This is a genomic window from Gordonia sp. NPDC003376, from assembly GCF_053589235.1.
Genome location: NZ_JBSFRM010000010.1, coordinates 146,402 through 192,357, shown reverse-complemented (window position 1 = coordinate 192,357; position 45,956 = coordinate 146,402). Strand labels below are relative to the sequence as shown.

The following is a 45,956-nucleotide window of genomic DNA, read 5'->3' as shown; positions in this document are numbered from 1 at the left end:
GGTCCCGCCCAACGAGTACGAGGCTGCCTACTATGCTGGGGTCACTACCAGCAGGTAGCCCACCAACGAGGTGGCACGAAACCTGGGGTGCTTCACAACCATCCACTGGCAGTTGGTGGTTGAGCTGCTGAGGAGCGGAGCGACGAGGCGTGTCGAAACCTCTGGTGGTTGCCGCGTGGTGTGGGTTGTGGGGATTTCGACTCGGGTCCTCGCTTCGCTCGGTCCCGGCTCAATCATCGGAAGGGGTCGCGGGCCTGGTCCCGGCTCAACCATCCACTGGCAGTTGGTGGTTGAGCCGCTGAGGAGCGGAGCGACGAGGCGTGTCGAAACCTCCGGCGGCCGGGCTCGTCACGTGAGCACTGCAAGCATGGCCCACTCGAGTCGAACCCCGATGACGATCAGCGTGCCCGGTACACCGCCGCCTCGAAGTCGAGCGCGGCGGTCATCGCCGTGTGGTCGGCGAAGGGAAGGAGCTGGGTGGCCCAGAATCCGGCGATACCCGACGTCCGGTCCAGCCAGAAGTACAGATTCGCCAGGCCGGCCCAGCCGAGGGAACCCGCGCGACGGCCGGTCGGGGCGTCGTCGGCGTTGGTCATCGCGATCAGACCCCACCCCTTGCGATGGCCGGGGAAGAACTCGAGAGGGTTGGTCACGCGTGGATTGACGCCGGGCAGCGCGGTCACCCTCAGGTCGCCGAGCTGATCGCGGGTGGCCTCGGCGACCATCTGCGCCGAGACCACCTGCTCGCCGGAATCCGTTCGGCCGTCGTTGAGCCACATCCGCAGGAAGCGGAGATAGTCGGCGACTGTCGAGTAGGCGCCCTGCCCACCCATGTCCAGTTCGGGAGCGTCCGGCCGCGACGCAGCCCGCAACGCCTTCAGCCCACCGTCGGGGGTTCGGGCATGCAGCGTCGCGGCACGGTCGAGCAGCCGCTCGTCACGGGCGAAGGTGGTGTCGTGCATACCCAACGGCTCGAACAGGCGCTCGCGGATCACCTCACCGAGCCGACGGCCGGTGACCGCCTCGATCACCAGCCCCGCCCAGTCGATGTTCATGCCGTACTCCCACCGCGTTCCCGGATCGAACAGCAATGGTGTCTGCAGGGATTCGAGTGTGGCGGTGGCGATATCGGGAAGACTGCGGGCCCGCACCACCGCCGCGAGATCGGCGTCGAAGAAGTCATAGCCGAAACCTGCTGTGTGCGTGAGCAATCGGCGGAGCGTGACCGGCGACGACGGCTCGCGCAGGCGAACGGTCCCGTCGTCGACGCCGTCGAGCACACCGATCCCGCCGAGCCGGGGCTCGTACTCGGCGGCGGGGACGTCGAGATCGAGCACACCGTCGTCGACGAGTTGCAGGGCGAGGGTGGAGGTCAGCGGCTTGGTGGTCGAGAACAGCGCCAGAACGGCGTCGGCCGCAAGGGCTTCGGGCTCGCCGACCCGTCGTGGACCGCTCGCGTCGAGCCCCACGGTTGCCGCCGCGGTGGTGACGCCGGCCACCACCCCGGGCAGGTCGTCGGAATGGAGAATGCTCCGGACGTCGATCATCGGTGTGCTCATCGGTGTCAGCCTGCCAGCTTCTCGACGAAGGTGCCCAGGCGGTCGATCGCGTCCTCCAGGTCACCGGTCGACGCCGCATAGGAGAGGCGGACGTGATCGGCGGCGGTGTCGATGCCGAAATCCTTGCCCGGGGTGAGGGCCACATGCGCCTCGGTGAGGGCACGGTCGCAGAACTGTCCCGAATCCAGGCCGGTCGACGAGATGTCGACGTAGACGTAGAACGCGCCATCGGGTTCAACCGGAACCCTGAGCCCGATTCGGTCGAGGCCATCGAGGACGAGCCGGCGACGGTTGGCGAATTCTCGACGCCGATCCTCGGTGACCGCCAACGACTGTGGGGTGAAGCAGGCGAGTGCCGCCAACTGTGCCGGGGTGGGTGGGCAGACGTAGAAGTTCTGTGCCAGGCGCTCGGCCACCTCGACCAGGTCCTCGGGCATGATCGCCCAACCCAGGCGCCAGCCGGTCAGGCCGAAGTACTTGGAGAAGCTGTTGATCACAACGGTATTCGCGTGCACCGTGGCGTCGGTGGTGGACAGGACGCTGCGTGGAGGATGTCCGTCTGTGCCGGGATCGGCCAGTCCGAGATAGATCTCGTCGACGATGGTCCAGCCACCGCGGGCGGCGATGGACCCGCACATCTGCACGAGATCGGCGAGCGAGGCCGACGTCCCCGTGGGATTCGACGGCGATGCGATGATCGCGCCCCGGGTGGTTTCCGTCCAGGCGTCGTCCACCAGCGCCGGCGACAACTGGAACCGCGACGCCGGCGAGGTCGGCACCAGCGTGACCTGCGCGCCGAAGCTCTCGGCGAACTGCCGGTTGCACGGATACGACGGATCTCCGATGAGCACCCCGTCGCCCGGATCGATCAGCGCGGCACAGGCGAGCAGCAACGCCGCCGACGCACCCGAGGTCACCGCGACCTGAGCCGGGGTGACCCGGGCGCCGAAGTGCGACGCAGAGAACGCGGCGATCGCCGTCCGCAGCTCCGGGGTGCCGAGCGCGTCGGTGTAGGTCAGCGGACGGCCGTCGGTGAGCTCGCGGGCGGCATCCAGAAACGCGGGGGGAGCACCGAAGTCGGGTTCGCCGATGTTGAGTCGGATGACGTGGTGGCCCTGCGCCTCGAGCTCGCCGGCCTTCTTGGCGAACTCCATCGCGTAGAACGGCGCCACCCGCTGCGCGCGTCGGGAGATCTGCATGGGCTCATTGTGCGCCCACGCCGACCCCCGACCGGCTTCGGGTCAGGGCACCCAGTTGAAGGTGTCCGGGTCGGGTCCGCGGCGCTTGTCCTTGTCGAGTGCGTCGATCGCGGCGATCTGCTCCGCCGACAACTCGAAGTCGAACAGGGCGAAGTTCTCCTCGACGCGGGAGCGGGTCACCGACTTGGGGAACACGATGTCACCGCGCTGGATGTGCCAGCGCAACGTGACCTGCGCCGTGGACCGGCCCACCTCGCCGGCGATGCGAACCAGCACCGGATCGTCGAGGACGTCGCCCTGCGCGATCGGCGACCACGCCTCGGTCGCGATCTGGTGCTGCGCGTCGAAGGCACGCAGCGGTGCCTGACTCAGGTACGGATGGACCTCGATCTGGTTGACCGCAGGCACCACGTCGGTCTCGGCGAACAGCCGCTCGAGGTGGGCCGTCTGGAAGTTCGAGACACCGATCGCGCGGGCCTTGCCGTCGGCATAGACCTTCTCGAGCGCCTTCCACGTCTGGACGAAGTCACCGACCCCGGGCATCGGCCAGTGGATCAGGTAGAGGTCGACGGCGTCGACGCCGAGACGTTCGAGGCTGCGATCGGTCTCGGCGAGGGCGGCGTCGTAGTCGTGGAAGCTGTTGTTGAGCTTGGTGGTGATGAACACCTCGTCACGGGAGATCCCCGACTTCGCGAGGGCCTCGCCGACCTGCTGCTCGTTGCCGTACATCTGCGCGGTGTCGATGTGGCGGTAGCCGATCTCCAACGCGGTGAGAGTGGCCCCGACGGTGTCCTCCGGGGTGATCTGGAAGACCCCGAAACCCAGCTGAGGGATCTCGACGCCGTTGTTGAGGGTGATGGACGGGACTGTCATGGAAGGCCTTTCGAGAGAATTCGACCGGAGTGGTCGTCCGCGCAGACGAGTCGACGGCACGGACGGGAGTGAGGGAACCGGTGGACTGCGACCGGCGTGGGATGCGACCGGTGTGGGAGACGTCGGGGTCAGGGGACGACGATGAGCTTGCCGCGTGGGTGCGGTGCCGACAGGTCGGCGATCGCCTGCGCGGCGTCGTCGAGCGGATATGTGCGCGCCACCTCGATCACGAGGGATCCGTCGGCGGCGGCGGCCAGCAGGTCGTCGATGGCGTCGAGGCGGTGCTGCAGGCTCTGGCCCCCGCCGCCGGACACCAGCACGATGCCGTCGTCGGCCCGGCCGAAGGCGGCGATGCTGACGATCCGGGAATGATCGGCGACGAGCTGCAAGGACACGTCGATGGCCTCGTCGGAGCCGACGGTGTCGATCGCGGCGGTCACCGGACCGGGGGTGACCTGCTGGATCCGGTCGGCGAGGCCGGTGCCGTAGGTGACCGGGATGGCGCCGAGCGACTTCAGGTACTCGTGGTTGCGCGGTGCCGCGGTGGCGATGACCGCGGCGCCGGCGCGTTTTGCCAGCTGGACCACGACGACACCCACGGCTCCGGCACCACCGTGGACGACGACCACGTCGTCGGCGGTGATCCCGGCCGTGGCCAGGGTGTCGGCGGCGGTGGCACCGGCCAGCAGCAGCCCGGCGGCGATCTCGGGGGAGACCTCGGCGGGGCGCCGCCGCAGCCGCGATGCATCGACGATCACATGGTCGGCGAGGGCGCCGGTGGTGGGGTAGACGACGACCTCGTCGCCGACGCCGAAGTCGGCGACCTCGTCACCGATCGCCTCGACGGTGCCGGCCAGCTCGTAGCCGGGGTGCAGCGGGAGTGTGGATTCGTCGGTTCCCATGAATCCGCGGACGACCTTGGCGTCCATCGGGTTGAGTCCGGCGGCCCGGACCTCGATGCGAACCTGGTCGTCCCGGGGGAGGGGAGCTCGGCGGTGATCAGATCGATCACCTCGGTCGGATCGCCGTATCCGAGGGCCACGGCCTGGCGTGCGATCACGGCGGAGGGTTCGATGTCGAGCGGGTTCTCTTCGGAAATGCTCATGACCGGTTCAATGGCAGCGCGACCGCCCGATATTCCGATTCGGCGAGATCTGTGCGGGGCGGATCGGATGCTCCTGGAGCTACGTCCGATTGGGGTGATTCGTGCCGGGTGATGTGCCGGTGCGGGCGCGATGCCGGGTGGGTGCGTCCGTCACATAATCGGACTACAGTCCGGATGTGGGTCGTTGCACGGGTCATGCCCGCATCCGACCCCGAACCCGAACCGACAAAGACCTGGAGCCGGACACCGTGACAACTCTCGTCGACATCCGCTCGACCGACGCCTTCGACGATTCCCGTGCAGTGGATTCCGGGCCGGTGGTCGTCTGCCTGCACGGATTCGGTTCCAACGAGCAGGATCTCGCCGGTCTCGCACCGCTGATCGCCCCGGATCTGCGGTGGGCGTCGCTGCGCGGTCCGCGGACCCTGCAACCCGGCTCCTTCGCCTGGTTCCCGATCGAGACCCCGGGCGTTCCCGATCCCGCCAAGGTGGCCACCGCAACCGACCTGATCTGGGAGTGGGTCGAGGCGACCCTTCCCCCGAGCGCCCCCATCGTGGCCGTCGGCTTCTCCCAGGGAGGACTGATGGCCACCCAGCTGTTGCGTACCCGCCCCGACCGCATCGCGGCCACGGTGATCCTGGGCGGATTCGTCCAGGGCGGTGACCACCCGGGTGACGGTCGGCTCGCACGGACCCGGCCGCCGGTGTTCTGGGGGCGGGGCGTCGAGGACACGGTGATCGCCCCGGTGGCGATCGAGCGGACCATCGAGTGGCTACCGGCCCACTCGACGCCCGACGTCCACAGGTATCCGGGGCTCGCCCATGGCGTCAACCAGGCCGAGATCGACGATGTGCGAGCGTTTCTCGCCGCTGCGACCGGAGGACACGCCCCGACGATCTGAACTCGTCCCGCTCATCTGGGTCGCCGGCGGGTGCGACACGACGGGGTGGCTCAGCGGCGGAACCAGGCCTGCTCGGATCCGGCGAGGGCCTTGTCCAGCCGCAGCCTCGTGGTCTCGGCGAGCGGCTCGGGTAGGGCATCGGGTGCGAACCACTGCACCGCGGTGTTCTCGTCGTCGGCCACACGCGGCTCGCCGTCGAGGTGGCGGACCAGGAAGCACACGTCGAGGTACTGGGTCCGATCCTGGTTGGGGTAGGTGATCATCGGAGTGACGTCGACGCTGGTGAGGCGGACGACCTCGGCCTGCACACCGGTCTCCTCGCCGATCTCGCGGACGATGGCCCGGGCGGGTTCCTCGCCGGGCTCGAGCACCCCGGAGACCACCGCCCACTCGTCGGTGTCGGCGCGGCGGGTCAGCAACACGCGGCCGGCGTCGTCGACGACCACTCCGCTGACCCCGGACAACCACAGCGGCGCATGTCCCACGTGGGTGCGGAGGTCGCGGATGAACTCGGGGATCGGCATGACCGACATCTTGCCCGGACCCGGCGTGCCCGGCCCGGCGGGGCGGACACATGGCAAGATCACCGTCGGAGATCACGGCGATGCGGACAAGTCAGGAGTGGTGACGGTGCGAGGCCTCGGAATCTGGGTGGTCATGGTGGCGATCGGCCTGCTCGGTGTGGTGTGGGCAGTGGTCGACGTGGTCAACCGCGGCTGGGGTGACGTACCCGGCAGCACCTGGTTGTGCGCGATCCTCGGGGCGATCCTGGCGGTCTTCGCGCTCTACCGGGAGTTCGGCGGCGAGCCGCTGGTCACCGTCGATCACGAGAACGTCGCCGAGGAGTACGAGGAGCAGAAGCGGCAGTCCCGGCAGGCCCGCGACGGCGAGTAGGGACACCCGCGTCGGCGCGGCTTCGCACTCGCGTTCGACGATTGTGTCGGTGGGTGCTGCTTCACTGAGGTCATCCCAGAACGGATGACCGTGCAGACCGTGCGCGGCGAGCCCACAGGAGGTCCCGATGTCCACATCCGGCCACTGCCCGAACCCGAACGATCCCGGCCCGGACGGGTGGGATGCGGGCGATCGTGATGCCGGCGGTGGTGATGCGGGCGGTACCGACGCCGTCCGTCCGTCTCTCGACTGGGTGGCGATGCGCGATTGGCTCACCGAATCGGTGTCGGGGATGCCGCGCGGGGCGGCCCTCGACCTCGGCCCGGCCGACCACGATGACACCGAGCCCGCCGACGGGACCGATCCCGGTGACGACGTGCCGTGTGCGCAGATCATGGTCCTGCGCGACGGCGCGCTGCTGGTCCGGCTGTCGACCACGGTGATGGAGATCCCATCGGTCGCAGGCTATCTGGTGCCGCAGGGACTGCTCGACCGATGGAACTACGAGGACCGGTTCCGCGACTGCACTCACGGATACCTGGTCACCCGATCGGTGGAATGCGCGGCCGGCATCTGTATCACCTGGTTCCGCGACCGCCGCGGCATCGAGAGCCCGGCGGAGCTCGGGTGCGCCTACACCGTCACGACGTGGCTACCCCGGGCGAGCTGAGGCGCCCGCTGGTGGGAGGCGTCCGCAGGTGGGGTGGGTCGGGGTAACCCCTGATCTTTCCCCCAGAACCTGCTCTGACCAGTGCAATCGGGGCGTGGGCCGGGCATGGTGGGGACATGAACACATCGACTGAACCCACCAACCGCACCGCCTTCGGCTTCTGGAAGGTCCTCGCGATCATCGCGGTGGCGCTCATCGCGCTCGCGATGCTCGGGCCGATCATCAAGGGACTGATCTGGATCGGCCTCATCGGACTCGCGATCTACGGCGCCATCGCCCTGTATCGCATCTCCCGCTCGGGTAACGGACCGAAGCCGCCCGCCTCCTTCTGATCCGCGTCGGCGTCGGACGATGCCGGACCGACCCGGCCGACGCGGATCAGTGCGTGGACGTCGGTGGCCGAATGGTCAGCCTCGCCCGACCCGGGTGTCCGACAGATCTCCCGCACCGCGATCGCCCGTATCCCCATCGCCGTCCCAGGGGCCGTCGGCCACGAGTTCGGCGGGAGCCTCGCCGGAGGCCTCGGCGGCCACGGCCGCGAGCTCGGCGCCCAGCGACTCGTGTGGCAGCCCGCCGTCGACCGATTCGGGGCTGCTGGTGCGGCCACCGGTGAACAGCGACGCCACCGCGCCGACCACACAGCACACCAGGGCGAAGGTGAACGCGGCCGAGAGCCCGTCGGCGAACGGATCGCTGATCAGGTGTGGGAAGAACTCGAGGCCGGTCAGGTGATCGACGCTCGCCTGCGGCAGACCCTGCAGGGCCTGGCCACCCACCTCCTTGATCGGGTTGTAGCCGAGGAACGCGGCGAACAGGATGCCGACGGTCGGTAGGTTCGCGATCCCGTCCGCGGCCGGTGCGGGCATACCGCCTGCGGTGAGGCCCGCGAACATCGCCGAGGGGAGATGCTCGCTCAGACCGGCGATCATCAGCGAGAAGAACAGACCGATGGACAGCACCATCGCGGCGTTCTGGAACGTGGTCATCATGCCTGCGCCGGAACCTCGGGAGGTGACCGGGAGACTGTTCATCACCTCCGCGCGGTTCGGGGAGGCGAACAGGCCCATCCCGATGCCGTTGATCAGCAGGATCAGCGCGAACACCCAGTAGGTGAAGTCCACCGGGATCGCGATCAGCGCGCCGAAGGTACCCGCGGTGATCACCATGCCGATCGTGGTGAACCACTTGGTGCCGAGACGATCGGAGAGTGCGCCCGAGACCGGTGCGCTGATCAGGAAGCCGATCGTCATCGGGACCATGTAGATACCGGCCCACAATGGCGTCTTGGTGTAGTCATAACCGTGCTGCGGCAGCCAGATGCCCTGCAGCCAGATGATCAGGATGAACTGGAGACCACCGCGGCCGATGGAGGCCATCAGATTGGCGAGGTTGCCGAAGGCGAACGAGCGGTTGCCGAACAGTGACAGCTCGAACAGCGGGCTGGCGACCTTGGTCTCGATGACCACGAAGACCGCCAGCACGATCGCGCCGCCGATCAGGGCGGCGAGCACCCAGGGGTTGGTCCAGCCCATGTCGGAGTCACCGTAGGGCTGGATGCCGTAGGTGATTCCCACCAGGATCGAGACCAGGCCCACGGCGAAGGTCAGGTTGCCCCACCAGTCCATCTTGGCCCGACGACGCACCCCGGTGTCGCGCAACTTCAGATAGGCCCAGACGGTGCCGACGATGCCGAACGGCACCGACACCAGGAAGATGTAGTGCCATTGGATCGGGGCGAGCACGCCGCCGATGATCAGGCCGAGGAACGATCCGGCGATCGCGGCCACGCCGTTGATGCCCATCGCCAGACCACGTTGGTTGGCCGGGAACGCGTCGGTGAGGATCGCCGACGAATTCGCCATCAGGAACGCGCCGCCGATGCCCTGGATCACACGCCAGAAGATCAGCCAGATCGCCGCCTCACTGCCGTCGAACCAGGTGATCGCCAGCAGGATCGACGAGACGGTGAAGATCGCGAAACCCATGTTGTACATGCGGGCGCGGCCGAACATGTCGCCGAGCCGGCCGAAGCTCACCACCAGTACCGCGGTGACCACGAGGAAGCCCATCATCATCCACAGCAGATAGCTGGTGTTGCCGGGATCGAGTGGGTTGACGCCGATGCCCTTGAAGATGTCGGGCAGCGCGATCAGCACGATCGACGAATTGATCGTGGCGATCAGCATGCCGAGTGTGGTGTTCGAGAGGGCGATCCACTTGTAGTGGGGCCCCAGATCGTCGCCGGGGGTTTCGACGGCCGGGGAATCGGCGGTCATACGGTGTCTCCTGAGGTCGCGGATGGTCGGTGAGCGGGCCGGCTGTACGGGGTCGAGATCTGCAGGGGTCGGCAACGGCCGGTTCGCGCCGGTCAGTTCCCGGGGATCGGCTCGGTCTCGGGATCGGCGAGGGTGTCGGCGAGGGCGCGCAGGCCGGTCTGCAGGTTGGTGCGGGTGACGGGGTCGAGCTGGTCGAGTGCGGTGGTGAGGACTTGCGCCTTGTGTGACCGGGCCTCGCGTAGGTAGTCGCGACCGAGGTCGGTCGCGGCCAGCAGTCGGGCACGACCGTCATCGGGGTCGGGCGTGCGCTCGACGTAACCCTGCTGTTCGAGCGTGCCGACCACGCGCGACATGGTCGGCATGCTCACGCCCTCCCGTTCACTGACGTCCGACAACCGCAACGGGCCGTGGGCGAGGATCGTCCACAACGCCGACGACAGTCCGGCGGTCAGACCACCGCGCCCGGCGGTGCGCAGAGCGCGAGTGATCCGTACGAGGTCGTGATACAGCACCACCACATCCGGGGTGTCTGACGCCGGCGCGGTGCTCACCGGAGCGCTCGGTTGGGGCATGAAGATCTCGATCCGTCGAAGGGGAACGGAACCGACATTAGTTGCTTGAAGCTAAGTAAACGAACCGTAAAGGGCTGGTCGGCCGCCTGCAGGTGGGGCCGATGTCGGACCGATCACACGGAACCGGACACGCGCGTAGGGTCGAGGGACGTCTGATGTCGAACTGGAGGGCAACATGCTCGGACTGGGATTTCTCGGCTGGATCATCATCGGCGGCCTCGCGGGCTGGATCGGCAGCAAGATCATGAAGACCGACGACCAGATGGGGCTGTTGCTCAACATCGTGGTCGGTGTCGTCGGCGGTCTGATCGGCGGCTGGTTGCTCAGTCTGTTCGGGGTGGACGTCAAGGGCGGAGGTCTGATCTTCAGCTTTGTCACGTGCCTGGCGGGCGCGTGCATCCTGTTGTGGATCGTCGGCCTGGTCAGAGGTCGGAGCAGGGCCTGACCGTACCCCGTGTGCGGAACGACTGTGATTGTGCTGATTAAGCTTTCGTGAATTCAGAGCTCTGGCGAATCCCGAGCTCTGGTGAAATCCGAGCCTGTGTCGACCCGGAGCCGTGTGAGCACCGGGCACTCGAGAACTGGCTCGGTAGACCAGGAACGGAGTGAGTGAACGCATGTCTCGCGTGGTGATCATCGGTGGACACGGCAAGATCGCCCTACGGCTGGAGAAGATCCTCGTCGACCGTGGCGACGACGTCACGGCGGTGATCCGCAACGAGGCGCATGCCGCCGATGTCGCGGCCACCGGTGCGAAACCCGTTGTCGCCGACGTGGAGACGCTCGACGTCGCAGGTCTTGTGTCGGTGCTGGCCGGACATGACGCGGTGGTGTGGTCGGCCGGCGCGGGCGGCGGCGATCCCGCACGGACGTATGCCGTGGACCGCGATGCGGCCATCGCGTCGATGGACGCCGCGGCCACGGCGGGAGCCAACCGGTACGTCATGGTGTCGTACTTCGGGGCCGGACCCGATCACGGTGTCCCCGAGGACAACTCGTTCTACCCGTATGCGCAGGCCAAGGCGGCTGCGGACGCCCGGCTGGCCCAGACCTCTCTGCAATGGACCATTCTCGGTCCCAGCCGGCTGACCGACGCCGTCGGGTCGGGACGCATCGCCGTCGGCGCCGACGGCGCGGACAAGGGTGAGGTGAGCCGCGACAATGTGGCGCTGGCGGCCGCCGCGGTCCTCGCCGATCCGACGACCGTCGGCCGGATCATCGAGTTCAACGACGGTGACGTGCCGATCGCCGAGGCGCTGACCGTGGCCCCTCGGTGAGCCTTCCGACGCGGCTGGGTGAGATCGTCGGCGCGGCACACGTCCTGACCGATCCCGCCGCCACCGCCGGATATCTCACCGACTGGATGGGGCGCTACACCGGTCACGCCGATGCGGTGGTCCGCCCGCGCACCACCGGCGAGGTCGCCGCCGTGGTGGCAGTGTGCGCAACCGAGGGCGTGCGGATCTGCGTGCAGGGCGGCAACACCGGCCTCGTCGGCGGGTCCGTGCCGCCCCCGCTGCCGGACCGGACCGGACCGACCATCCTGCTGAGCACCGCACGCATGACCGACGTCGACGAGATCGACACGGCCGGACAGAGTGTGGGTGTGCAGGCCGGGGCGAGTATCGCCGCGATCGACACCGCGGCAGGCCGTGCGGGGCTGATGTTCGGGGTCGACCTCGCCTCCCGGGAATCGGCGACCGCCGGTGGGGTGGTGGCCACCAACGCCGGTGGCGTGCGGATGATCCGCCACGGCAACGCCCGCAGCCAGGTCCTCGGCATCGAGGCGGTGCTCGCCGACGGCCGGGTCCTGCGCCGCTGGTCGCCGCTGGTGAAAGACAATGTGGGTTACGACATCCCGGGGCTGCTCGCGGGCAGTGAGGGCACCCTCGCGGTGATCACCGGGGTGCTGTTGCGTCTGGTTCGCCCGGCCGCCGGTGCTGAGGTCGCCGTGATCGCCCTGCGCGCCGTCGACGACGCGACGTCGCTGATCGGCGCCGCCCGCGACGCCGGACTGACGGTCGAGGCGGCCGAGCTGATGACCGACGCCGGCGTCACCCTGGTCCACGAACACGGGGTGCGGCGCCCCGTCGCCACCGCTGCGCCGTTCTTCCTGTTGCTCGAGGTGTCGGGCACCGGTGGGGTGGAGGACGTGTTGCTCGGGGTGCTCGAGACCGCCGACGGCGTACTCGACGCGGTGATCGAACCCGGACCTGCCCGCGCGCTGTGGGAGGTCCGCGAACGCCACACCGAGTCGATCTCCCGCTCGACCGGCACACCGGTCGTCAAACTCGACGTCTCGGTGCCGATCCACGCGCTCGGTGACGCAGTCGCCGACCTCCACACTCTTGCGGCGACTCGCGATCGTCCGTGTCGCGCAATCCTGTTCGGCCATGTCGGAGACGGCAACATCCACGTCAACCTGCTCGATGTGCCACCAGAGGACGCCGACGGCCTCACCGATGCGGTGTTCACGATCGTCGCCGGGCACGGCGGGAGCATCAGCGCAGAACACGGGATCGGCCGCGCCAAGACCGCCTGGACCCACCTCGGTCGCTCGGTGGTCGATCTGTCGACGATGCGGGCGATCAAGGACGCGCTGGATCCGCAGGGCCTGCTCAATCCCGGCGTCCTGTTCGGCTGAGTCCTGTTCGGCTGAGTCCTGCTCGGCACCACCGTCGAGTGGTACGACGTCTTCCTCTATGCCACCCTCTGTGTCACGGCCGTGAGACCGGTCTTCACCACGCTGTTCTTCCCGGACACGAGCAGCTTTGTGGGTACCCTGCTCAGCTTCGCCACCTTCGCCGTCGGGTTCGTCGTGCGACCGGTCGGTGGTGGTGTGTGTGGCCACAGCGGTGATCGCTTCGGCCGCCGGCGAACCCTCGCCGTCACCGCGGTGCTGGTGGGTGTGGCCACCGCCCCGATGGGCTCCTGCCGACCGCCGCCCAGGTCGGTGTGCCGGTCCAGGTCCTGTTGCTGTGTCTGCGCATCCCGCAGATCGGTCTTGCCGTCGGATCGGTCGTGGGCACCGGTGTTTTCGCGTTGCTGCAAGTGGTCGTCGACGACGAGGGTCTTCTCGCCCATGGCTGGCGAATCGCCTTCCTCGTGAGCATCGTGCTCGTCGCCATCGTATTCGTGGTGCGGCTCGAGGTGGACGAGACCCGGCCTTCCAGGAGGTCGACGCGCTCGCCCAGAAGTCGTCGCCGCCGCTGCGCGAGGTCGTCGCACCGCCCAACACACGCAACAGGTCCTCGGTCTGCCCGCCCGCCCGGGGGTGAGGGATCGGCGTTCAACACCCCGATCCGCACCGCGCTGATCGGTGCCGGGCACGGTACGCCGTGGATCGCCGCCGGTCATCTCGTCGCGACCGGTCCGATCAGCGTCGTCGCCACCAAGCTGATCAGGCCGGCCGGCCTGCACCCCTGAGGTCGGTCCGAGACGGGGAGAGCTCAGCCGCCGAGCGCGGCGAGGATCGCCGATGTCTCCACCGGATGTGAGAACATCGGGTAGTCGTAGCTGATCGCGTTGTCGTGCTCGGCCACCGACGTGGCCGCGGTGCAATCGGTCAGCGTGATCACGCGGTACCCGTTCTCGTAGGCCGAGCGCATCGTCGACTCCACACAGCAGTTGGTCAGGAATCCGCCGAGGATCACCGTCTCGATTCCCTTGCTGCGCAGGATGAAGTCGATGTTGGTGGAGGCAAAGGTGTCCAGGCCGCGCTTGCCCTCGATCACGATGTCCCCGTCGGCGGGGGCGAGCTGCTCGACGATCTCGGCACCCCAGGTCCCCTTGACGAAGGCGTTGCCGTCGACGACGCCCTTGAGGATGCCGTACGGGTGACGGGTCAGCTCGCCGTAACCGGGGGCGAAGGTGATCGGCGCATGCATCACCGTCACCCCGGCGGCTCGGGCCGCGGCGGCCACCGCGGTGGTGTTGGCGAGCATCCCGGTCTTGTCCATCACCTCGGCCACCGCGTCGTGCAGGACGCCGCCGGGGCTGGTGAACTCGTTCTGGTACTCGATCAGCACGAGTGCGGTGGTCGCGGGATCGAGGGTGAGTGCATCGGCCATGGGGTCCTCCGTCGACAATCGTGTGTGCTGGTCGCCATCTGGCGCGATACATGATCTGCGCCACACCCGATTGAAGTCGCTGTCCCACCCCACCGCAAGCCGCGCGCAACCGGCCGAATCCTGAGACCATGACGGACGTGACCGATCACGGCCGAGAACGGTTGGCAGAACTGGCGCGACGTACCGGGGTGGCCACGAGCTACGTGGGATGGGACACCGACACACACGAGGTCTCCGACGAGACCCTGATCGCGGTGCTCGACGCGCTCGGCGTCGAGGCCCACGACGACGAGCAGATCGGGCAGGCGCTCGCCGAACTCGACGTCGCACCGTGGCGGGCATTCGTCCCGCCGGTCACCGTGGTCACCGAACACGACGAGGCATGGTTCTGGATCCATGTGCCCCACGGCAATCCGGTGGACGTGGGGATCCGGACCGAGGCCGGTGTGCTCCGCGACGCCCACCAGCTCGACCACTGGTGGAATCCGCGCGACGTCGACGGCACCCTGATCGGGCGGGCGACGTTCGCGGTACCCGGCGAGCTCGGACCCGGCTACCACACGATCGAGGCCACCGATCCGGTCCGCGGTGTCACGGCGACCGCACCCCTGATCATCACCCCACGACGGCTGTCCACCGCCGATGATCTGCTCGGATCGCAACAGTGGGGGATCGCGACCCAGCTCTACAGCGTGCGGTCGGCCGGGTCGTGGGGCATCGGCGACTTCGCCGATCTCGGCGCCGTCGCCGAGATCGCCGGTGCGACCCACGGTGCCGACTTCATCCAGGTGAACCCGCTGCACGCCGCGCAGCCGCGTCCGCCGGTGGAAGCCTCGCCCTATCTGCCCACCACCCGCCGATTCGTCAACCCGATCTATCTGCGCATCACCGACATCCCCGAACTCGCGGAACTCCCCGACCACAAGCAGGCGCGCGTCGGTCGACTCGCCAAGAAGCTCGTCACGGAGAACACCTCCACCACGAAGATCAAGCGCAACAAGGTGTTCCGCGCGAAGCTCGCCGCCCTCGAGCTGATCCACGGGGTGCCGCTGAGCAAGGAGCGCAAGCAGGCCTACCGCCGGTTCCGGATGCGTGAGGGTGACGGCCTGCGCGACTTCGCGACCTGGTGTGCACTGGTGGAGAAGTACGGCCTCGAGTCACCGAAGTGGCAGGGTGTGCTCACCGATGCGGTGGAGGTCCGGCGCCGACGCCGCACACTGAAAGACCGCGTCGAGTTCTACACCTGGCTCCAGTGGCTGTGTGACGAGCAGCTGGCCGCGGCCCAGCAGGCCGCGCTGGCGTCCGGGATGAGCATCGGTGTGATCGCCGATCTCGCCGTCGGAGTCGGACGGCACAGCGCCGACGTCTGGATGCTCGGCGACGTCCTGGCCACCGGTGCGTCGGTGGGTGCCCCACCGGACGGGTTCAGCCAGCAGGGCCAGAACTGGAGTCAGCCGCCCTGGCATCCGATGCGATTGGCACAGGCCGGGTACGAGCCGTTCCGTGACATGATCCGCACGGTGCTGCGGCATGCCGGCGGGCTACGCGTCGACCACATCCTGGGTTTGTTCCGGCTGTGGTGGATTCCCGAGGGAAACTCGGCCGCCGAGGGGACCTATGTCCACTACGACCACCAGGCCCTGCTGGGAATCCTGGCGCTCGAGGCGCAACGGGCTGGTGCCGTGATCATCGGCGAGGACCTCGGGGTCTTCGAGCCGTGGGTGCAGGACACGTTGCGCGACAGGGGAATCCTCGGATGCTCGATCCTGTGGTTCGAGCACGGCCCCTACGCGCCGATCCCGCCTGAGGACTATCGCGAACTGTGTCTGACCTCGGTGACCACGCACGATCTGCCGCCGACCGTCGGCTACCTCGCCGGTGACCACATCGCCCTGCGTGATGAGCTCGGACTGCTCACCGAGAGCGTCGATGACGAGCGGGCCCGCGAGGAGCGCGATCGCGACGCGATCCTGGCGCTGGCCGTCGAACGCGGGCTCTGGTCACCGGACATCCCGCTCACCGACGAGCGGACCGTCATCGCGCTGTACCGGCTCATCGCATGCAGTCCGTCGGTGCTGCTCGGCGTGGCACTCGTGGATGCGGTGGGGGAGCGGCGGATTCAGAACCAGCCCGGCACCGACTCCCACCAGTACCCGAACTGGCGCATTCCGCTCGCCGACGACGACGGCGAGCCGGTGATGGTCGAGGACCTCGCCACCGATCGACGCTTCGCCGCACTGGCCGAGGCCCTGAAGGAGTCGGGCGTCGGGTAGAGCGGTGCGCAGGCGTCACCGCGCCGAGCGCTTCTCCGCCATCGCGACCAGCACCATCGCGACCACACACAGCACACCCACGCCGATGTTGAAGGTCACCCCGGCATCGACCAGGCCCCAGTGGGATGCGGCGATGCCCTGGCCGATGATCGGGATCGACAACGCCACATAGGCCACCACGAAGTAGGTGGAAGTGACCTCGGCGCGGCGGTCTTCCGGTGCGGCGGTGACCACCGCGGCCAGCCCTTTGCTGAACGAGATGCCTTGTCCGACACCGGCCACCACGGCGCCGACCAGGAGCAGGGCCAGGGATGCGGTCGCCAGGCTCGCCGCCACCACACCCACTCCGACGGCGAGGATCGCACACCCGGCGATCAGCGACGGGGCGGTCGGTAGACGCCGGGCGACGATCTGGGTCAGCGCCGAGGTACCCAGGAGCAGTGCCACCACCGCCCCGGCCACCGCGTGGTTGTCGATGCCGATCACCCCGGAGACGAACGACGGCGCCACCGCGGTGAAGGTTCCCATCACCGCGAACCCGGCGAACCCGGCGATCGCCGGGCCGGCGAAGATCGGGCGCACCTCGGGCGGCACCGACAACCGTTGCACCGACAGCTCGCGGTCTGCCGTCCATCGCAGCGGCTCGGTCATGAACCAGATACCGGCACCGATGACCGCGAGTGCGACCAGATCGACGAGGAACACCAGGGACAGGGGATCGGGGGCGTACTGGGCGAGCAGCCCGGCGACCAGCGGCCCCAGTCCGAGGCCGCCCATGTTGGCCGCGGTCGCCACCGCCGGGGCACGCGACTGCCACGACGCCGGCGCCAGCTCGATCACCGCGGCGGTCGCGGCACCGGCATAGATCCCCGCCGACAGCCCGGACACCACACGTCCGGTGAGCAGCCCGACGATGTCGTCGGAGGTCAAGAAGATGAGCGCGCTGAACGCCGACAGGACCGCGCCGCCGAGCAACAGCGGTCGTCGTCCCAGGACGTCCGACCACCGCCCGAAGATCAGAAGGGCCGCGATCACGCCGGCCGCATAGACCGCGAAGATCACCGTCGTGGTGGTCACCCCGAAGTGGAGCTCGGAGCCGTAGATCGAGTACAGCGGGGTGGGCAGGGTGGTGCCCATCATGACCACCAGGAAGGCTGCGACGGCGGCCGCATACGCGCGTCCGCCGGTCAATGGACGTCGTCGGGGTGCACGTCGGGTTGACGGCGGGGCCGCGTGGCCGGTCCGGTCGGTCGATGCCATGATCAAACCCAGCGTCGGGGGCATCCCGGCTATTCCGTGCAATCATGCACTCGCATACGTCGAGTCGGGTACGTACCGATTGCCGGTTTGTGACATGGCGTCCAGAGCCCTGGGCGGCCGATGTCCGGATCCACTAGAGTCGCGAGTCATGCAGAGTGTCGAGCCGCGGGTTCTCGCGACCACATCCCGGATGCCCTTCGCCGTCGACGAGATCCACAAGCTCGGTGAGACCGAGCGCTTCCTGGTCGCCAGCGACACCTTCCGGGCCGCACCCGGCAGCCACTCCCGTGGCGCCAAGAAGCACATCACGGTGCCGGCTCCCACCCAGGAGACCGAGGCGTTCGTCGACAAGGTCATCGACACCATCGACGCCGAGCAGATCAACTGGCTGCTGCCGATGTTCGAAGAGGTCTTCTACCTCGCCGCACATCGCGATCGGATCGCCGACGGCCGCGACGTGGAGCTGTTCTTCCCCGACCTCGAGACCCTGCGCACGGTGCACGACAAGGTCAGCTTCGCGCAACTGTGCACAGAGCTCGGCCTGCCCGTCGCCGAGACGCTGACCGCCACCGACGATGCGCAGTTCACAGCCGCGCTCGGACACTGGGAGCACTGGTTCGCGCGCGCAGCGTTCGGGCGTGGCGGCCTCGACATCGCCACCAACACCGGCCCGCTCGCCGGTGAGGCCGACGTCGACACCATCCACCCCAGCGCCGACGACCCGTGGCTGGTGCAGGAGTACCTCAAGGGTGTCGACCGCTGCAGCTGGAGCGTCGTCCACCATGGCGAGGTGGTGCTGCACTCGTGCTACGAGCATCCGCTGACCATCGACAACCGCGGCGGCATCATCTACGAGTCGGTGGACTCCCCGGAGTCGCTGGAGACCGCCCAGCGCATCGCCCGCGAGCTCAACTGGCACGGTCAGATCAGCTTCGACTACCTGATGACCGAGGACGGCGTGCACCACATGGTGGAGTGCAATCCGCGCCCCACCGCCGGCTGCACCGTCGCCACCGCCGAGGAGTTCGACACCGCACTGTTCAACCCGGGAGAACTGGTCGTGGTGCCGGCCGGACGCAAGAAGATGATCAAGGCCGCGGTGCTGCGGGATGCGCTGATGCATCCGTCGCGGGCCGCCGCCAACTTCAAGGCCGCCAAGGGCGCGACCGGCGTCTACGACCAGGACAAAGACCACATGCCGTTGCTGTACTCGGCGCTGTCGTTGCAGCACATCTTCGCCTACCGCAAGCATCTCGGCATGAACAAGAACAAGGGCGAGACGCTCGTCGCCACCCAGTTCTTCGACGTGCTCTACGACGGTTCGCCGATCAGCTGACCAGAGGGGTTACCCCATGCGTGATCGGCGATTACCGTGACAAGGTGACGGCACCCATGGGGGCGAGGGCGGATGCGACCGGACAACGAGGTACTGATCGTCGGAGCGGGCTTCGGCGGGATCGGCGCGGCGATCGAGTTCACGCGCCTGGGCATCGACGACGTGGCGATCGTCGAGCGTGAGGACGATCTCGGCGGAACCTGGCATGTCAACCACTACCCGGGGCTCGCCGTCGACATCGCCTCGGTGACGTATTCGTACTCGTTCGAGCCCAATCCGTTCTGGTCGCGGCTGTTCGCCCCCGGAGCCGAGCTCAAACGCTATGCCGAGCATGTCGCCGAGAAATACGACCTCACCCGCCGAATGGAGTTCGGGACCACGGTGACCGGAGCCCACTGGGACGACGACTCCGGGCTGTGGGTGGTGGCCACCGCCGACGGCGCGACCCGCACCTGCCGCTACCTGGTGACGGCGACGGGATTCCTGTCACAGCCGTCCACCCCGGACTTCCCGGGCATGGACACCTTCACCGGAACGGTCCTGCACACCGCGGCCTGGGACGACTCGGTCGATCTCACCGGCCGGCGCGTGGCGGTGATCGGGACCGGTGCCACCGCCGTCCAGCTCATCCCGGAGGCCGCGAAGGTCGCCACCGAGCTCACCGTCTTCCAGCGCACGCCGATCTGGGTGGTCCCCAAGATCGATTTCCCGATCCCGCGCGCCGTGCAACGCCTCTTCGCCCGGATCCCGTTGACGCAGCGGGCCGTGCGGCTGGTCAACACCTCGCTGCTGGAGGTGCTGATGGTGTTCGGCGTGCTGCACTTCCGGCAGGCCAGGCTGGGGAACAAGGCCGGCGCGCTGCTGGCGAAGGCACATCTGCGGGCGCAGGTGCCCGACGCCGACCTGCGGCGCCGGCTCACTCCCCACTACGACCTCGGCTGCAAACGACCCACGTTCTCCAACAGCTACTTCCGTGCCTACACGCGCTCCAACGTGACCCTCGAGACGGAGGGCATCGGGCACATCGAGCCCGATGCCGTCGTCACCGGGGACGGTCGGCGCGTCGAGATCGACACCCTGGTCCTGGCTACCGGATTCGACTTGTGGGACACCAACTTTCCTGCCTTCGAGATCATCGGCTGCGATCAGGAGAACCTGGGCCGATGGTGGCGCGAGTCCAGATTCCAGGCATACCAGGGCATCACGATGCCCCGATTCCCGAACCTGTTGTCGCTCAACAGCCCGTACTCCTACAGTGGGCTGTCGTACTTCACCACCATCGAGGGACAGATGCGTCACATCGCGCGGCTGTTCGGCGAGCTCCGGCGCCGCGGGGCGTCGACCTTCGAGGTCACCGGCGAGGCCAATGACGCCTTCCTCGACGAGGTCACCGGCCATCTCGCCGACTCGGTGTTCTATCGTGGCGACTGTGCGGGCTCACGCAGCTACTACTTCAACCATCAGGGTGAGGCGGCATTGCTGCGGCCCAACGCCACCCTGACCACGCTGCACGCGATGGACACCTTCCCGCTCGACGACTATCGGTTCCGCTGAACGGACTCTTGGCCCTGTTCGGCTGAGGTCGGTGCGACCTACGGTGGTGACATGCGCGCATGGACAGTCACCCGACCCGGTCCGATCGAGAGCGGTCCGCTCGACCTCGTCGACACACCCGTCCCCGTCGCCGGGCCGGGTGAACTGCTGGTCGCGGTCCGCGCCTGCGGGGTGTGTCGCACCGACCTGCACGTGAGCGAGGGTGATCTCCCGGTGCACCGGCCCGGGGTGACACCCGGCCACGAGGTGGTCGGCGAGGTCGCAGCACTCGGTCCTGGTGCCGATTCGGCCGGCTTCTCCCTCGGCGACCGGGTCGGGGTGGCGTGGCTGCACCACACCGACGGCACCTGCTCCTACTGCGCCCGTGGCGCCGAGAATCTCTGTCCCGCATCGACATATACCGGCTGGGATGTCGACGGCGGCTACGCCGAGTACGTCACCGTGCCCGCCGACTTCGCCTACCGGCTACCGGAGGGGATCGACGACGTGACGCTCGCACCGCTACTGTGCGCCGGGATCATCGGCTATCGGGCACTCAAGCGGGCATCGTTGCCGCCGGGCGGTCGGCTCGGACTGTACGGCTTCGGGGGCAGCGCGCACCTCGCTGCGCAGATCGCGATGGCGCAGGGCGCCCGGGTACACGTGATGACCCGCGGCGAGCAGGCCCGGGAACTGGCGCTGTCCCTTGGTGCGGTATCGGCCGGGGATGCCTACGACAGCCCGCCCGAACCCCTCGACGCGGCGATCACGTTCGCGCCGGTCGGCGAGCTCGTCCCGGTGGCGATGCGGGCCCTCGACCGCGGTGGCGTCCTGTCCATCGCGGGCATCCACCTCTCCGACATCCCCACGCTCGACTACGAGCGGGAACTGTTCTACGAAAAGGAGATCCGGTCGGTCACCGCCAACACCCGCGCCGACGGACAGGAATTCCTGGCGTTGGCCGCCGAGTACGGCGTCACCGCCACCACCCATGCCTACCCGCTCGACCGCGCCCACGCCGCCCTCGCCGACCTCAAGGCCGGACAGTTCGACGGAGCCGCAGTGTTGACCCTGTGAGCTGTGCTTGTCTGCGCCGACTTTCGTCGTCGCGTGCGGTCTCGTCACCCTCTTGCCGACTGCCGACCGGCAGTTTGGTGGTCGAGCCGATGAGGAGTGTAGCGACGAGGCGTGTCGAGGCCTGCGTCGGCCGAGCTGGTCGGGTGACCACCGCTGTCACCGAACACCGACCGGCAGTTTGGTGGTCGAGCCGATGAGGAGTGTAGCGACGAGGCGTGTCGAGGCCTGCGCCGGCCGAGTTCGTCGGGTGACCACCGCTACCACCACCACCACCGACGGCTACTCCGTATCCACCGGGGTGAGGAGGTCCGGTCCGTTGTTGGCCACCCGGTTGACCAGCGGCGGGACCTCACGGATGTCGATCGCCTCGGCGATCTCCCCACTCGGCGGCGCGAGCAACTCCGACGGCGCACGATGATCGGGATCGAGCCAGGCGTCCCAGTTCGCGAAGGGCATGATCAGCGGCATCCGATCGTGCACCTCGCGCAGGTGTCCGACGGCGTCGGTGGTCAGGATCGAGCAGCTCAGCAGTGGTGCGGCCGCAGGATCGGTGCGGTCGTGCCACACCGACCACAGGCCCGCCATGAACAGGCGGGTGCCGTCGTGCGGTGACATGAAGAACGGGACCTTGGTGGGCTTGCCCTTCGCATCGGGCGGTCCCGGCTTCCACTCGTACCAGCCGTCCATCGGGACCAGGCATCGCTTGGATCGCACCGAATTCCGGAACGAGCTCTTCTCCGCGGCGGTCTCGGCGCGCGCGTTGAACAGCAGCGGACCCTTGCCGAGCTCCTTGGCCCACGACGGCACGAGTCCCCACCGCATCGCGCGCACGCGGAGCAGCGGATCGTCGTCGGGGTGGTCGGGGGAGTGCCGTTTGACCACGGTCATCACCGACGTGGTCGGCGCGACGTTGTAGTTCACGCCGGGAGAACGCGCCGCAGTGACCTGGTCCCCGCCTGCTTTGTCCCCGCCTGCTTTGTCCCCGCCGTCCTTGTTGTCGGCAGCCCCGTCACCGACCGGGTCCAGGGGCGCAGGTACCTCGTTCACGGCATCGATCTCGGCCGCGAGCTTCGCCGGGTCGGTGGTCACCGCATAGCGTCCGCACATGCCACCCATCGTGGCATGCGGCACCGACGAGGTCTCAGGCGCAGATCTCGGCGGCGACCGCTCCGGTGACCGCCACCAGATCGGTGGGTGCCAGCTCCACCTCGAGTCCGCGTCGGCCGGCGCTGCACAGGATGCGCGGCCATGTGAGCGCGGAGGCGTCGACGACGGTCGGCAGCGGCGTGCGCTGACCGATCGGTGACACCCCACCGAGTACATATCCGGTGGACCGGGTGACGGCCTTGGCCTCGGCCATCACCGCCTTCGACCCACCGAGTGCGGACGCGGCCGCCTTCAACGACAGCTTCTGCGGGACCGGCAGCACCGCGACCGCCAGGTGGTCACGTGCACCGCCGCTGACCGAGATCACCAGGGTCTTGAAGATCTGGGCGGGTTGCACCCCCAGCGTCGCGGCCAGCGCGTCGACCGCCTCGGCGCCGTAGGCGTCACTGCGCGGATCGTGGGTGTAACGGTGCACCTCATGGGCGATGCGGGCCTTGCCGAGTGCGGCGATGGCGGGGGTGGCGGCCACGGATTCTCCTGCGCGATGTCTGACACGAATCGGAACAATTGTCGCCGTCGGGGTGTTGTGACCAGCAGTCGGGGCCCGAACGGCCCGGTCGGGGAAGACCAATTCGAAGACAGCGGAAGGCGGGTGCCGGCGTGGGTGCAGAGACACTGCTCGATCCACCTCGTACGGTCGGCGACAGGCGATCGGTAGACTTGATCGACATCATCGGACGGCCCGACGGGCCGTCCCCAGGCGTCATCACCGAAGGGATCGCAGTGACCGAACCCGACCCCGCCGCGCCGGAACAGGCCGATCAGGGGCACCCCGAGCAGCCTGAGGGCGATCACGCGGAGAACGAGCAGGTGGGGGCCGGACGCGGTTCGGCCGCACCGCGCCGCGCCGATCCCGACGAGACCGCCGCAGAGCTGACCGAACGATTCGAGCGCGACGCGCTGCCGCTGCTGGATCAGATGTACGGTGCAGCGCTGCGCATGACCCGTAATCCGGCCGACGCCGAGGACCTCGTCCAGGAGACCTACGTCAAGGCGTTCTCGGCGTTCGCGTCGTTCCGTGAGGGCACCAACCTCAAGGCCTGGCTGTACCGCATCCTCACCAACACCTACATCAACGGGTACCGCAAGAAGCAGCGTCAGCCTGCGCAGTACCCGACCGACGAGATCACCGACTGGCAGCTCGCCGCCACCGCCGAACACACCTCCACCGGGCTGCGTTCGGCCGAGATCGAGGCACTCGACGCCCTACCCGACGACGAGATCAAGGATGCGCTGCAGGCGCTGCCGGAGGACTTCCGGATGGCCGTCTACTACGCCGATGTCGAGGGCCTGCCCTACAAGGAGATTGCCGAGATCATGGATACGCCGATCGGAACGGTGATGTCGCGACTGCATCGTGGCCGCCGACAACTGCGTGGACTGCTCGCCGACGTCGCGCGCGAGCGTGGGTTCAACCGGTCGGCCACCGCGAAGACCGCCACGAGCGAGGTGTCCCGATGACCGATCGTTCCGGCGTACTCCCGCCCTCCGACGACGACCCGGAGTTCACCTCGCTGGACTGCTCGGCGGTGATCGCCGACGTCTGGCTGCTGCTCGACAACGAGTGCGACCCGGGTGCCCGCGAGCGCCTGCAAGGACACCTCGACAACTGCCCGTCGTGCCTGGCCCACTATGGGATCGAAAGCCAGCTCAAGGCTCTGATCGGACGTAAATGCGGTGGTGATCACGCCCCAGCGGGCCTGCGTGACCGGTTGCGCGTGGAGATCCGCAAATCGGTGACCATCACCGAGACGTACTTCTCGACGGGTGGTGACACCGCTCCCTGAGCGGCCACTGAGGCAGCCCCGGACGGATGGCGGGCCCCGGGAGAGCAGAGGGTCCCGGTCGAGCACAGGGTTCCAGAGAGACGAAGAGCCCGGGCGGGTGTCGGTGTTCCGACATCTCCGCCCGGGCTCTTCTCGTCTGTTGCCGAGCGCGTGGCTCAGGCGTTCGGACGACGGCCGTGGTTGGCTGCATTCTTCTTGCGTGCGCGCTTCTTGCGTCCCCGCTTGCCCATGAGGGGCCTCCTTCGTCGAGTTGTACCCGACGATTGTCCCACGTCGCCTTGCCGGATCGAGAATCGCCCACCCGTGCGGGCCGCTGTCGGCGGCGCACCGGCGGACTGCACAGGAAGGACGGTGGGCTACGTTATCCCCATGACAGGAGTCGTCGACGCCGGCCGCGCGGTGCGCTGAGGCCGATCCGACATGTCCACCCTGGCCGATCTGCTGGCCGAACACACCACCCTTGCCGATCACGCCGCGGCCCACATGCAACGGCTCGTGGCCGAATGGCAACTGCTCGCCGATCTGTCGTTCGCCGACCTGTTGTTGTCGGTGCGCACCGAGGACGGCGAGGTCGTCACCGTCGCCCAGTGCCGTCCCAACACCGCGTCGACGGTGTTCCCGAACGACGAGGTCGGCACCGTCGTCGATCCCCGCGCCAACCCACAGGTGCTGCGGGCCTTCGAGGGCGCGCGCATCGTCCGGGACGAGGACCCGGCCTGGATGGGTGCGATGGCGATCCGTCGGGAGGCGGTTCCCGTGGGGTACGAGGGCCGGGTGATCGGTGTGCTGACGCGCGCGGTGGACCTCACCCACCCGCGGCTCCCCTCGCCCCTGGAACTCGCCTACCAGGACTCGGCGAACCACCTGTCCCAGATGGTCGCCGACGGGACGTTCCCGCTGCCCGAGGGCAATCCGCGCGGGCTGTCGACGCCCCGCGCGGGTGATGGCTTCATCCGGCTCGACGAACGCGGTATCGCCGTCTACACCAGCCCCAATGCGCTGTCGGCGTTCCACCGGATGGGGTGGACGTCGGAGTTGTCGGGGACCCGGCTGTCGGAGGTCGCGGCGTCGTTGCTGACCGATCCGTTCGAGTCCGAGGACCTCGGGATCATGCTCGACGGCGCAGCCGGGGTGCACGAGCCGCCGGCCGGGCCCTACCGTGACATCGGCATGCGGATGGAGGTCGATGCGAGCCGCGCGACGGTGCTCATCCGGGCGGTCGGCTTGCGGCCGGGCGGCCGGAGTTCGGGTGCGGTGGTCCTGATCCGTGACGTCACCGAGGTCAAGCGTCGTGACCTGGCGTTGATCAGCAAGGACGCGACGATCCGTGAGATCCACCATCGGGTCAAGAACAATCTGCAGTCGGTGTCGGCGTTGTTACGGCTGCAGGCGCGACGGACCCCGAACAGCGAGGTCCGGGTGGCCCTGACCGAGGCCGTGCGGCGGGTCGCTTCGATCGCCCTCGTCCACGAACTGCTCTCCGGCAGCGTCGACGAGGAGGTCGACATCGACGAGGCGGTGGATCGCCTGGTGCCGATGCTCGTCGACGTCGCCTCGGGGGAGAACCCGATCACCGTTCGATACACCGATCGGATCGGCGTGCTCGCCTCCGACCGTGCGATGCCCTTGGTGATGGTGCTCACCGAATTGATCCAGAATGCCATCGAACACGGCTTTGCCGAGCCGAAATCCGATGCGCGCATTGACATCCAGGCTGATCGCGATGTGCGTCGTCTGCGTATTTCCCTGCGCGACAACGGCTCCGGTCTGCCGGAGGGCTTCGACCTCGCCGCGTCGAACCAGCTGGGGCTGCGGATCGTGCAAACCCTCGTGTCGATCGAACTCGGCGGTGAGGTGACCGCCGGCCCCAACCCTGACGGGGCGGGTACCGAGGTGCTGGTGACCATCCCGGTGTGAGGCGGGATCGCCTTTGCCCCAACGCCGAACGTGATGACCGACGGTGGTGAGGGCAACAAAAAACCCGGCCGTGGCCGGGTCTCTTGTGCGCCGCCGGTGGAGGACGGCGTGTGTACTCGCTAGACGCTGCTGCGGGTACGGGTCCGTGCGGTGCGACGCTTCAGTGCGCGACGCTCGTCCTCGCTCATGCCGCCCCAGACGCCTGCGTCCTGGCCAGATTCGAGGGCCCACGAGAGGCACTCGGCGGTGACGGGGCAGCGAGCGCAGACGAGCTTTGCGTCGGCGACCTGGGCGATGGCCGGTCCACTGGTTCCCACCGGGAAGAACAGCTCCGGATCCTCGTCGCGACAGATGGCCTTGTGACGCCAGTCCATTACTTCTCCTTCAGGTGCTGTGCGCACCACTCGATAACCTCTATGCGGGTGGTTGTGGCTGTAACCGATAGTTCACGCGGAGGCACCGAATGTTTCCGCGTTGTTGCTTGTGAATACTTTCACGAATCCAGACGAAGTCAATGGTCTTCGGTTAACACGTGTGCAATATCACTGTGGTCGGACCGCCCCTGGTGGGGGGCGGCGGGTCGGCTCAAACCCCGATGTTCTACTATACGCTCGATCTTCGGTTCACGTGGACGAATTCCGCAGGTCGAAGACAGTCGCGCGGGGTCGTCGGGCGGGGCGGATGCAGTGAGCTCGGCCACAGTGGTGGCTCCGGTCACAGTGGTTCGCTTTATCCGGTTGGCTCACTTCGGAGCGATTGTTCCGCTCTGGTGGAGGGGTGCGACCACGTCGAGCGCGTCGGGACGATGGTCGAACCGGATCGCCGTGTGCGCGCCGATGTAGTCGCCGTCCATCTGGACGTCGAGCGGTTCGTCGGCGCTGAACTCCACCCATTCGACGTCGTCGGTCCGGAACAGGTGCCGGGCCCTGGGGTTGCGATGGGTCAGCAGCCGGGTGGCCAACGGAAGGTTCGCCATGACCCCGGTCGAGGTGGCGGCGAACACGCCGAGTCGGGTGTCGAATCCCGTCGACGGATTGGTGCGGATCTCGCGGCTACCCAGGTACGTCCAGGGGCTGGTGTTGCTGACGAAGGCGAACCGGACGTTCTCGATCGGCTTGTCGTCGGCGGTGGTGACCGTGAAAGTCCTTGTGTCCGAGGCATTGCGAAAGAAGCTACGCACCGTCGTCCACAGATATCGGGCCGGCGTGGCGGACTTGCCGGCCTGGCGCTTCTCTTCCATCGCGTGGACGATGATCGCGTCCATGCCCATCCCGGCGTTGAACACGAACCAGCGGTCGGCGGAGTGCCCCAGGCCGATCCGACGATGTTCGCCGCGGTCGAGCAACTCGATCACCTGACGCGTCGCCCGCAGTGGGTCCCGATCGATGCCGAGGGTGCGGGAGAACACGTTGGCACTCCCGCCCGGGATCACCGCGAGCATCGGCAGCCGGTTGCGGGGCGGGGACGACGGTGCGCCGAGGAGGCCGTTCACCGTCTCGTTCACCGAGCCGTCGCCGCCGTGCACGATCACCGCGTCGTAGCCCTCGGCTGCAGCCCGGGCGCCGAGCTCACCCGCGTGGCCGCGGTGTGTGGTGTGCTCCACATCCACCGGAAAGTGTGAGCTCAAGGTGTTGACCAGGGCGTCGCGGCCGGCCGGACTGGTCGCGGTGGCGAACGGATTGACGATGAGCAAGACGCGCACGACTCCTGAGGATATGGGGTGAGCGGTCGCTTCGCGCAGGCGGCGTCGTTCGCACCGCGTGTCCGGGTGCCGTGCGTCGTCCGTTGTCGGAATCCGTCGTCACCCCTGAAACCAGGGGAAAGTGTTCCTTCCCCGAGGTTCGTGACCGCTCCCGATGCCGCTCGTCCCCCCCCCCGAAACCAGGGGAAAGTGCTCCTTCCCCGAGTTTCGACTCCTTCCCTGTGTTGCATCTCGGGGACGATGGCGAAAGTAGGGGAAGGTGACTTTCCCCTACTTTCGGGCGGTCCCCGGGTTTCGGGCGGTCCCCGGGTTTCGGGCGGTCCCCGGGTTTCGGGCGTTCCCCGGGTTTCGGGGCAGAGGGGCGCTGCAGGGCATCGTCGGCGTCGGCGCGACGACGCACACCGTCGTCGACGCTCAGGTGCACAGAACGTGTGCGCGCACACCTTCTACTCTGGACAGGTGAGCAAGAGCAAAGACCCGGAGAACGACACGGGGACCGGGGCCGTGGAGGCTCCGCCGACCCAGATCCGGGTGGCCGGTGCGCTGACCACCTTCGAGGGTGCGGTGGCGCTGATCTTCGCCATCGTGCTGGTGATCCGTGAGATGGCCGGACATCACGAGGACTTCATCAGTGGCTACGGCACCGCGCTGTGGTTCGGCATCATCTTCGGCGGGGTCCTGGTGGGCGGGGTGGCGCTGCTGGTCGGCCGGCGCTGGGGCCGTGCGATCTCGCTGGTCGCCCAACTGCTGCTGCTCCCGGTGGCCTACTACGTGTTCACCAGCGGCCAGGCTCTCTTCGCCATCCCACTGGCGCTGCTCGCCCTGACCACCCTGGTGATGCTGTTCACCCCTGCATCACTGCGGTGGATCTCCGCCGACCTCGTGGAGGACGACGCCCCGCCCCGTCCACCCTCGTCCGGCCGTTCCGGGGCAAGGGGGCAGGCGGGCGGGAGTCGCGGGGGCGACAGTCCGGGAAAGGGCCGTCGAGCCAGGTGAGCGTCCTGCGCTCACGGTGATCGGTGGGCTCGGTGGATCCCTGCGACGGCGGTCCCGGCCGTAAGGTGGGGGTCATGACGCGCATTCTCGCGATTGCGAACCAAAAGGGTGGGGTGGCCAAGACGACGACCGTGGCGTCGTTGGGTGCGGCTTTGGCGGATCTGGATGTGTCGGTGCTCGTCGTGGATCTCGATCCACAGGGGTGTCTGACGTTCTCGCTCGGACATGATCCCGACCAGATCGAACGGTCGGTGCACGACGTGCTGCTGGGGGACGAAGAGATCGCCGACGTGTTGCTCGACACCGAGGACGATGTGACGCTGCTCCCGGCGACGATCGACCTCGCCGGGGCCGAGGCGCTGCTGTTGATGCGGCCGGGGCGCGAGTACGCACTCAAGCGGGCACTGGCGGAGGTCGCCGAGGACTTCGACGTGATCCTCATCGACTGCCCGCCGTCACTGGGGGTGCTCACCCTCAACGGGCTGACCGCCGCACACGAGGTGATCGTCCCGCTGCAGTGCGAGACGCTCGCGCATCGTGGCGTGGGACAGCTGTTGCGGACGGTCACCGAGGTCCAGCAGATCACCAACCCCGAACTCGCCACGCTGGGCGCGGTGGCCACCATCTTCGACGCCCGAACCACCCACAGTCGCGATGTACTGTCCGACGTCGCCGATCGCTACGGCCTGCCCGTGCTCGACCCGCCCATCCCGCGGACCGTTCGGTTCGCCGAGGCGTCGGCGTCGGGGTCATCGGTGATGCGTGGCCGAAAGAACAAGGGCGCCATGGCGTATCGTCAGCTCGCGGAGAACCTCCGGAAGTACTGGGACGCCGGCGAGCAGGTTCGCACCTTCGACCCCAGCTGAGTCACCACCCGGGCCGCCGGGACACCTCCATGCCGTCAGTCGGCCGGTCCGTACACCTCGATGGTCGCGCCGCGCTGTTCCACCACCGACTCGCCGGCCACGCGCAGACTCACCGTGCCGCCGGTGTATCCGTCGCGCTTCAGCGCGATGGTGCGCACCGTCCTGCCGTTCGCGGGATCGCGGACGCTGACCCCCGACGGTCCGGGGAGCAGCAACTGTCCGGCCATCATCTCGCCGGGGCCCAGGGTCGACGGCACCAGGTAGCGCGGCCGCAGTGACTGGGCGTCCAGCACGACGGTGGCGGAGCCGGTGAAGTAGGTGATCACCCCGCCGGAGGTGAGTGGCACGCTGTCGGCAGGCGGTGCCGGGTCGCCCTGCACGATGTCGGTGCCGGCCGCGGCCCCGTCGGTGTCGAACAGCCGGATGGTGGGCTTGCCCGGGGTGGGGGCGTTGTGCCCGCCGTCGTAGACCGCGATCGCCGAACCGCTCATCGCGATGACCACCGGCGGTGGGCCGGTCGCGATGTCGGTGATCGGCGACGACCCGTACTGGGTGACCTTCTCGTTGCTGTCGAGCAACGCCCCGAGGACGGTCAGCCGGTAACCGGGATCGTCGGCGCAGCGTTCGATCACCGCGAGACGATCTCCGGAGATGGCCGACGAGAACAGGGTGCAATCGGTGCGGCCGGGCTGCACCTCGGGGTTGACCGGGGCGGTGACGCGGCCGTACTCGATACCACGTACCAGGTTGGACCCCCACGTCTCCAGCCGACCGGGACCCTGCGCGAGCACATAGCCGGAGTCGGTGACCAGATGCAGCGTGTCGTCGGCGTCGCTCGTCCGGCTGCCGACGCGGCGCCCGGTGCTGCCGTCGAGGGCGGTGACCTCCGAGCATCCCCGGGAGTTCCGGTAGACGGCGAGCACCTCGTCGGCGCTACCCGGCCATGCCGCCGCGGCGGTGCACAGCGGGATGTCGCGGGAGTAGCGCCAGACCTGATGTCCCGTGGCCGGGTCGCGGCCGGTCACCTCGCCGCCGTCGGCGGTGACGATCAGCGATCTGGTGATCGCCGGAGTGGTGGTGGCGGCCGAGGCCGCATGCCAGCGGGCGGTGAGCGCGGCCGGCACGGCGGTGGCGGCCGCGCTCACCGGGGATGCCGATGTGGCCTGGGCGTCGTCGGCGTGGCGAGCGGGACTGACGTACCAGATCACCACGCCGGCGACGACGAGCACGACGACGATGACGGCGCTGACCACCAGGTCGGCGCGGGTCCTGCGTTCCGGTGTGATCCGTGTCCGCACCGGCGGTTCCTGCTGCTCGGTTGGCGTCGAGATCGCTTCTGCCCCTGAGCTATTCGGCGGCAGCTGCGGCCGGGGCGGAATCGCCTGCGCTCTCCGTGGAGCCGGCGTCGGCACCGCTGCGACGACGCGCACCACCGCGGCGGCGGCGACGGCGGCGCGGCCCACCGTCGGTGCTCTCGCCCTTGGTCTCGGTGGCGTTGGTCGCCGCGTCGCCGGAAACGGCCGCGGTGTCGGCGGACCCGTCACCCGAGTCGCCGGAGGAGTTCTTCGGATCGGTGCCGTCGCCCGTGTTCTCGGACGCGTCGTCACTCACCGGCCGGCCGGCCCGGGTCCGCCGACGGGTGCGGGTACGGGCGGGGCGCTCGGCGCGGGGACGACGCTCGCCGTCGTCGGGTTCACCGTCACGCCGGGGCTTGGCGATCCGGCCGGTCGCCGACTCCGGGATACCGAGCTCGGCGCGCAGGTGCTCGGAGGTCGAGTAGGTCTCCACCGGCTCGGGGGCGTCGAGTTTGAGGGCGTTGTTGATCAGCTCCCAGCGATGCAGCTCATCCCAGTCGACCAGGGTCACGGCGGTGCCGGTACGGCCCGCGCGGCCGGTACGGCCGATCCGGTGCACGTAGGTTTTGTCGTCCTCCGGGCACTGGTAGTTGATGACGTGGGTGACGTCGTCGATGTCGATGCCGCGGGCGGCGACGTCGGTGGCGACGAGGACGTCGATGTCGCCGTTGCGGAAGCGCTTGAGCGCCTTCTCGCGCGCGACCTGGCCGAGATCGCCGTGCACGGCACCCACCGCGAACCCGCGCTCGGCGAGGTCGTCGGCGACCTTCTGGGCGGTCCGCTTGGTGCGGGTGAAGATCATCGTGGCGCCGCGGCCCTCGGCCTGCAGGATCCGTGCGACCAGCTCGGCCTTGTCCAGGGCGTGGGCACGGTAGACGTACTGCGTGGTGCGCTCGTGCACCGCGGAATCGTTGGCGTGCTCGGCGCGGATGTGGGTGGGCCGGTTCAGGAAGGTCCGGGCGAGGGTGACGATCGGGCCCGGCATGGTGGCCGAGAACAGCATCGTCTGCTTGTCGGCAGGCAACGCGGAGATGATCCGCTCGATGTCGGGCAGGAAGCCCAGGTCGAGCATCTCATCGGCCTCGTCGAGCACCAGGATGGACACCTTGCCGAGGATCAGGTGGCCCTGGTTGGCCAGGTCGAGGAGGCGGCCGGGAGTACCGACGACGACGTCGACGCCGGCCTGCAGGTCGGCGATCTGTGACTCGTAGGGGCGGCCACCGTAGATCGCGGTGATCCGAATCCTGCGCTCGGTGCCGTCGGCGAGGGTGACGTCGAGCTTGCGGGCGGCCACCTCGAGGTCGCCGGTGACCTGGAGGCAGAGCTCGCGGGTCGGGACGATGATCAGTGCCCGCGGCGTGGTGTCGAGGGCGCGCACGCCGGTGTCGGAGGCATTGGCCAGCCGGTGCAGCAGCGGGACGCCGAAGCCGAAGGTCTTGCCCATGCCGGTGCGGGCCTGACCGATCAGGTCATCGCCGGCCAGCGCGAGCGGCAGGGTCAGCTCCTGGATCGCGAAGGTGTGGGTCTTGCCGTCGTCGGCGAGAGCCTCGACGATCTGGGGGTCGACGCCGAGTTCGGCGAAGGTCGGCGAGGTGTGTGTCTCGTCGACGATGGTGGTCTGCACGTCTTCTTCGGTGCCGGTGTCGGTCATGTGGTTTTCGTGTGCCTTTCGTATCTGCTCGAGCACGCACGAAAGGCTCCACATGACCGCGAGCGCCGGGAAATCGACGTCTCTCGCGGGCCGTCGCGCGGCCGTCGGGGGCCGCGTCGGACAGCGGGTGTGGGCTCGAAGTGCGCGCACAATGCCGGGTGGTCCGCGGTCGCGGGGCAGTCGGGCTGCCGGACATCCACGTGGGTGGATCGCAACGTCCGCGGTACTACACCGACCATCAGTGTACGTGGTGACCTCAGCGGACCCGTTACCATCAGTGCATGTCGCCGTCTGCCGATGCGTCCGAGCCCCTCCCGACATCCGCGATCGACCCGGACGACGGTGCGATCGCCAAGCTCTTCGCTGTGCTGCTGGCCGGCGAGTACGCCGCCTTCTATCGCCTCGTCGCCGAATCGTCGATGGCCCCGGACGACGCCAGTGGGATCGCCATCGCCCGCATGGCCACCTCGGAGTTCGGGCACTACGAGATGCTCGCCGAGCAGGTGACGCGACGCGGGCTCGACCCGGTGGAGTCGGTGACCCGCTACCGCAAGGTGTTCGACCAGTATCACGATGCGACGACCCCCAAGACCTGGCTGGAGGCGCTGGTCAAGGCGTATGTCGCCGACGGCCTGGCCGCCGACTTCTACAACGAGCTGTCCCAGGTGCTGCCCGCCTCGGTGCGTGCGGTGGTGGCGTCGGTCATGGCCGAGACCGGCAATTCCCAGTTCGCGCGGGAACAGGTGAACGCCGCGATCGCGTCCGACCCGAACCTGCGTTCCCCGCTCACGTTGTGGGGCCGTCGCCTGCTCGGCGAGGCCGTGACGCACACGCAGTGGGTGCTCGCCGCGGAGGACGACGTGATGGATCTGCTGTTCGCCGGGGCGTCGTCGCTGCACGGCGTGGCGGACTTCTTCGAGACGGTCTCCGCGCGGCATGCGCAGCGGATGGCCGATCTCGGTCTCGGCTGAGACCGGGTTGCGGCCGGATTCCGGAGGCCGCGGGCGCCCGCGCGTGCGGTCGACGGATCGGACCTGCGGGCCGCGCTCGTCTCCGAGATGCGGTTCAGCCCATAGCGGAGCGGCTGACATCGGTCGGCGACGCTGGATTAACCTGGTTCGGCGAGCGGATGTTCGGCGACGATGCGTCACCGTCGAGTCCGCGCACGAGCTCCAACCACAACCGAAGGGTGGCCATGACCGTTGAAGTGAAGATCGGCATCACCGACAGCCCGCGCGAACTGTCGATCGCCTCGGCATTGCCGGCCGAGGATGCACTCGCCGCGGTCGAGGCCGCACTCGCCGGGAAGCAGGAACTCCTGGTGCTCACCGACGACCGCGGGTCGCGGTTCCTGGTGCCGGTCACCAAGATCGCCTACGTCGAGGTCGGCGCCGCCGAGGGACGCAGGGTGGGCTTCGGTTCCTGACCGGTCGCGTTCACCGCAGACATCGACGGCTGCCGGTCCCCCTCACGGGGACGGCAGCCGTCGGTTGTTTCTGTGCTCGTCGGGCTCGTGCGCCGGCCGGGTCCTCCCGGTGCGCCGGGTTCGGTGTCAGTCGGCCTGACCGTCGTCGGCCGGGGCGACGACGACCGGATCACCGAACGAGCCGCCGGGCTGCATCGGCACATGCGACAACCCGCCCCACAGCAGGGCGACGGTGGTGTCGACGGCGGTGTGCTTGTCGATCGGCCGCTTGGCCTCGAGCCAGTAGCGTGCGTTCACCTGGCTCGCACCGACAAGGCCCGCCGCCAGCATCCGCGACCGGTAGGGATCGAGTCCGGAATCCTGCATGACCAGCCCGTACACGGCGTCGACGCAGGCCTCGGTCGCGCCCTCGGTACGGCGGATGACCGCCGGGTCCATCACGTCCGAGGCGAAGATCAGGCGGTAACCGGAGTTGTCCTGGTCGATGAAGTCGAAGAACGCCTCGACCGCCGCACGGACGCGCTTCCGGTTGTCGGTGGTGGTGAGCAGGGCCGCGTTGACGTCGGCGACCAGCTTCTCGGCATGTGAGTCGACCACGGCGATGTAGAGGTCGAGCTTGGACGGGAAATGCTGGTACAGCACGGGCTTGCTGACACCCGCGTGGATGGCGATCTCGTCCATCCCCGCCGAGTGATATCCGCGTTCGACGAAGATCTCGCTCGCTGCCTCGAGCAACTGCATGCGCCGTGCGCTCCGAGGGAGCCGGGTTCCGTTTCGCCCGGAGGCCTTGGCGGCTGTAGACATGGTTCGAGGGTACTCGGGGGGTCACGGTGATCGGCGGCGGCATCGTTGCGGTTGCGGTACAGTTCCGGCTCCGCGGGAGCGACGTCCTCCGTGGTATTCGCATCATCCTGTGAGAGGGTGTGACACGTGAGCCGCACAGAAGATGCGCCCGGGAGCGAGCCGACGGGCCCGGGGGCGTTCCGCACCGAGGGGCGGGTTCGGGCCGGGGAGGCCGGGCCGCGGACGGCGCGGGGCGGGGCGGGGGACGTGCCGAGACGACCCCGTCCGCTTCCCGACCAGCCGCTGCGGGCCCGCTGGGATCCCACCGACGAGGTCGGGCGTGCGCGCGGGGACCGCGATCGCGAATCCCCGGGTGCGGACGACGCCGACGAACCGCAGCCCAATGCGCTGCGTCGATTCGTCGCGACCTACGGTTGGCGGGCGTATGCGATCCCAGTGCTGGTGGTCCTGACCGTGATCCTGCTCGTGTTCACCATCCGTGACTCCGACAACGATGGCGGTGCCCCCGAGGTGGCACCCGATCCGTCGGCGCGCAACGCGCAGGTGACCGAGGAGACCACTCCGATCGGTGCGCCGACCGGCCAGATCCAGGAGGCGCAACTGACCGCCGGGGCGCTCCCGGCCGGCGGTGCGTTCACCGCCAACGGGAAGAAGACCTTTCACGTCGTGCCCGGCACCACCGGACAGGTCGGTACCGGCGGGCAGGCCTACACCTACACCGTCGAGGTGGAGGACGGCCTGAACGGGCAGGACTTCGCCGGTGACCGATCCTTCGCGAAGATGGTCGACACCACCCTGGCCAACGGGCGCAGCTGGATCGGCGACGGCAAGGTCTCCTTCCGGCGGATCGACAGGGGCGAACCGGACCTTCGGATCTCGCTCGGCTCCACCGGCACCACGCGGGAACTCTGCGGATACCAGATCAAGCTCGAGACATCGTGCTTCTACCCCCCGGACAAGCGGGTCACGCTCAACGAGGCCCGCTGGGTCCGTGGCGCGATGTCGTACGAGGGTGACGACGTCGCTTACCGCCAGTACCTGGTCAACCACGAGGTGGGCCACGGAATCGGGTACGAACGGCACGTGCCGTGCCCGGCGAACGGGGCGCTCGCGCCGATCATGATGCAGCAGTCCTTCGGGACCGCCAACGCTCAGATCCTGGCGCTCGACCCCGACATGAACGCCGACCCGGCATTCGTGTGCAAGCCCAATCCGTGGCCGTTCCCGGGGCATTCGCCGGCCTGACCGGAAGCGTCCGCGCGGCACCGGCCTGGGGAATTCGCCACGACGGGGGATCGTTGACCATGCCAGTCGGCCGCATGTACGCGGCCTGATCCGTCATCGATGATCGGAGGCAGCTGTGTCGTCTTTGCCACCGCTGGTTGAACCCGCGGCCGAACTGTCCAACGAGGAGGTCGCGCGCTACAGCCGGCACCTGATCATCCCGGACGTCGGGATGACCGGGCAGAAACGACTGAAGAATGCCAGAGTGCTGGTGATCGGGGCCGGTGGCCTCGGCTCACCGACCCTGCTCTACCTGGCGGCGGCCGGTGTCGGGACCATCGGCATCGTCGAGTTCGACGTCGTCGACGAGTCCAACCTGCAGCGTCAGGTGATCCACGGCCAGTCCGATGTCGGTCGGCCCAAGGCGGAGTCGGCGCGCGACTCGATCCGCGAGATCAACCCGTTCGTGACGGTGAACATCCACGATCAGCGCCTCGAGCCGGAGGACGCCGTCGAACTGTTCTCCCGGTACGACCTCATCCTCGACGGCACCGACAACTTCGCCACGCGCTACCTCGTCAACGATGCCGCCGTGCTCGCCCACAAGCCGTACGTGTGGGGATCGATCTACCGGTTCGAGGGTCAGGCGTCGGTGTTCTGGGAGGACGCCCCGGACGGCCGTGGAATCAACTACCGCGACCTCTATCCGCAGGCCCCGCCGCCCGGGATGGTGCCCTCGTGCGCCGAGGGCGGCGTGCTGGGCATCCTGTGCGCCTCGATCGGATCGATCATGGGCACCGAGGCGATCAAGCTGATCTGCGGCATCGGCGAGCCACTGCTCGGTCGGCTGATGGTCTACGACGCCCTGGACATGACCTACCGCACCATCCGGATCCGCAAGGACCCCGACGGCGCGAAGATCACCGAACTGATCGACTACGAGGAGTTCTGCGGTGTCGTCTCCGACGAGGCGGCGCAGGCTGCGGCCGGATCCACCCTGACCGCCACCGAACTCAAGGACAAGATCGACGCCGGTGACCGGATCGCCCTGATCGACGTGCGTGAGCCGGTCGAGTGGGACATCGTGCACATCGACGGCGCCACCCTGATCCCCAAGGACCGCATCCTGTCCGGGGCAGCGCTCGCCGACATCCCGCAGGATCGTCCTACGGTGCTCTACTGCAAGACCGGGATCCGCTCGGCCGAGGCCCTCGCCGCCCTCAAGCGCGCGGGGTTCGCCGACGCCAGGCATCTGCAGGGTGGGATCACCGCATGGGCGAGCCAGGTCGACAAAGAGCTGCCGGTCTACTGAGTTCCGGCGCGAACCGGCCCACCGACACCGCGATCGGCCGATCGTCCGGCCCGGCGTCCGCAGGGGCACGTCACCGCGTCGTTCCCGGGGATTGCCCGGCGGGCTCGGTAATCTCTGCAGATGTGAACACTGTCGAGCCGCCCGATCATGTGCTGAACACATTCGGGTTGACCTCCCACCCGCCGATCGCGATGGGCGACTCGTGGCTGGGCGGCTGGCGTGTCGGCGAGGTGGTGCTGTCGCTGGTTCCCGACCACGCGCGTGCCGCGTGGTCGGCGTCGGTACGCGAGAACCTCTATGTCGAGGGGCTGCGGATCGCCCGTCCGTTCCGGGCCACCGACGGTCGCTATGTGGTGTCCGGCTGGCGGGCCGACACCTATATCGCCGGAACCTCCGAGCCACGTCACGACGAGGTGGTGTCGGTGGCCGACCGGCTGCACGAGGCCATCGCCGATCTGGACCGTCCTCGGTTCCTGCTGCAGCAGCCCGCGCCGCCGCACACCGACGTCGACGTCTTCAACGCGGCCGACCGGGCTGCCTGGGAGGATGTGCCGTTGCGGACCGCCCGAGCCGCGGGCATGGCCGAGCCGACGTCGGCGGACGGGCAGGAGAGCGTCGCGATCCTCAAGACCCTGGCGACCCTGCGTAAGCCGGTCGAGCTGAAAAACCAAGTGGTGCACGGGGATCTGTTCGGGACCGTGCTGTTCGCCGGGGCGGCGGCACCCGGGATCACCGACATCGTGCCCTACTGGCGCCCGGCGTCGTGGGCGGCGGCGGTGGTCGTCGTCGACTCCCTCGCCTGGGGTGGCGCCGACGACGATCTGGTCCGCCGCTGGTCCGATCAGCCGGAGTGGCCGCAGATGATGTTGCGGGCCACCATGTTCCGGCTTGCCGTCCATGCCCTGCACCCCCGGTCCACCGCCGGCGCGCTACCCGGTCTCAAACGGGTCGTCGACATCGTCCGTCTGATGGTATAACCGCAGGTACGCGCAGTTCTGTCGGTGCGTTCGCATCGTCCCATCCGGCTCACACCCCCAGGTGGTGGATGTGAGAACAACGTGACTTCTCAGTCACGACCGTGACAAGTGGCGCAACACGGCGTCCCTACCGTTGGTTCAACGATCGACGCTGATCGTCGGTCATACGGCCACAGCCCCGACGCCACAGTCACTTGTCACCAACCCGATGGGACACCACATGGCAACCTCACGCCTGCTGGACAATCTGCGAAGAGACCACACGATCACCGACTGGGATCCCGAGGACACCGTTGCCTGGGAGGGCGGCAACGCCCTGATCGCCCGCCGCAACCTCGTCTGGTCGGTGATCTGCGAACACATCGGCTTCTCGATCTGGTCGCTGTTCTCGGTGATGGCCCTGTTCATGGGACCCGAGTACGGTATCAACGCCGACCAGAAGTTCGTGATCGCGGCCACCGCCACCTTTGTCGGTGCCTGCCTGCGCGTCCCCTACACCCAGGCCACTGCGCGATTCGGCGGCCGGAACTGGGCGATCTTCTCCGCGGTGGTGCTACTCATCCCGACCGGCCTCACCATGATGCTGATGATGAACCCGGGCGAATTCGGCTTCGGTTGGTTCCTTTTCGTCGCAGCGCTCACCGGTTTCGGCGGCGGCAACTTCGCCTCGTCGATGACCAACATCAACGCCTTCTACCCGCAGCGACTCAAAGGCTGGGCTCTCGGCCTGAACGCCGGTGGTGGCAACATCGGCGTGCCCGCGGTGCAGCTGCTCGGGCTGCTGGTGATCTGGCTGGCCTCGGACAAACCCGAGATCGTCTGTGCGGTCTACCTTGTGGGTCTGGCTGTCGCCGGTGTCGGTGCCGCGATCTACATGGACAACCTCGATCACCAGACCTCCAGCGGTAGGGCAATGATCGACTGCCTCAAGCACTACGACAGCTGGTTGATCTCCATCCTCTACATCGGCACCTTCGGATCGTTCATCGGCTTCTCGTTCGCGTTCAGTCAGGTGCTCAACATCTCGTTCAAGTCGTCTGGTGAAACAGCTGCTGCTGCAGCACTTTCGGCCGCACAGATCGCCTGGATCGGGCCGCTGCTGGGATCGCTGTTCCGCCCGCTCGGCGGCAAGTTCGCCGACCGCTTCGGTGGCGGCAAGGTCACCTTGTGGTGCTTCGTCGGTATGGTCGCCTCGTCGATCGTCCTGGTGGTCGCCGGAACCGTCGCCGACGGACATGCCGGACACAAGATCGAGACGCCGCAGCTGGTCGGGTTCATCGTCGGATTCATCCTGCTGTTCGCGATCTCCGGGATCGCCAACGGCTCTGTCTACAAGATCATCCCGACGATCTTCGAGCACAAGTCCCGCAACCTGACCGGTGTCGACGGCATGGCCCGCACCCTGTGGTCGCGGTCGATGTCGGGAGCATTGATCGGGATCGCCGGTGCGGTCGGCGCGCTCGGCGGCGTCGCGATCAACCTGGTGCTGCGCAGTAGCTACAAGGCCAACCAGTCGGCCACCATCGCGTTCTGGATCTTCCTGGCCTTCTACGTGATCGCCGGTGTCATCACCTGGTGGTTCTACGCCCGTAGGGAGGTCGTCCTCGACCCGCACTACAGCCACACCGACGACATCCAGGTCCACGCGCCGGAAGCTGTTGCGGTACTGGATGATACCGATGTCCCCGCGACCGTCGAGGCGAAGGCCTGACCAGGCCCGGCGGACGAGAGCAGTACACGCATGACGAAGGGAACCGAGATGAACACGTCGCGCACCGTCGTGGTCGCCGGACACGGAATGGTCGGACACCGATTCGTGCAGGAGATCCGCAACCGCGACACCGACGGCACCTGGCGCGTCGTGGTGATCGGCGAAGAAGCCGAGCCCGCATACGACCGGGTCGGCCTGTCCTCCTACGTGGGTGAGTGGGATCGCACCGCACTCGCGTTGAGCGGCAACACCTATGACGGTGACACCGCGGTGGAGTCGCTGGTGGGGGAGACCGTCACCACCGTCGATCGCGACGGCCACCGGGTGGTCACCGATTCCGGTCGCACCGTCGACTACGACGCGCTGGTGCTCGCCACGGGCTCGTATCCGTTCGTCCCGCCGGTCAGCGGCCACGACCACGAGAAGTGCTTCGTCTACCGCACGCTCGACGATCTCGACGGCATCCGCACGGTGGCCGAGGCCGCCGGTCCGGGCGCGGTCGGCGTGGTGGTCGGCGGTGGACTGCTCGGGCTCGAGGCAGCGAATGCGTTGCGGCTGTTGGGTATGACCCCGCATGTCGTCGAGTTCGCCCCGCGGCTGATGCCGATGCAGGTCGACGACGGCGGTGGTGCGGTGCTGGCCAAGCTGGTCACCGACCTGGGGCTGCACGTACACGCCGGGGTCGGCACGTCCGCCATCGCGGACAACGGTACCGGCGGGGTGTCGGTGACACTGAGTGACGGGACGCTGATCGATGCGTCGCTGGTGGTCTTCTCGGCCGGTGTGCGTCCTCGCGATCAGCTGGCCCGCGATGCGGGCCTGGCCCTCGGCGAGCGCGGTGGTGTGCTCGTCGACACCGGTTGCCGCACAGATGATCCCGACATCTTTGCGATCGGCGAGGTCGCGGCGGTCGAGGGCCGGTGCTACGGACTGGTCGCCCCGGGGTACTCCACCGCCGAGGTGGTCGCCGAACAACTGGTCGGCGGCACGGCGGAATTCCCCGGTGCGGACATGTCCACCAAGCTCAAACTGCTCGGTGTCGACGTCGCGAGCTTCGGTGATGCCATGGGAACCACCGAGAGGGCCCTCGAGATCGTCTACTCCGACCCGGTCGCGGGCAAGTACGCCAAGATCGTCATCTCCGACGACGCGTCGACCCTCCTCGGCGGCATCCTGGTGGGTGACGCGTCGGCGTACGCGATACTCAAGCCGATGGTCGGTCGCGCGATCCCGGGTGACCCGGCCGCGCTGATCACCCCGGCGGGTGGGGGTGCCGGCGTCGGCATCGACGCGCTGCCCGACGACGCCGAGATCTGCTCGTGCAACGGTGTTTCCAAGGGAACGATCTGCTCGGCGATAGCCGACGGCGCCTGCGACATCGCGGCGGTCAAGGGGTGTACCTCGGCCGGCACCACCTGTGGTGGTTGCGTGCCGAGTATCAAGGCCCTGCTCGAGGCGTCGGGCGTGCAGCTCAGCAAGTCGCTGTGTGAGCACTTCACGCAGTCGCGCGCCGAGCTGTTCGAGATCGTGTCCGTCACCGGCATCCGCACCTTCTCCGAACTGATCGACCGGTACGGCACCGGATCGGGCTGCGAGATCTGCAAGCCCACCGTCGCGTCGATCCTGGCGTCGACGTCGAGCGATCACATCCTCGACGGTGAGCAGGCCGGGCTGCAGGACACCAACGACCACTTCCTGGCGAACATGCAGAAGAACGGCTCGTACTCGGTGGTCCCGCGGATGCCGGGCGGTGAGGTGACCCCCGAGCAGCTCATCGTGATCGGTGAGATCGCCCGCGACTTCGGTCTGTACACCAAGATCACCGGTGGTCAGCGGATCGACCTGTTCGGTGCACGGGTCGATCAGCTCCCGGAGATCTGGCGGCGTCTCGTCGATGCGGGCATGGAGTCCGGGCATGCGTACGGCAAGAGCCTGCGGACGGTGAAGAGCTGTGTCGGCTCCACCTGGTGCCGTTACGGTGTGCAGGACTCGGTGGGCATGGCGGTCTTCCTGGAGAAGCGCTACCGGGGCCTGCGGTCGCCGCACAAGCTCAAGTTCGGTGTCTCCGGTTGTGCCCGCGAATGTGCCGAGGCCCGTGGCAAGGATGTCGGTGTGATCGCCACCGAGCACGGGTGGAACCTGTACGTCGCCGGCAACGGCGGTCAGACACCCAAGCACGCACAGCTGCTGGCCGGCGGTGTGGATGACGACACACTCGTCGCCTACATTGACCGGTACCTGATGTTCTACATCCGCACCGCCGACCGACTGCAGCGCACCGCGCCGTGGCTGGAGTCGCTCGAGGGCGGACTGGACCATCTCAAGGCGGTGGTCTGCGACGACAGCCTGGGGCTGGCCGCCGATCTGGAGGCGGCCATGGAGCGCCACGTCGCGGGCTACCGTGATGAGTGGGCCGCGGTATTGGAAGACGAGGACAAACTGAAGCGGTTCGTGTCGTTCGTGAACGCTCCGGAGGTGTCAGACCCCACCATCCGGTTCACCGAGGGAGACGAGCGCAAGGTTCCTGTGCTGCTCGACCTGCCCACCGTTCGGGCGGCTTCGGTCGGAACCGGTGTCCTCGTGGAATCGGCCGGGACGGATGTCCCGCTGGAAACGGAAGGAGTGCGTTGATGACGATCATCGACACTGCCGAACAGACCCGGACGGGTGTCTGGGTGCGGGTGTGCGCGCTCGACGAGCTCGTCGTCGGACGTGGCGTCGGAGTGCTGGGGCCGGACGGGGCGCAGGCCGCGTTGTTCCGGATCCCGGCGTCGGAGACCGACCGGGAAGCCGTCGGACGGTCGCGGCTGCACGCGATCGGCAACATCGATCCGTTCGCCCGCGCCGCGGTGCTCTCGCGCGGGTTGACCGGCGACCATGCCGGTGAGCCCACCGTGGCGAGTCCGATCGGCAAGCAGGTGTTCTCCCTGCGATCCGGTGTGTGCCTCGACGACGACACCGTCGCGGTGCCGTCGCTGGCGGTCCGGGTGGTCGACGGTGTCGTCGAGATCCACTTCGCCACCGCCGACGACGACGATGGGACGCGATGAGCGACGACCACCGCCCGGTCACCGCGCCGGACGAGTTGCCCCTCGAGGGATTCACCATCGGGATCACCGCGGCGCGGCGATCGGAGGAGTTCGCGGCCCTGCTGACGCGCCGGGGCGCCGAGGTGATGCTGGCGCCGACGATCCGGATCCTGCCGCTGGTGGACGACACCGAACTCGAGCGGGTGACCGGCCGGGTCATCGCCGACCCGCCGGACATCATGGTGGCCACCACCGGGATCGGTTTCCGCGGGTGGGTGGAGGCCGCCGAGGGCTGGGGTGAGGCCGAAGAGTTGGTGGCCGCTCTCCACAAGAGCCGGTTGATCGCACGCGGACCCAAGGCGAAGGGGGCGATCCGTGCCGCCGGGTTGCGCGAGGAGTGGTCGCCGGAGAGCGAGTCGTCGTCGGAGGTGCTCGACCGGTTGCTGGCCGAGGGTGTCGACGGGATGCGGGTGGCGGTGCAGCTGCACGGCGCCACCACCGAGTGGGAACCGCTGCCGGATTTCTGCGCGGTACTGCGTGCGGCCGGCGCCGATGTCCTGCCGGTGCCGGTGTATCGGTGGAACATGCATCCCGATGTGGGTCGGATCGACAAGATGATCACGGCCACCATTCGGGCCGACCTCGACGCCATCACCTTCACCAGCGCGCCCGCCGCGGCGGCGATCCTCACCCGCGCCAAGGAGTTGGGGAAGCTGCAGCCGTTCGTGCATGCGATGCGTACAGCGGTGCCGGTGATGTGTGTCGGGTCGGTCAGTGCGGGCCCGCTGGAGGCATTGCAGATCCCGACCGCCTATCCGCGGCGATTCCGGCTCGGTGCGTTGGTGCGGTTGATCACCGACGATTTGCCACGTCGCAGCCGCACCCTGCGGGTGGCCGGACATGACACCGCGATTCGCGGTCAGGCCGTCCTCGTCGACGGTGAGATGCGTGAGGTGTCGGCGACCGGGCAGTTGCTGCTGAAGATGCTGGCCAAGTCGCCGGGACGGGTGGTCGGGCGGCAGGAACTGCTGCGTGGGCTTCCGGGTGACAGCGCAGACACTCATGCGGTGGAAGTCGCGGTGGCGCGTCTACGGGCTGCGCTCGGCGACCCCAAGATGATACAGACCGTGGTGAAACGCGGGTATCGGCTGGCCGTCGACCTGGAGTACGACGAAGCCGATGAGCCCGACGGGACGGGGGACGAGTGATTCGACGTACCAAGCAGTTCCGACTTCCGCACGGCGACCGGTTGGCCGACGTGCACCCGGTGCTCGTGGCACACGGAACCCGTAATCCGCACGGTGTCGCGGTGATCGCCGAGATCGCCGAGATGGTGGCAGGCAAGGTGGGTTGCACGCGCACGGCATTCGTCGACGTGCTGGGTCCCACGCCCAGCCAGGTGATCGCCGACCTCGACCCGAATCGCCCGGCCGTACTCGTTCCCGCCTTCCTGTCTTCGGGATACCATGTGCGCAAAGATATTCCAGAGCACGTTGCCTTGGCGGAACGGTCCGACACCATCGTCACCCGTTCACTCGGACCAGATCCGGTGATCGCAGATGTGACCCGTCGTCGGCTCGTCGAGGCGGGCTGGCAACCCGGTGATGCAGTGGTCCTGGCCGCCGCCGGTTCGTCTGATCCGTCGGCCTGCGCGCAGGTGTCGCTTGCGGCCCGCCAGCTCGAGTCGCTGATCGGTGGACACGTCGAGGTGGGCTTCATCGCCACCGCGACCCCGACGGTTACCGATGCCATGGCGAGGGCCCGCCGCTCGGGACGCCGGGTCGTCGTGGCGTCACATCTGTTGGCGCCCGGGCTGTTCCATCAGCGGTTGTTCACCTACGGCGCCGATGCCGTCACCCAGCCGCTCGGCGCCGACCCGGCGATCGTCGACCTCATCGTCACCCGTATGCGTGCGGCCGTGAGTCCCTACCGCACCACGGCGCCGCTCCTGCGCTGACGCCGGCGAGGACCCGAGCGTGGTTCGGTGGTTGCGTTCCGGGCCTGGCCGGCGGAGGTGTCGACTCGACTTGTCGCTACGCTCCGTGTCGGATCGACCATCAACGACGACAGCACTATTCGGTGGTTGAGCCGGGACCGAGCATCGCGAGGACCCGTGTCGAAACCTGGTGAGGTGGCGATGTTGGTGACCACCTCGAACGGAGTGGTTGCGTTCCGGGTTCGGCCGGCGGAGGTGTCGACTCGACTTGTCGCTACGCTCCGGGTCGGATCGACCATCAACGACGACAGTATTGTTCGGTGGTTGAGCCGGGACCGAGCATCGCGAGGACCCGTGTCGAAACCTGGTGAGGTGGCGATGTTGGTGACCACCTCGAGCGGAGTGGTTGCGTTCCGGGTTCGGCCGGCGGAGGTTTCGACTCGACTTGTCGCTACGCTCCTCGTCGGCTCAACCATCAATGGGTGCACCATGATTCG

The 45,956-nt window shown here is 68.1% G+C and carries 43 protein-coding genes and 1 pseudogene; 27 read left to right on the top strand and 17 right to left on the bottom strand.

Going from position 1 to position 45,956, the window contains the following annotated elements; all coding sequences use genetic code 11:
* Positions 1 to 398 precede the first annotated feature (398 nt).
* From ACWDUA_RS13045 to ACWDUA_RS13030, 4 genes are all read right to left on the bottom strand, one after another.
* Entirely contained in the window at positions 399 to 1,559 is a 1,161-nt protein-coding gene (locus ACWDUA_RS13045) for a serine hydrolase domain-containing protein (protein ID WP_449751426.1), read from the bottom strand.
* A 5-nt stretch (positions 1,560 to 1,564) separates the two neighbouring features.
* Positions 1,565 to 2,758, bottom strand: a complete 1,194-nt coding sequence (locus ACWDUA_RS13040) for an aminotransferase class I/II-fold pyridoxal phosphate-dependent enzyme (RefSeq protein ID WP_449751425.1) — start codon at positions 2,756 to 2,758, stop codon at positions 1,565 to 1,567.
* Positions 2,759 to 2,800: 42 nt separating this feature from the next.
* A complete protein-coding gene (locus ACWDUA_RS13035; protein WP_449751424.1) occupies positions 2,801 to 3,631 on the bottom strand; it encodes an aldo/keto reductase in 831 nt (276 codons plus the stop codon).
* A gap of 128 nt (positions 3,632 to 3,759) precedes the next feature.
* The gene (locus tag ACWDUA_RS13030; RefSeq protein WP_449751423.1) at positions 3,760 to 4,560 is read right to left on the bottom strand and encodes a zinc-binding dehydrogenase; all 801 of its coding nucleotides are present in this window, start codon (positions 4,558 to 4,560) and stop codon (positions 3,760 to 3,762) included.
* Positions 4,561 to 4,984: 424 nt separating this feature from the next.
* Between ACWDUA_RS13030 and ACWDUA_RS13025 the strand changes: the two genes are divergently transcribed.
* On the top strand, positions 4,985 to 5,638 hold the full coding sequence (locus ACWDUA_RS13025) for an alpha/beta hydrolase (RefSeq protein ID WP_449751422.1): 654 nt from the start codon (positions 4,985 to 4,987) through the stop codon (positions 5,636 to 5,638).
* 50 nt (positions 5,639 to 5,688) lie between these two features.
* On the opposite strand, the gene ACWDUA_RS13020 is transcribed toward ACWDUA_RS13025, so the two are convergent.
* Positions 5,689 to 6,162: an NUDIX hydrolase gene (locus ACWDUA_RS13020; protein ID WP_449751421.1), complete on the bottom strand. Its 474-nt coding sequence runs from the start codon at positions 6,160 to 6,162 to the stop codon at positions 5,689 to 5,691.
* Between ACWDUA_RS13020 and ACWDUA_RS13015 the strand changes: the two genes are divergently transcribed.
* The 3 genes from ACWDUA_RS13015 to ACWDUA_RS13005 all read left to right on the top strand — a co-directional run bounded on the left by ACWDUA_RS13015 (position 6,161) and on the right by ACWDUA_RS13005 (position 7,534).
* On the top strand, positions 6,161 to 6,532 hold the full coding sequence (locus ACWDUA_RS13015) for a hypothetical protein (protein ID WP_449751420.1): 372 nt from the start codon (positions 6,161 to 6,163) through the stop codon (positions 6,530 to 6,532). The two genes, ACWDUA_RS13020 and ACWDUA_RS13015, sit on opposite strands and share 2 nt — an antisense overlap.
* A gap of 127 nt (positions 6,533 to 6,659) precedes the next feature.
* Positions 6,660 to 7,202, top strand: coding sequence for a hypothetical protein (locus ACWDUA_RS13010; RefSeq protein ID WP_449751419.1), 543 nt, complete (start codon positions 6,660 to 6,662; stop codon positions 7,200 to 7,202).
* Positions 7,203 to 7,318: 116 nt separating this feature from the next.
* Positions 7,319 to 7,534 (top strand): hypothetical protein, encoded by a 216-nt coding sequence (locus ACWDUA_RS13005; protein WP_449751418.1) that lies wholly within the window; start codon positions 7,319 to 7,321, stop codon positions 7,532 to 7,534.
* 75 nt (positions 7,535 to 7,609) lie between these two features.
* On the opposite strand, the gene ACWDUA_RS13000 is transcribed toward ACWDUA_RS13005, so the two are convergent.
* Positions 7,610 to 9,478 (bottom strand): MFS transporter, encoded by a 1,869-nt coding sequence (locus ACWDUA_RS13000; protein ID WP_449751417.1) that lies wholly within the window; start codon positions 9,476 to 9,478, stop codon positions 7,610 to 7,612.
* Between the two features lie 92 nt (positions 9,479 to 9,570).
* Entirely contained in the window at positions 9,571 to 10,029 is a 459-nt protein-coding gene (locus ACWDUA_RS12995; protein ID WP_449751416.1) for a MarR family winged helix-turn-helix transcriptional regulator, read from the bottom strand.
* 196 nt (positions 10,030 to 10,225) lie between these two features.
* Here ACWDUA_RS12995 and ACWDUA_RS12990 point away from each other — a divergent pair, with 196 nt between their 5' ends.
* The 4 genes and pseudogenes from ACWDUA_RS12990 to ACWDUA_RS12975 form a co-directional block, all read left to right on the top strand.
* On the top strand, positions 10,226 to 10,495 hold the full coding sequence (locus ACWDUA_RS12990) for a GlsB/YeaQ/YmgE family stress response membrane protein (protein WP_449751415.1): 270 nt from the start codon (positions 10,226 to 10,228) through the stop codon (positions 10,493 to 10,495).
* A gap of 172 nt (positions 10,496 to 10,667) precedes the next feature.
* A complete protein-coding gene (locus ACWDUA_RS12985; protein WP_449751432.1) occupies positions 10,668 to 11,327 on the top strand; it encodes an NAD(P)H-binding protein in 660 nt (219 codons plus the stop codon).
* Entirely contained in the window at positions 11,324 to 12,694 is a 1,371-nt protein-coding gene (locus tag ACWDUA_RS12980) for an FAD-binding oxidoreductase (RefSeq protein ID WP_449751414.1), read from the top strand. The genes ACWDUA_RS12985 and ACWDUA_RS12980 overlap by 4 nt, the downstream gene beginning before the upstream one ends.
* An 18-nt stretch (positions 12,695 to 12,712) precedes the next feature.
* Positions 12,713 to 13,347 (top strand): annotated as a pseudogene (locus tag ACWDUA_RS12975) (MFS transporter); the annotation flags it as partial.
* A 152-nt stretch (positions 13,348 to 13,499) separates the two neighbouring features.
* Here ACWDUA_RS12975 and ACWDUA_RS12970 read toward each other — a convergent pair.
* A complete protein-coding gene (locus ACWDUA_RS12970) occupies positions 13,500 to 14,120 on the bottom strand; it encodes a cysteine hydrolase family protein (protein WP_449751413.1) in 621 nt (206 codons plus the stop codon).
* 128 nt (positions 14,121 to 14,248) lie between these two features.
* On the opposite strand from ACWDUA_RS12970, the gene malQ reads away from it, so the two are divergent.
* On the top strand, positions 14,249 to 16,393 hold the full coding sequence (gene malQ / locus ACWDUA_RS12965) for a 4-alpha-glucanotransferase (protein WP_449751412.1): 2,145 nt from the start codon (positions 14,249 to 14,251) through the stop codon (positions 16,391 to 16,393).
* A gap of 15 nt (positions 16,394 to 16,408) precedes the next feature.
* Here the strand turns inward: malQ and ACWDUA_RS12960 are convergent, their stop codons facing one another.
* The gene (locus ACWDUA_RS12960; RefSeq protein ID WP_449751411.1) at positions 16,409 to 17,653 is read right to left on the bottom strand and encodes an MFS transporter; all 1,245 of its coding nucleotides are present in this window, start codon (positions 17,651 to 17,653) and stop codon (positions 16,409 to 16,411) included.
* A 148-nt stretch (positions 17,654 to 17,801) separates the two neighbouring features.
* On the opposite strand from ACWDUA_RS12960, the gene ACWDUA_RS12955 reads away from it, so the two are divergent.
* The 3 genes from ACWDUA_RS12955 (at position 17,802) to ACWDUA_RS12945 (ending at position 21,599) form a co-directional block, all read left to right on the top strand.
* Positions 17,802 to 18,989, top strand: coding sequence for an ATP-grasp domain-containing protein (locus ACWDUA_RS12955; protein ID WP_449751410.1), 1,188 nt, complete (start codon positions 17,802 to 17,804; stop codon positions 18,987 to 18,989).
* Positions 18,990 to 19,061: 72 nt separating this feature from the next.
* Entirely contained in the window at positions 19,062 to 20,543 is a 1,482-nt protein-coding gene (locus ACWDUA_RS12950) for a flavin-containing monooxygenase (protein WP_449751409.1), read from the top strand.
* A 51-nt stretch (positions 20,544 to 20,594) separates the two neighbouring features.
* Complete coding sequence (locus ACWDUA_RS12945; protein WP_449751408.1) at positions 20,595 to 21,599, top strand: zinc-binding alcohol dehydrogenase family protein; 1,005 nt, start codon at positions 20,595 to 20,597, stop codon at positions 21,597 to 21,599.
* Between the two features lie 279 nt (positions 21,600 to 21,878).
* Here ACWDUA_RS12945 and ACWDUA_RS12940 read toward each other — a convergent pair whose 3' ends face one another.
* Both ACWDUA_RS12940 and ybaK read right to left on the bottom strand, forming a co-directional pair.
* On the bottom strand, positions 21,879 to 22,706 hold the full coding sequence (locus ACWDUA_RS12940) for an SOS response-associated peptidase (protein WP_449751407.1): 828 nt from the start codon (positions 22,704 to 22,706) through the stop codon (positions 21,879 to 21,881).
* Between the two features lie 34 nt (positions 22,707 to 22,740).
* Positions 22,741 to 23,235, bottom strand: coding sequence for a Cys-tRNA(Pro) deacylase (gene ybaK, locus ACWDUA_RS12935; RefSeq protein ID WP_449751406.1), 495 nt, complete (start codon positions 23,233 to 23,235; stop codon positions 22,741 to 22,743).
* Positions 23,236 to 23,426: 191 nt separating this feature from the next.
* On the opposite strand from ybaK, the gene ACWDUA_RS12930 reads away from it, so the two are divergent.
* Together ACWDUA_RS12930 and rsrA are read left to right on the top strand one after the other, a co-directional pair.
* Entirely contained in the window at positions 23,427 to 24,227 is an 801-nt protein-coding gene (locus ACWDUA_RS12930) for a sigma-70 family RNA polymerase sigma factor (RefSeq protein ID WP_449751405.1), read from the top strand.
* Complete coding sequence (gene rsrA, locus ACWDUA_RS12925) at positions 24,224 to 24,553, top strand: mycothiol system anti-sigma-R factor (protein ID WP_449751404.1); 330 nt, start codon at positions 24,224 to 24,226, stop codon at positions 24,551 to 24,553. Before ACWDUA_RS12930 ends, rsrA begins: the two co-directional genes overlap by 4 nt.
* A 155-nt stretch (positions 24,554 to 24,708) precedes the next feature.
* On the opposite strand, the gene ACWDUA_RS12920 is transcribed toward rsrA, so the two are convergent.
* The gene (locus ACWDUA_RS12920) at positions 24,709 to 24,783 is read right to left on the bottom strand and encodes a 50S ribosomal protein bL37 (protein ID WP_373855324.1); all 75 of its coding nucleotides are present in this window, start codon (positions 24,781 to 24,783) and stop codon (positions 24,709 to 24,711) included.
* A 190-nt stretch (positions 24,784 to 24,973) separates the two neighbouring features.
* Between ACWDUA_RS12920 and ACWDUA_RS12915 the strand changes: the two genes are divergently transcribed.
* Complete coding sequence (locus ACWDUA_RS12915; RefSeq protein ID WP_449751403.1) at positions 24,974 to 26,470, top strand: sensor histidine kinase; 1,497 nt, start codon at positions 24,974 to 24,976, stop codon at positions 26,468 to 26,470.
* A gap of 119 nt (positions 26,471 to 26,589) precedes the next feature.
* Here ACWDUA_RS12915 and ACWDUA_RS12910 read toward each other — a convergent pair whose 3' ends face one another.
* A complete protein-coding gene (locus tag ACWDUA_RS12910; RefSeq protein ID WP_006330074.1) occupies positions 26,590 to 26,844 on the bottom strand; it encodes a WhiB family transcriptional regulator in 255 nt (84 codons plus the stop codon).
* Between the two features lie 368 nt (positions 26,845 to 27,212).
* A complete protein-coding gene (locus tag ACWDUA_RS12905; RefSeq protein ID WP_449751402.1) occupies positions 27,213 to 28,172 on the bottom strand; it encodes a diacylglycerol/lipid kinase family protein in 960 nt (319 codons plus the stop codon).
* A 459-nt stretch (positions 28,173 to 28,631) separates the two neighbouring features.
* Between ACWDUA_RS12905 and ACWDUA_RS12900 the strand changes: the two genes are divergently transcribed.
* Together ACWDUA_RS12900 and ACWDUA_RS12895 are read left to right on the top strand one after the other, a co-directional pair.
* The gene (locus tag ACWDUA_RS12900; RefSeq protein ID WP_449751401.1) at positions 28,632 to 29,168 is read left to right on the top strand and encodes a hypothetical protein; all 537 of its coding nucleotides are present in this window, start codon (positions 28,632 to 28,634) and stop codon (positions 29,166 to 29,168) included.
* A gap of 74 nt (positions 29,169 to 29,242) precedes the next feature.
* Positions 29,243 to 30,034, top strand: a complete 792-nt coding sequence (locus ACWDUA_RS12895; RefSeq protein WP_449751400.1) for a ParA family protein — start codon at positions 29,243 to 29,245, stop codon at positions 30,032 to 30,034.
* Between the two features lie 35 nt (positions 30,035 to 30,069).
* Here ACWDUA_RS12895 and ACWDUA_RS12890 read toward each other — a convergent pair whose 3' ends face one another.
* The gene (locus tag ACWDUA_RS12890; RefSeq protein WP_449751399.1) at positions 30,070 to 31,332 is read right to left on the bottom strand and encodes an Rv3212 family protein; all 1,263 of its coding nucleotides are present in this window, start codon (positions 31,330 to 31,332) and stop codon (positions 30,070 to 30,072) included.
* Positions 31,333 to 31,381: 49 nt separating this feature from the next.
* Complete coding sequence (locus ACWDUA_RS12885) at positions 31,382 to 33,040, bottom strand: DEAD/DEAH box helicase (RefSeq protein ID WP_449751398.1); 1,659 nt, start codon at positions 33,038 to 33,040, stop codon at positions 31,382 to 31,384.
* 281 nt (positions 33,041 to 33,321) lie between these two features.
* On the opposite strand from ACWDUA_RS12885, the gene ACWDUA_RS12880 reads away from it, so the two are divergent.
* Entirely contained in the window at positions 33,322 to 34,011 is a 690-nt protein-coding gene (locus ACWDUA_RS12880) for a ferritin-like fold-containing protein (RefSeq protein ID WP_449751397.1), read from the top strand.
* Positions 34,012 to 34,235: 224 nt separating this feature from the next.
* On the top strand, positions 34,236 to 34,466 hold the full coding sequence (locus tag ACWDUA_RS12875; protein WP_059037508.1) for a DUF3107 domain-containing protein: 231 nt from the start codon (positions 34,236 to 34,238) through the stop codon (positions 34,464 to 34,466).
* A 126-nt stretch (positions 34,467 to 34,592) separates the two neighbouring features.
* Here ACWDUA_RS12875 and ACWDUA_RS12870 read toward each other — a convergent pair whose 3' ends face one another.
* The gene (locus ACWDUA_RS12870) at positions 34,593 to 35,270 is read right to left on the bottom strand and encodes a TetR/AcrR family transcriptional regulator (RefSeq protein WP_449751396.1); all 678 of its coding nucleotides are present in this window, start codon (positions 35,268 to 35,270) and stop codon (positions 34,593 to 34,595) included.
* A 126-nt stretch (positions 35,271 to 35,396) separates the two neighbouring features.
* Here ACWDUA_RS12870 and ACWDUA_RS12865 point away from each other — a divergent pair, with 126 nt between their 5' ends.
* The 8 genes from ACWDUA_RS12865 to ACWDUA_RS12830 all read left to right on the top strand — a co-directional run bounded on the left by ACWDUA_RS12865 (position 35,397) and on the right by ACWDUA_RS12830 (position 45,480).
* Positions 35,397 to 36,515, top strand: a complete 1,119-nt coding sequence (locus ACWDUA_RS12865) for a DUF3152 domain-containing protein (protein ID WP_449751395.1) — start codon at positions 35,397 to 35,399, stop codon at positions 36,513 to 36,515.
* Between the two features lie 115 nt (positions 36,516 to 36,630).
* Positions 36,631 to 37,806: an adenylyltransferase/sulfurtransferase MoeZ gene (gene moeZ / locus ACWDUA_RS12860; protein WP_059037487.1), complete on the top strand. Its 1,176-nt coding sequence runs from the start codon at positions 36,631 to 36,633 to the stop codon at positions 37,804 to 37,806.
* Between the two features lie 122 nt (positions 37,807 to 37,928).
* Positions 37,929 to 38,783, top strand: a complete 855-nt coding sequence (locus tag ACWDUA_RS12855) for a TIGR02569 family protein (protein WP_449751394.1) — start codon at positions 37,929 to 37,931, stop codon at positions 38,781 to 38,783.
* Positions 38,784 to 39,003: 220 nt separating this feature from the next.
* On the top strand, positions 39,004 to 40,494 hold the full coding sequence (locus tag ACWDUA_RS12850; RefSeq protein ID WP_449751393.1) for a nitrate/nitrite transporter: 1,491 nt from the start codon (positions 39,004 to 39,006) through the stop codon (positions 40,492 to 40,494).
* Between the two features lie 30 nt (positions 40,495 to 40,524).
* The gene (nirB, locus tag ACWDUA_RS12845; RefSeq protein ID WP_449751392.1) at positions 40,525 to 43,125 is read left to right on the top strand and encodes a nitrite reductase large subunit NirB; all 2,601 of its coding nucleotides are present in this window, start codon (positions 40,525 to 40,527) and stop codon (positions 43,123 to 43,125) included.
* Positions 43,125 to 43,544, top strand: coding sequence for a nitrite reductase small subunit NirD (gene nirD, locus ACWDUA_RS12840; protein ID WP_449751391.1), 420 nt, complete (start codon positions 43,125 to 43,127; stop codon positions 43,542 to 43,544). The genes nirB and nirD overlap by 1 nt, the downstream gene beginning before the upstream one ends.
* A complete protein-coding gene (locus ACWDUA_RS12835) occupies positions 43,541 to 44,731 on the top strand; it encodes a uroporphyrinogen-III synthase (RefSeq protein ID WP_449751390.1) in 1,191 nt (396 codons plus the stop codon). Before nirD ends, ACWDUA_RS12835 begins: the two co-directional genes overlap by 4 nt.
* Positions 44,731 to 45,480, top strand: a complete 750-nt coding sequence (locus ACWDUA_RS12830; RefSeq protein WP_449751431.1) for a sirohydrochlorin chelatase — start codon at positions 44,731 to 44,733, stop codon at positions 45,478 to 45,480. Before ACWDUA_RS12835 ends, ACWDUA_RS12830 begins: the two co-directional genes overlap by 1 nt.
* Positions 45,481 to 45,956 lie beyond the last annotated feature (476 nt).

What these genes read in the sequence shown, in the direction of transcription:
- nirD (WP_449751391.1), top strand. Translation starts at nt 43,125, where the DNA reads ATGACGATCATCGACACTGCCGAACAGACCCGGACGGGTGTCTGGGTG.
- ACWDUA_RS13000 (WP_449751417.1), bottom strand. Translation starts at nt 9,478, where the DNA reads ATGACCGCCGATTCCCCGGCCGTCGAAACCCCCGGCGACGATCTGGGG.
- ACWDUA_RS12870 (WP_449751396.1), bottom strand. Translation starts at nt 35,270, where the DNA reads ATGTCTACAGCCGCCAAGGCCTCCGGGCGAAACGGAACCCGGCTCCCT.
- ACWDUA_RS13020 (WP_449751421.1), bottom strand. Translation starts at nt 6,162, where the DNA reads ATGCCGATCCCCGAGTTCATCCGCGACCTCCGCACCCACGTGGGACAT.
- ACWDUA_RS13035 (WP_449751424.1), bottom strand. Translation starts at nt 3,631, where the DNA reads ATGACAGTCCCGTCCATCACCCTCAACAACGGCGTCGAGATCCCTCAG.
- ACWDUA_RS12895 (WP_449751400.1), top strand. Translation starts at nt 29,243, where the DNA reads ATGACGCGCATTCTCGCGATTGCGAACCAAAAGGGTGGGGTGGCCAAG.
- ACWDUA_RS13040 (WP_449751425.1), bottom strand. Translation starts at nt 2,758, where the DNA reads ATGCAGATCTCCCGACGCGCGCAGCGGGTGGCGCCGTTCTACGCGATG.
- ACWDUA_RS12940 (WP_449751407.1), bottom strand. Translation starts at nt 22,706, where the DNA reads ATGTGCGGACGCTATGCGGTGACCACCGACCCGGCGAAGCTCGCGGCC.
- ACWDUA_RS12985 (WP_449751432.1), top strand. Translation starts at nt 10,668, where the DNA reads ATGTCTCGCGTGGTGATCATCGGTGGACACGGCAAGATCGCCCTACGG.
- ACWDUA_RS12880 (WP_449751397.1), top strand. Translation starts at nt 33,322, where the DNA reads ATGTCGCCGTCTGCCGATGCGTCCGAGCCCCTCCCGACATCCGCGATC.
- ACWDUA_RS12950 (WP_449751409.1), top strand. Translation starts at nt 19,062, where the DNA reads ATGCGACCGGACAACGAGGTACTGATCGTCGGAGCGGGCTTCGGCGGG.
- ACWDUA_RS12915 (WP_449751403.1), top strand. Translation starts at nt 24,974, where the DNA reads ATGTCCACCCTGGCCGATCTGCTGGCCGAACACACCACCCTTGCCGAT.
- ACWDUA_RS12885 (WP_449751398.1), bottom strand. Translation starts at nt 33,040, where the DNA reads ATGACCGACACCGGCACCGAAGAAGACGTGCAGACCACCATCGTCGAC.
- ACWDUA_RS12990 (WP_449751415.1), top strand. Translation starts at nt 10,226, where the DNA reads ATGCTCGGACTGGGATTTCTCGGCTGGATCATCATCGGCGGCCTCGCG.
- rsrA (WP_449751404.1), top strand. Translation starts at nt 24,224, where the DNA reads ATGACCGATCGTTCCGGCGTACTCCCGCCCTCCGACGACGACCCGGAG.
- ACWDUA_RS12960 (WP_449751411.1), bottom strand. Translation starts at nt 17,653, where the DNA reads ATGGCATCGACCGACCGGACCGGCCACGCGGCCCCGCCGTCAACCCGA.
- ACWDUA_RS12875 (WP_059037508.1), top strand. Translation starts at nt 34,236, where the DNA reads ATGACCGTTGAAGTGAAGATCGGCATCACCGACAGCCCGCGCGAACTG.
- ACWDUA_RS12835 (WP_449751390.1), top strand. Translation starts at nt 43,541, where the DNA reads ATGAGCGACGACCACCGCCCGGTCACCGCGCCGGACGAGTTGCCCCTC.
- ACWDUA_RS12850 (WP_449751393.1), top strand. Translation starts at nt 39,004, where the DNA reads ATGGCAACCTCACGCCTGCTGGACAATCTGCGAAGAGACCACACGATC.
- ACWDUA_RS12910 (WP_006330074.1), bottom strand. Translation starts at nt 26,844, where the DNA reads ATGGACTGGCGTCACAAGGCCATCTGTCGCGACGAGGATCCGGAGCTG.
- malQ (WP_449751412.1), top strand. Translation starts at nt 14,249, where the DNA reads ATGACGGACGTGACCGATCACGGCCGAGAACGGTTGGCAGAACTGGCG.
- ACWDUA_RS12945 (WP_449751408.1), top strand. Translation starts at nt 20,595, where the DNA reads ATGCGCGCATGGACAGTCACCCGACCCGGTCCGATCGAGAGCGGTCCG.
- ACWDUA_RS12955 (WP_449751410.1), top strand. Translation starts at nt 17,802, where the DNA reads ATGCAGAGTGTCGAGCCGCGGGTTCTCGCGACCACATCCCGGATGCCC.
- ACWDUA_RS13015 (WP_449751420.1), top strand. Translation starts at nt 6,161, where the DNA reads ATGACCGACATCTTGCCCGGACCCGGCGTGCCCGGCCCGGCGGGGCGG.
- ACWDUA_RS13030 (WP_449751423.1), bottom strand. Translation starts at nt 4,560, where the DNA reads ATGGACGCCAAGGTCGTCCGCGGATTCATGGGAACCGACGAATCCACA.
- ACWDUA_RS13010 (WP_449751419.1), top strand. Translation starts at nt 6,660, where the DNA reads ATGTCCACATCCGGCCACTGCCCGAACCCGAACGATCCCGGCCCGGAC.
- nirB (WP_449751392.1), top strand. Translation starts at nt 40,525, where the DNA reads ATGACGAAGGGAACCGAGATGAACACGTCGCGCACCGTCGTGGTCGCC.
- ACWDUA_RS13005 (WP_449751418.1), top strand. Translation starts at nt 7,319, where the DNA reads ATGAACACATCGACTGAACCCACCAACCGCACCGCCTTCGGCTTCTGG.
- ACWDUA_RS13045 (WP_449751426.1), bottom strand. Translation starts at nt 1,559, where the DNA reads ATGAGCACACCGATGATCGACGTCCGGAGCATTCTCCATTCCGACGAC.
- ACWDUA_RS12970 (WP_449751413.1), bottom strand. Translation starts at nt 14,120, where the DNA reads ATGGCCGATGCACTCACCCTCGATCCCGCGACCACCGCACTCGTGCTG.